This is a genomic window from Streptomyces sp. NPDC046727 (assembly GCF_040645635.1).
Taxonomy (GTDB): domain Bacteria; phylum Actinomycetota; class Actinomycetes; order Streptomycetales; family Streptomycetaceae; genus Streptomyces.
Genome location: NZ_JBEYYR010000035.1, coordinates 57,479 through 102,050, shown reverse-complemented (window position 1 = coordinate 102,050; position 44,572 = coordinate 57,479). Strand labels below are relative to the sequence as shown.

Below are 44,572 nucleotides of genomic sequence, written 5' to 3'. Positions count from 1 at the left end.
CTGGAGCGAGGTGTGTCAAGGGTGGCCCGGAGGGCCATCGGCGGAGCCGACGCGGAACGCGCCCTTGACTCACCTCGCTCCAGCCCGACACTGACCAAGAAGCGAGCGGCCCAACGGCCACTTCACCGCACCGCCCCGCCACAACACCCTCCATCACCCCCATCACCCTCCATCAGCAAGCGAGCTCACGCCCTCCATTGGTGTGACCTCTGGCGGCTGGGCCATTCGTGTGTGCTGTCTTGACCGCCCCCACCGCCCCTCCTATGGTCGCGCTACCGAAACCGGACGTAGGACGTAGGACGTCGCTCTCACCTCCCACCTCACCCGCTGGAGGACCCGTGCGTGACGACGTGACCCGCGACATGCCGGCCCCCCGTCGCCGGTCCCTCCTGAAAGGCGTCGGCGCGCTCGGTGCCGCCCTCGCCCTGCCACCCTCGCTGGCCGCCTGCTCCTCCGGGCCGGAGTCCACGAACGACACCGGGGGCGGCGGGAGCGGCAAGGACCGGACGCTGACCGCCGTGATCGGGTACGGCAACGACGGGAGCTGGGACCCGACCCAGACCGCTTCCGCGTTCGCGATGGCCGCCAACAACCACATCTACGAAGGGCTGCTGGACACCGACCCGATCACCCGGGTGCCGTATCCGGCGCTCGCCACCGAGGTGCCGAAGGACCCGAACGCCACCACCTGGCGGTTCACGCTCCGCTCCGGCGCCACCTTCCACGACGGCAAGCCCGTCACCGCCGACGACGTCGTGTTCGTCTACGAGCGGATCCTCGACCCGAAGACGCAGACCCTCGCCAAGGGGTTCTTCGTCTCCTGGCTGGACGGCGTCCGGAAGGTCGACGCGCACACCGTCGAGCTGACCCTCAAGTTCCCCTTCCCCGACGGGCTGTCCCGGCTCACCCTCGCCAAGGTCATGCCGAAGCACGTCTTCTCGAAGCCCGGGGCCTGGGACGACGCGATCAAGGGGCTGGCCGTGGGCTCGGGGCCGTACCGGCAGACCGCGCACCACCCGAAGTCGAACACCACCTTCGAGGCGTTCGCCGGCTACAACGGGCCCCGCAAGCCGGCCTTCAAACGGATGAACTGGCTGACCATCGTGGACGCCGCGCCGCGCGTCGCGAAGATCTCCGGGACCGGTGCCGGCGCGCAGATCGCCGACAACATCCCGTACGCCAACATCGCCCGGCTGGAGCAGGGCGGGCTGCGGGTGGCCGGCGGTGCCGGGATGAACAACCTCTTCCTGATGTTCAACACCCAGCACAAGCCCTTCGACGACGTGCGGGTGCGGCAGGCGCTGCGCTACGCCATCGACAGCGAGAAGATGGTGCAGGTCGCGCTGAAGGGGCACGGGAAGCCCGCCACGTCGTTCCTCAACGAGGGGAATCCGAGCTACCGGCGGGCCGGGACCGTCTACGGCTACGACCCCGAGAAGGCGAAGGCGCTGCTGAAGGCCGCCGGGGTGAAGGACCTGAAGGTCGAGATCCTTGCCGTGAACGTCAGCTGGATCGTGGACTGCCTGCCCACCATCAAGTCGTCCTGGGACGCGATCGGCGTGCGGACGACCCTCGCCCCGCAGGAGACCACGGCCGTCTTCACCAAGATGGACCAGAAGCAGGACTACCAGGTGGTCGCCGCGGCCTCCAACCCGAATCAGTTCGGGCTCGACGCCGACCTGATCATGCACTACAACTACGGGCCCGAGAACCTGTGGATGCAGTACACGCGGTGGGCCGGCGACTCCGTCGCCAAGCGGCTCTTCAAGGACATGGACCGGGCGACCCGGGAGCCGGACCCCGCGAGGAAGAAGGCGATGATCCAGGACTACATCGACGTCGTCGCCGAGCAGGCCGTGCTCTACCCGGTCGTCCACAACGAGCTGATGACCGCCTGGGACGCGCGAAAGCTCAGCGGGATAAGGGCCCAGCCGTACCCGGGCATCAACCTCCTTCAGGCCAAGTGGGTCTGACGGTATGACGACCGTCGTACGGATCCTGCTCCGCCGTGTCGCCCTGCTCGTGCCGCTGCTCCTCGGCATCGTGCTGTTCGTGTTCCTGGTGATGCGGTTCTCGGACGTCGACCCCGCCTCCGCGTTCTTCCAGGGAGCCAATCCGACACCGCGGCAGCTGCACGACTTCCGGGAGCGCAACGGCCTGCTGGACCCGCTGCCCGTGCGGTACGTCGATTTCGTCGGCGATCTGCTCCACGGCGACCTCGGCACCAGCGCCCTCACCCGCGCGCCCGTGGTCGACCAGGTGACCACCGCGCTGCCGCTCACCCTCCAGCTGACCTTCCTCGGTCTCGCCCTCGCGGTCGTGCTGGCGCTGGCGGGCGGGGTGACGGCGGCGGTGTACCGGGACCGGCTGCCGGACCAGGTCATCCGGGTCGTCTCGCTGGTCGGGGTCGCCGCGCCCGGGTTCTGGCTGGCGCTGCTGATGATCCAGTACCTGGCGGTGGACCAGGGCTGGTTCCCGACCGGTGGCTACATCAACCCGGCCGACTCCGTCACCGGCTGGCTGAGGACCATGGCCCTGCCCGCCTTCGCCCTGTCCCTGCCGGTCGCCGCCCAGCTGACCCGGATCGTGCGCACCTCCGTGGTGGAGGAGCTGGACAAGGACTATGTGCGGACCGCGATCGGCAGCGGGCTGCCGCCGCGCGTGGTCGTCGGGCGGAACGTGCTCCGCAACGCCCTCGTCAACCCGCTCACCGTGCTCGGGCTGCGCGTCGGCTACCTGCTCGGCGGCGCGGTCGTCATCGAGACGATCTTCTCGCTGCCCGGCATGGGCAAACTGATGATCGACGCCGTGCAGAACGGGGACCCGGCGGTGGTGCAGGGCGTCGTGCTCACCACCGCCACCGGGTTCGTCGTCGTCAACCTCGTCATCGACATCCTGTATCTGCTGGTCAACCCACGACTGAGGGCGGGCTGATGGTCACGCGTGCGAGCATCGCCGAGCGGCTGTCCCGGCCCGGTGTCCGGCTGCGCGGCTGGCGCCGGCTGCCGCTGCTGTCCAAGGTCGCCGTCTGCTTCCTGGCCCTCGTCCTCCTCGTCGCCGTACTCGCCCCCGTCCTCGCCCCGGACGATCCGCTCGACCAGCGGGACCCGGCCGGCGGGACCGGGGCGCCGTCCGCCGCGCACTGGATGGGGCAGGACAGCCTGGGCCGGGACATCCTGAGCCGGCTGATGTACGGCGCCCGGTGGTCGCTCGCCATCGGGCTGGGCGCGACCGCGCTCGCGCTCGTCGTCGGGGCCGTCCTCGGGGCGCTCGCCGCCACCTCCCGCAAGGCCGTCGACGAGACGCTGATGCGCTGCCTGGACGTGGTCATGGCGTTCCCTGGGATCGCCCTCGCGGCCGTGCTGGTCGCCGTGTTCGGCGGCGGGATCGGCGTGCTGATCTGCGCCATCGCCTTTCTGTTCACCCCGCCGGTCGCACGGGTGGTGCGGGCCAACGTGCTCGCCCAGTACGGGGAGGACTACGTCACCGCCGAGCGCGTGATCGGCGCCCGCAACCCCCACATCGTGCTGCGGCACGTGGCCGTCAACTGTGCCGCGCCGGTGCTGGTGTTCTGCACGGTCCAGGTCGCCGAGGCCATCGTCTTCGAGGCGTCGCTGTCCTTCATCGGCGCGGGCGTGCGGCCCCCGGACCCGTCCTGGGGCAGTGTCATCGCCGACGGCAAGAACATGGTGCTGACCGGCGGCTGGTGGGCGACCGTCTTCCCGGGGCTGCTGATCCTGGTCACCGTGCTGTCGCTGAACATCCTCTCCGAGGGCGTCTCGGACGCCTGGGCCGCGCCCGCCCCGAGGGAGGTGCGGGCGCCGGAGGACCGGCTGGAGACGCCGGAGCCCGGCACCGGCGAGGTGCTCGCGCTGCCCGGGCTGGCCGAGGCCGCCCGGCGGCTGCGGTCCCGGGCCCGGCCGCTGCCCGGCCGGAGCGGGCAGCCGGTGCTCGCCGTGGAGAACCTCGCCATCGGCTTCCCGGACCGGCACCGGGGCGTGGACATCGTGGACGGGGTCAGCTTCGAGGTGTACCCCGGTGAAGTGCTCGGTCTGGTGGGCGAGTCGGGCTGCGGCAAGTCGCTGACCGCGCTGACCGTCATGGGGTTGGCGCCGAAGGGCGCCCGGATCGGCGGCCAGGTGCGGTTCCGGCAGCGGGATCTGCTCGCCGAGCCGATGCGGGTGCGGCGGCGGCTGCTCGGCCACGAGATGGCGATGGTGTACCAGGACGCCCTGTCCTCCCTGAACCCGGCGATGACGATCCGCGCCCAGCTGAGGCAGCTCGTCCGGCGCGGGGGCAGGCGCAGTCCGCGCGAGCTCATGGAGCTGGTCGGGCTGGACCCGGAGCGCACCCTGCGCAGCTATCCGCACGAGCTGTCCGGCGGGCAGCGCCAGCGGGTGCTCATCGCCATGGCCCTGTCCCGCGACCCGAAGCTGATCGTCGCCGACGAGCCGACCACCGCCCTGGACGTCACCGTGCAGGCGCAGGTCATGGAGCTGCTGCTGCGGCTGCGGGGGGAGCTGGGCTTCGCGCTGATCCTGGTCTCGCACGATCTGGCGCTGGTGTCCGACATCACCGACCGGGTGGTGGTGATGTACGGCGGGCAGATCGTGGAGACCGGGGTGACCGCCGACCTGGTGGCGGCGCCGGCCCACCACTACACGCGCGGGCTGCTCGGCAGTGTGCTCTCGCTGGAGTCCGCCGAGGAGCGGATGACGCAGATCAAGGGGGTCGTACCGGCGCCGGCCGACTTCCCGGCGGGCTGCCGGTTCGCCGACCGCTGCCCGTTGGCCACCGAAGTGTGCCATGCGACCGCCCCGGTCCTCGCGGGCGTCCCCGCGCACACGGCCGCCTGCCATCACCCGGCGGTGGAGCTGACGTCCGCCGAGAGCGAGGAGGCCCTCCAGTGACCCCTGTCGTCGAGGTGCGGGACGCGCACGTCGTCCACAAGGCGCGCAGCGGCGGCCTGTTCCGGCGGGACCGGGTGTACGCGCTGACCGGCGCCGATCTGTCGGTCGCGGCCGGGGAGACGGTCGGGGTGGTCGGCGAGTCGGGGTGCGGGAAGTCGACGTTGGCGAAGGTCCTGGTGGGCATCCAGCGGCCGGTCTCGGGGTCGGTGTCGTTCGGCGGCCGGGACCTGTGGGCGATGCCGCCCGCCGAGCGCCGGGCCGCGGTCGGCGCGGGCACCGGGATGATCTTCCAGGATCCGTCGACCGCCCTGAACCGCCGGCTGACCGTCCGCCGTGTCCTGCGCGATCCGCTGGACGTCCACCGGCGCGGCACCCGGCCGCAGCGGGAGGAGCGGGTGCGGGAGTTGATGGGTCTGGTCGGGCTTCCGCGGGCCCTCGCCGACGCCCTGCCCGGGCAGCTGTCCGGCGGGCAGCGGCAGCGCGTCGCCATCGCCCGGGCCCTCGCCCTGGACCCGGCCCTGGTCGTCGCCGACGAGCCGACCAGCGCGCTGGACGTGTCGGTGCGGGCGCAGATCCTCAACCTGCTGCTCGACCTGAAGGAACGCCTGGGGCTGGCCCTGGTGTTCGTCTCGCACGACATCCAGACGGTACGGCGGATGAGCGACCGGGTGATCACCATGTACCTCGGCCGGATCGTGGAGGAGACCCCGGCCGACCGGGTCACCGACGCCGCCCGGCACCCGTACACCCGCGCCCTGTTCTCGGCCACCCCCGGCCTGCTGGACCCCATCGACCCGATCCCGCTGACCGGGCCGGTGCCGTCGGCGACCCGGCCGCCGAGCGGCTGCCCGTTCCGCACGCGATGCTGGAAGGCGGACGAGGAGTGCGCCCAGGTGATGCCGGACTTCTCGGCCGCGTCACGGCCCGGGCACCGCTTCCGGTGCCACCATCCTGTGGAGGAGGACCGATCGACCCGTGATCTAGCTCGTCAGGAGCCGTGAATGACCTTCCCCGCCCCTCTCACCGGTGTCGTCCCGCCCGTGGGCACGCCCCTGACGCCGCAGCGCGAGGTGGACGTGCCCTCGCTGCTGCGCCTGGTGGACTTTCTGGTGGAGGCCGGGGTGCACGGGCTGTTCCTGCTCGGCTCGACCTCGGAGGCGGCGTTCCTGACGGACGCGCAGCGCAGGCGGGTGGTCGAGGCCGTGACCGGGCATGTGGGCGGACAGCTGCCCGTGCTCGCCGGTGCCATCGACATGACCACCCCGCGGGTCCTGGACCATGTCTCGGCCGTCACCGCGGCCGGCGCGCAGGCCGTCGTCGTCACCGCCCCGTTCTACGCCCGCACGCACCCCTCCGAGATCGTCCACCACTACCGCCGGATCGCCGCCGCCAGCCCGGTCCCGGTGATCGCGTACGACATCCCCGTCGCCGTGCACACCAAGCTCCCCGCCGACCTGGTGCTGGGGCTCGCCGGGGACGGCGTGCTGGCCGGGATCAAGGACTCCAGCGGGGATCTGGCCGCCTTCCGGGAGATCGTCACGGGTGCCCGCGCGCACCCGGGGTTCAGCGTGCTGACCGGTTCCGAGCTGATCACCGACGCCGCGCTGGAGCTGGGCGCCGACGGGGCCGTGCCGGGCCTGGCCAACGTCGATCCGCACGGTTACGTCCGCCTGTACCGCCAGTGCCGGGCCGGGGACCGGGAGGGCGCGCGGGCCGAACAGGAGCGGCTGTGCGCGTTGTTCGGGCTGGTCGGTGCCGGGGACCCGGCGCGGATGGGCGGCAGTTCGTCGGCGCTGGGCGCGTTCAAGGCGGCGCTGCATCTGCGCGGGGTCATCGACTGCCCGGTGACCGCCGAGCCGCAGGTCCCGCTGTCCGGTGAGGAGGTCGAGAGGGTCGGCAAGTTCCTGGCGGCGGCCGGGCTGCTCGGCCTCGGGACCTCTCGGCGCTGACACCGGCGCCCGGCGGTCGCCCTCGCCTGTGACGCCTAGGACACATGGATTCTGCGGAACTCCAGGGACTCGTACGGGCTGTGGACGCCGGTCTCGTAGAGGACGCCGATCGTGTCGTGGGTGAGCTGGACCAGGTCGGAGTAGGCGGACCGCTGGTCGGTGAGGGTGAGCAGCCGGGTGAAGGTGCGGCCGGCGTCCGCGCTGCCCCACAGGGCCAGGGCGCGGCGGGCGGTCGGCACGGAGGGGCCGGAGAACAGCAGGGCCGGGTGCGGGAGCCGGAGCTGGAGGACGCTGCCCTGGACGACGGGGACGGCGTTCAGGGCCGGCTGGACGGCGAAGGGGCGGTCCAGGGTGTGGCCGCCGTCGCTGGAGTAGGTGTCGAGCCGGTTGCCGGGGGCGGTGCCGTTCTGGTCCCGGGAGCTGAAGTAGACGCGTCCGTCGCGGAGCTGGGCGGCGCTGGTCTCGTTGGCGTTGGTCAGGCCGTCGTAGCCGTCGTCGATGAAACCGACGTGCCAGCTCTGGCCGATGTCGTCGCTGTAGAGGGCGTGGCCGCCGTAGTACCTGGCCTCCTGGCCGGTGTCCCGGGAGCCGGGGGGCGGGGCCGCGGAGTGGTTGGCGGGGATCAGCAGCCGGCCGGCGTACGGGCCCCGGGTGAGCGCGACCGCGTGGCCGGGTCCGGTGGCGTACCAGCGCCAGCCCGGCCGCGTCACCTCGGCCGTGATGTCCCGCGGGGGCGAGAAGTGGTCGCCGTCGTCCCAGCTGCGCTGCACGAACACGCGGCGGCCCCGTTCCGGGGTGACCTCGCCGCGCATGATCTGCCCCTCCGTCACGGTCCCGCCGTTGCCGCAGGTCACCAGGACGACGGCGCCGGTGCGCGGGTCGGTCACGGGCGCCGGGTTGCCCCGGGTGTGCCCGTGTCCGGCGGCCACCACGGTCAGCCGGCCCCAGGTGCAGCCGCCGTCGGTGGAGCGGCGCAGGACGACGTCGATGTCCCCGGTGTCGCCGGCCCCGCCGCGCCGGCCCTCGGCGAAGGCCAGGACGGTGCCGTGCCGGGTCTTCACCACGGCCGGGATGCGGTAGACGGCGTAGCCGCCCTGCCCGGAGACGTACGGCACGGAGGAGCCGCAGCCGCCGGGCACGGCGTGCGCGGGCTGCCGCGCGGTGAGCGAGGTGAGGAGCACCAGGCTGGTGAGGAGGGAGCGGCTGCGCGTGTTCACGCCCTGATGCTCCCCTGATTCACGGGGGCGGTCTTACTCCGTCCGGGCGAAACACCGGGGCGGCGGCACGGGTCTTCGGGGCACCGGCCGGTCCGTCACGGCGTCCCCGGTGTCACCAGACCCGACTCGTACGCGACGATGACCAGTTGGGCCCGGTCCCGCGCCCCCAGCTTCCCCATGATGCGGCTGACGTGGGTCTTCGCCGTCAGCGGGCTCAGGCCGAGCGCCTCGCCGACCTCGGTGTTGTTGAGGCCGCGGGCGACCAGCGCGAGCACCTCGCGTTCGCGTTCCGACAGGCACTCCGGTCCGCCCGCCGTCGGCATCGAGGGGCTGCGCAGGAATCGCTCGATCAGGCGGGCCGTCGGCCCGGGGGACAGCAGGGACTCGCCGGCCGAGACCGTGCGGATGGCGTCGAGGAGTTCGGCCGGGCGGGTGTCCTTGACCAGGAACCCGGAGGCGCCGGCCCGCAGCGCCTCGACGATGTTCTCGTCGGTGTCGTAGGTGGTGAGGACGAGCACCCGCACCCCGGCGAGGGCCTCCTCGGCGGCGATGAGCCGGGTCGCCTCGATGCCGTCCAGGTCGGGCATCCGGATGTCCATCACCACCAGGTCGGGTCGTGCGGCGCGGGCCAGCTCCACGGCCTCGCGGCCGGTGCCCGCCTGTCCGACGACCTCCATGTCCCGCGCCGACTCGACGAGCATCGCGAACGCGGCCCGTACGAGCGTCTGGTCGTCGGCGAGCAGCACGCGGATGGTCATCCGGTCCCTTCCCATGTCGTCAGCGGCAGTACGGCACGCACCGCGAAGCCGCCCCCCGGGTGCGGCCCGGCGTCGAGTGTGCCACCCACGCTGCGGGCCCTCTCCCGCATGCCCACCAGACCGAATCCGGGGGTGCCGCCGGGGGTGGGTCCGGTGCCGTCGTCGGTGACCGACACGTGCAGGGCGCCGCCGGTTTCGTGCAGGTCGACGCGTACGGCCGGTTCGGGCCCGGCGTGCCGTACCGCGTTGGTCAGTGCCTCCTGGACGATGCGGTAGGCGGCGGCGCCCACGGCGGGCGGGGCCTGCTCGACGCGCACGGTCCGCTGGACGCGGGCGCCCGCGAGGCGTGCGGCCTCCACGAGGTGGGGCAGGCCGTCGAGGCCGGGCAGGGGGGCGCGGGCGTCACCGTGCCCGTGGGCGTCACCGTGTTCGCCGGCGCGCAGCACCTCCAGTGTCGTGCGCAGTTCCCCGCGCGCGCTGCGGCAGGTCTCGGCGATGTCGTCGAGCGCCTTGGCGACCGTCTCGCGGTCGAGCCGCTCGGGGTCGGCGGCCAGGACGTGCGCGGCGACCGAGGTCTGCACACCGATGAGGGTGATGCTGTGGGCGAGCAGGTCGTGCAGGTCGCGGGCGATGCGCAGGCGTTCCTCGGCGACCCGGCGGCGGGCCTCCTCCTCGCGGGTGCGTTCGGCGCTCTCGGCGCGTTCGACGATCGTGGCGACGTAGCGGCGGTAGTAGCGGACGTCGACGCCTCCGCACAGCACCGCGATCACCCAGCCGGAGATGCGTACCAGTTCCCAGGCCTGGTGGGTGTCGACGATCAGCATCACGGTGAGGGCGACGGTGAGGACGGTGACGCCGGTCAGGAGCGTGCGCAGGGGGCGGCCGGTGACGGCGACCGTGTAGAGGGCGGTGACGGCGACCGGGGCCGCCGCGTGGTGGTTGTTGTCGAGGGCGTGGTAGGGCAGGAGGAGGGCCACGGCCGCCGCGAGCACGAGCAGCGGGCGCCGCCGCCGCCACACGAGCGGCACGTGCGCGGCGAGCAGCAGCGCCCAGCCGAGCGTGTCGGGGCGGCGGCTGTCGTCGGTCAGCAGCGCGAGGCCCACGGCCGCCGTCGCGAGGACGGCGGCCAGGATCGCGTCGTTGCGGGTGCCGTGCGGGGCGCTCCGCGGGTCACGGTTGATGGCGGCCATGATCCGCTCGGCTCTCTTGGTGTGCTGCACGGGGTTCATCCTCTCCGGCAGGCGCCCGGCGTCTCACACCGGCTCCGGCTGCCGCTCGGGCCGGGCCGGCTCCGGGGCCCGCGACAGCCGGCCCGGCCACCACACCCGGCGCTTCAGCAGCACGCTCGCCGTCGTGACCAGGTAGGTCCGCACGAGGAAGGTGTCCAGCAGCACGCCGACCGCGATGACGAACCCGAGCTGGACCAGGCCCACCAGGGGCAGCGTGGCGAGGACGGCGAAGGTGGCGGCGAGGACGGTGCCGGCCGAGGCGATCACCCCGCCGGTGGTGCGCAGGGCGGTGAGGGCGGCCGCCTGGGGTTCGGCGCCGGCCAGGGACTCCTCGCGCATGCGGTGCATCAGGAAGATGCCGTAGTCGACGCCGAGTGCCACCAGGAAGACGAAGGACAGCAGCCCGAGCCCCGGGTCGGTGCCCTCGAAGCCGAGTACGGGCCCGAACACCAGCCCTCCGATGCCGAGCGCCGCGCCCCAGACGGCGACGACGGCGGCGAGCAGCATCAGCGGCGCGACGAGGCTGCGCAGCAGTCCCACCAGGATGACGAACACGGCGGCGAGCACGAGCGGCACGACGACGTCCTGGTCCCGGGCCTGGCTGTCGGCCAGGTCGAGCTGCTGGGCGCTGGGTCCGCCGACGTAGGCGCCGTAGGTGTCGTCGAGGCTGTCGCGCAGGGCCTCGATGGTGCGGGTCTCCGCCGCTGTCTCGGGGGCGGCGGTGGCGTAGACGGAGATCTCGGTCCAGCCGGAGCCGCTGCGGCCGGCCGTCGCCTGGGCCACGCCGTCCGTCGCGCGGGCCCTGGCGAGGACGGCGTCGGTCCTGTCGGTGGGGGCGATGACGGTGAGGGGCTGGCTGCCGCGTCCGGGGTAGGCGCGGGCGAGGGTCTGGGTGGCGGAGATCGACTCGGGCTTCTCGGTGAAGGAGTCCTCCTGCCGGAGCGTGCCGGGCAGGCCGAGGGCGCCCAGGGCGAGCGCGCCGAGGAGTACGGCCCCGCCGGCGAGGACGGCGACGGGCCGGCGGGCGGCCGAGCCGCCCATCGCGGCGAACAGCGACCGCCGTGCCCTGGGCTCGCTGCCGAACGCCGGGACCAGCGGCCAGAAGACCCGGCGCCCGAGCAGGACGAGCAGTGCGGGCAGCAACGTGGTCATCGCGACGAGCGCCGCGAGCACGCCGACCATGCCGACCGGGCCCATGCCCCTGCTGCTGTTGAGGTCGGCGGCGAGCAGGCAGAGCAGCCCGGCGGCCACGGTGCCGGAGGAGGCGAGGACGGCCGGGCCGCACCCGCGCAGCGCGGCGCGCATGGCGTCGTACGGCCGCTCGTGGCGCCGTAGCTCCTCGCGGTAGCGGGAGATGAGCAGCAGGGCGTAGTCGGTGCCCGCGCCGAGCACGAGCACCGTCATCACACCGCCGCTCTGGCCGGTGACGGTGACGCCGAAGGCCTCGTGGAGGCCGTAGCCGGCGGCCATCGCCAGGCCGGCGGCGACTCCGGCGACGGCGAGCGGCACGAGCCACAGGAAGGGGCTGCGGTAGATGAGGACGAGCAGCACGGTGACCACCCCGAGGGTGGTGTAGAGCAGGGTGCCGTCGATGCTGCCGAACACCTTGCCCATGTCGGCGCCCAGGGCGCCGGGCCCGCCGACCTCGACGCGCAGTCCGGTGCCGCCGTCGGCGATGTCCCGTACCCCGTCGACGAAGGCGTCCCGCTTCTTGTCGTCCTGTCCGGGCTGGGTGCTGGAGACGGGGTACATGAGGGTGCTGCCGTCCCGGGACGGGACGGCGGCGGGGCGGCCGGTCAGCCGGTAGGTCCTGCCGATCTCGGCGATCTGGTCGGCGGCCTTCGCCCGGTCGGCGGCGGTGAGCCCGCCGTCGCGGTGGTAGACGAGGACCAGATCGGTGGCCTGTCCGCCCGGCAGTTCGTCCTGGATCCGGGCGACCCGGGTGGAGTCGGCGCTGTCGGGCAGGTAGTCGACCGACCGGTTCTGCTGGACGTCGGCGAACTTCCCGGCGAACGGCCCGATGAGTACGAGCGCGGCCACCCACAGCCCGAACACCGCCCAGGGCACGGCCCGCCTTCGTGCTCTGCCTGCCCTTGCGACGCCTGTCTTCGCGCCCCCCATGGACGGTTCTCCCTCCGGTCGGCTGTCTGGGTCGGTTCCAGACTTCCGGCACGCGGGGGGCGAATCGTCGGGCCCGGGGGCGAGTTGGGGGCTACTGCCGGGGGTGGCGCGGGTGCGGCGTTACTCCCGCGGGAGTATCAGGAGGGTGTACGGGCCGCCGCCAGCAGGCGGGTGACGTCGTCGGCGCAGATGGTGAGGGCGGCGCCGACCGTCGTCAGGGCGTCGCGTTCGGCGGGGGTGTAGGGGCCGTCGGCGAGGGCGATGCGGGCGGCCTGGAGGAGCAGGGACTCGCGGCCGGGCCGGGCCAGGTGGGGGGCGAGGGGGTCCAGGGCCTCGTGCAGCTCTATGGTCAGCCCGGCCCCGCAGGGCTGCTCGAAGAACCGGCCGGTGTCGGCGGCGAGGGCCTCGACCAGGGCGGCCAGCTGGTCCTCGGTGCAGTCGGCGAAGCCGGCCGCGCGGACCGTGGCGGCGGCCGTCTCCAGGGCCGTGCGGGATCCGGTGCCGCCCGCGGCGAGCACGGCGAGGGCGACGGTGTGCACGGCGTCGCGGAGCATCGCGGAGAAGCGGCGGGTGGTGGGGTGGTCCAGGACCTCGGTGCCGAAGTGGTGCCGGCAGGCGGCGCACTCCACCACGGGTCCGGTCGTCCCGCGCGGCAGCACGGGCACGCCGAGCAGGGTGAGCCGGCGCCGGCCGGTGAGCCGTTGGTAGTTGCGGTCGCCGCCGCAGCCGGGGCAGAAGAACTCGCCGTCCCCGACGGGTGTCCATGCGGTGCGGGTGCCCAGAATGCGCACAGCCCTGGTGGCACGGCCGTCTCGTCCCCGTACTGGCAGCACGTCGCACCTCCGTAACGGCGCGGCAACATCGCCGCGCTGGCGTGATGTTAGCCACATCCCGAGGCTGAGTCAGTACCCCGTAAGAGACCTTTCCGTGACCTGAGGGGCGCGATGGCCGATATACGACGGCGCCCTGACCGCCGCACGCGACGGTCAGGGCGCCGAAAGACCCGGTCAGAGGGGGGTCAGCGGGCGGCGCGGTTCACCGCGGAGACGACCGCCTTCAGCGACGCACGCGTCGTGTTCGCGTCGATACCGATCCCCCACAGGACCTTGCCGTCGATCGCGCATTCGATGTAGGAGGCGGCCTGCGCGGAGGCGCCCTCGCTCATCGTGTGCTCCTGGTAGTCGAGCAGGCGTACGTCGATGCCGATGGACTGCAGGGCGTCGAAGAAGGCCGAGATCGGACCGTTGCCGGAGCCGGACAGGACCCGGTCCTCGCCGTCGACCGTCGCCTCGACGGTGAGGGTGTCCACGCCGTCGGTGTCGGTGGTCGACTGGCCGTTGCGGACCTGGATGCGGCCCCAGGGGTTCTCCGGGTTCGGCAGGTACTCGTCCTGGAAGACCGCCCAGATGTCGGCGCCGGTGACCTCGCCGCCCTCGGCGTCCGTCTTCGCCTGGATGAGCTTCGAGAACTCGATCTGCATCCGGCGCGGCAGGTCCAGCTTGTGGTCGTTCTTCAGGACGTAGGCGATACCGCCCTTGCCCGACTGGGAGTTGACCCGGATGACGGCCTCGTAGGAGCGGCCGACGTCCTTCGGGTCGATCGGCAGGTACGGCACCGCCCACTCGATGTCGTCGACGGTGACGCCCTTGGCCGCCGCGTCGGCCTCCATCGCGTCGAAGCCCTTCTTGATGGCGTCCTGGTGGGAGCCGGAGAAGGACGTGTAGACCAGGTCGCCCACGTACGGGTGGCGCGGGTGGACCTCCATCTGGTTGCAGTACTCCCACGTACGACGGATCTCGTCGATGTCGGAGAAGTCGATCTGCGGGTCGACGCCCTGGGAGAACAGGTTCATGCCCAGGGTGACCAGGTCGACGTTGCCGGTGCGCTCGCCCTGCCCGAACAGGCAGCCCTCGACGCGGTCGGCGCCGGCCATCAGGGCCAGCTCGGCGGCGGCGACGGCGGTGCCGCGGTCGTTGTGCGGGTGGATCGACAGGACGACGTGCTCGCGGCGGGACAGGTTGCGGTGCATCCACTCGAAGCGGTCCGCGTGCGTGGACGGCGTCGAGCGCTCCACGGTGGCGGGCAGGTTGAGGATGATCTCGCGGCCCGGACCGGGCTGCCAGACGTCCATGACCGCCTCGCAGACCTCCAGCGCGAAGTCCAGCTCGGTGTCGGTGAAGATCTCCGGCGAGTACTGGTAGCCGAACTCGGTCTCCGGGCCGAGCAGCTTCTCGGCGTACTCCATCACCAGGCGGGTGCCGTCGACGGCGATCTGCTTGATGTCGTCCTTGGAACCGCGGAAGACGACCCGGCGGAAGACCGGGGCGGTGGCGTTGTACAGGTGGACGGTGGCGCGCCGGGCGCCCTTCAGCGACTCCACCGTCCGCTCGATCAGGTCCTCGCGGGCCTGGGTCAGCACGGAGATCGTGACGTCGTCCGGGATCGCGCCCTCTTCCTCGATGATCGAGCGCACGAAGTCGAAGTCGGTCTGGCCGGAGGCCGGGAAGCCGACCTCGATCTCCTTGTAGCCCATCTTGACCAGCTGGTCGAACATCCGGCGCTTGCGCTCGGGCGACATCGGGTCGATCAGCGCCTGGTTGCCGTCGCGCAGGTCGGTGGAGAGCCAGCGCGGGGCGGCGGTGATCCGCTTCTCGGGCCAGGTGCGGTCCGGGATCTCGACCTGCTCGTAGCGGCCGTACTTGTGGATCGGCATGGGGCTGGGCTGCTGGCGGTTGGCCATGATGCGTGGGCTCCTCAGGATGTCCGGAGATCCGAGTGGGCGGCCGACGACGCAACGCCAAGCTCCGCGGGGAGGGAGTCGGCCTCGACTACAGGCCCTCGCCGCGGCAGCTAAGAAGAAGCAGCCAGAAACGCATGATGTTCCGCAGCCTAGCCGAGCCGTTCCGGGTGCGTGGGCCTGTCCCAGTATGCGGGACCGCGCGGCAAATACGGACAAAAGGTGCGCCAGCCCACATCGCCCTAGCACATCGTCACGGAGCGTCGCGCTCCGTGTCCCGGTATTTCACCAATCATGGTGGCAGCTAGTGACAGTCGCGTCACACAGTGCGAAGGTGCCGGGCATGACGACCAACGGGGGCTTCGAGCCCGTCTTCTGCACGATCGTGCCGCCGCACGTCCTCGACAAGCTCGCCCGCAACGAGGACCCCGCGCTCTCCGACCCGGCCCGCCGGTCCCTGGAGCACGACGCCTACCAGCGCACCAAGCGCCGCCTGACCACGGTGATCGGTGCGCCCTCCGTCGCCCCGCCCGCCGGTGCCGCCGCCGACCGGCCCCACCGCACCGTCTACGACGCGGAGCACACCCAGGACCTGCCCGGCACCAAGGTCCGCGAGGAGGGCTCCGAGGCCGGCTCCGACGCCACCGTCAACCGCGCCTACGCGGGCCTCGGCGCCACCTTCGAGCTGTACCTGAAGGCGTACGGCCGGCACTCCATCGACGACAACGGGCTGCCACTGGACGCCACCGTGCACTTCGGCGAGGGCTACGACAACGCCTTCTGGAACGGCGAGCAGATGGTGTTCGGCGACGGCGACAACGAGATCTTCCTCGACTTCACCATCCCGGTCGACGTCATCGGGCACGAGCTGACCCACGGCGTCACCCAGCACACCGCCAACCTGGCCTACTTCGGCCAGTCCGGCGCGCTCAACGAGTCGCTCTCCGATGTCTTCGGCTCGCTGATCAAGCAGTACACGCTGGGCCAGACCGCCGCCGAGGCCGACTGGCTGATCGGCGCCGGGCTGCTCGCCCCGCGCGTCACCGGCACCGCCCTGCGCTCGATGAAGGCCCCGGGCACGGCGTACGACGACGACGTCCTCGGCAAGGACCCGCAGCCGGCGACGATGGACGCCTACGTCCGCACCGGCCGCGACAACGGCGGCGTGCACATCAACTCCGGCATCCCGAACCACGCCTTCTACCTGACCGCCACCGCCATCGGCGGCCACTCCTGGGAGAAGGCCGGCCAGATCTGGTACGACGTGCTGACCGGCGGGGAGCTGAAGGAGGACGCCCTGTTCGCCGACTTCGCCACGCTGACGGTGAAGGCGGCCCGGGAGCGGTACGGCGCCGGGGACGAACTGCAGGCCGTGCAGAAGGCGTGGGAGCAGGTCGGGGTGCGGACGCTGTAGTTCCGTACTACACAGAGACCCATGCGGATTCGAGTGCGGCGCACGGGCGGTTTCGCGGGCATCGAGCGCCGGGCCGAGGTGGACACCTCGGGCCGGCCCGACGCCCAGGAGTGGCAGGCCCTGGCCGAACGTGCCCTGGCATCCGGCCGGGGCACGCCGCCGGCGGGCGTACCGGACGGCTTCAGCTACGAGATCACGGTGGACGGCCGCACGGTGTACGCGGCGGACCCCCGACTGAGCGAGGCCCAGCGGGAGTTGGTGTCGCGCGTGCTCAAGGAAGGCGCGTGAGGGGTCGGTTGCCGCCGGGGCGTTGACTTCTGTTACCGGGGGTACGGATGATCCGGCCATGGCGACTGACGCAGGCATCCCGATCCCCCGGTTCCCGCCCGGCTTCCTGTGGGGCGTGTCGACCTCGGCCCACCAGATCGAGGGGGCGGCCGAGGAGCGGGAGCCGTCGGTGTGGGACGTGTTCACGGCCGAACCGGGTCGGGTGAAGGACGGCTCGACGGCGGCGGTGGCCTGCGACCACTACCACCGCTACGCCGAGGACGTGGCCCTCCTCGCCGGCCTCGGCGTGGACGCGTACCGCTTCTCCGTGTCCTGGCCCCGGGTGAACTCCCCCGGCGGCCTGGACTTCTACGACCGCCTGGTGGACGAGCTGTGCGCGGCCGGCGTACGGCCCGTGCCCACCCTCTTCCACTGGGACCTGCCCGCCTCGCTGGACTGGCTCCAGCGGGACACGGCGGCCCGGTTCGCCGAGTACGTGTCCGTGGTGGCCGAACGCCTCGGCGACCGCGTCACCAAGTGGATCACCCTCAACGAGCCCGCCGAGCACACCTTGCTGGGCCACGCCCTCGGCGCCCACGCCCCCGGCAGGCAGCTCCTCTTCGACGCCCTCCCGGTCGCCCACCACCAGCTCCTCGCCCACGGCCTCGCGGTACGGGCGCTGCGCGCGGCCGGCGCCACGGACATCGGCATCGCCAACTCCCACGGCCCGACGTGGCCCGCGTCGCAGGAGCCCGCCGACCTGGAGGCGGCCGGCTTCTACGACGTCCTCCTCAACCGCCTGTTCGCCGAGCCGGTCATCCTCGGCCGGTACCCGGACGGCATGGGCGAGCTGATGCCGGGGGACGTGGAGTCCGACCTGTCGGTCATCGCCGAGCCCGTCGACTGGTACGGCGTCAACTACTACGCGCCGAGCCGGGTGGGGGCGCCCGGGACCGGCGACGCCGAGTACGGCGGCCTCGCGCTGCCCGCCGAGCTCCCCTTCTCGGTCCGGGAGATCGAGGGCCGGCCGGTGACCGACTTCGGCTGGCCGGTCGTACCCGAGGGCCTGACCGACCTCCTCACCACCTTCCACGACCGCTACGGCGACCGTCTCCCACCCGTCGTCATCACCGAGAACGGCTGCTCCTACGAGGGCGTCGACGACCAGGCCCGGATCGCCTACCTGGACGCCCACATCCGCGCCCTGCACAAGGCGATCGAGGCCGGGGTCGACGTGCGCGGCTACTTCGTGTGGTCCCTGATGGACAACTTCGAGTGGGCCGAGGGCTACGCCCGCCGATTCGGCCTGGTCCACGTGGACTACGAGACCCTCCAGCGCACTCCCAAGGCCTCCTACCACTGGTTCCGGGACCTGCTCCGGGCGCAGAGCTGACCCCGCCCGCGCGGAGCCGGGGCTAGAAGCCCAGGCGGCGGAGCTGCTTCGGGTCCCGCTGCCAGTCCTTGGCCACCTTCACGTGCAGGTCCAGGAAGACCGGCGTGCCCAGTAGCGCCTCGATGTGCTTGCGGGACTTGATGCCGACCTCCTTCAGGCGCTTGCCCTTGGGGCCGATGATGATGCCCTTCTGGCTGGGGCGCTCGATGTAGACGTTGGCGTGGATGTCGAGGAGGGGCCTGTCCGCGGGGCGGTCCTCGCGGGGGAGCATCTCCTCCACCACCACCGCGATGGAGTGCGGCAGCTCGTCCCGGACGCCCTCCAGCGCCGCCTCGCGGATCAGCTCCGCGATCATGACCTGCTCGGGCTCGTCCGTGAGGTCACCCTCGGGGTAGAGGGCCGGACCCTCCGGCAGCATCGGGATCAGCAGGTCCGCCAGCAGGTCGACCTGCTTGTTCGCGGTCGCCGACACCGGGACGATCTGCGCCCACTCGATGCCCAGCTCCTTGCCCAGCTGGTCGATCGCGATCAGCTGCTCGGCCAGGGCCTTGGAGTCGACGAGGTCCGTCTTCGTGACGATGGCGACCTTCGGGGACTTCTTGATCCCCGCCAGCTCCTTCGCGATGAAGCGGTCGCCGGGGCCGATCTTCTCGTTCGCGGGAAGACAGAAGCCGATCACGTCGACCTCGGCCCAGGTCGTGCGCACCACGTCGTTCAGGCGCTCGCCGAGCAGCGTGCGCGGTTTGTGGAGCCCCGGGGTGTCCACCAGGATCAGCTGGGCGTCGGGCCGGTGCACGATGCCGCGCACCGTGTGCCGCGTGGTCTGCGGCTGGTTCGCGGTGATCGCCACCTTCTGCCCGACCAGAGCGTTCGTGAGGGTGGACTTGCCCGCGTTGGGGCGGCCCACGAAGCAGGCGAAGCCGGCGCGGTGGACGGTCTCGGCCGGCTGCTCGGATGACGGGGTACGAACGCTCATGGCGTTCATTGTCCCTGATCCACGAAGCTCCGCCGCACAACCCCGGCGCACACCGCTTCCCGTGAGCTTCCGGAAACCCGCGCGCAACGAAACGCCACGGAAACACACCCGTACGCGACCGGAAACGCACACCGGTGACTCTCTGACGCAGCCCCCACACCGTTGGAGACGCCCGTGACCCTCGCCGCCGCTCATGTGAACACCGGCGACACCGCCTGGCTGCTCGCCGCGACCGCCCTCGTCCTGCTGATGACCCCGGGCCTCGCCCTGTTCTACGGCGGCATGGTCCGCACGAAGAGCGTCCTCAACATGCTGATGATGAGCTTCGTGTCGATCGCCCTGGTGACGGTGGTGTGGCTGGCGGCCGGGTACTCCCTCGCCTTCGGTGACGACATCGGCGGCGGCCTGATCGGCGGGCTGGAGCAGGCCGGCATGCGCGGCCTCGGCCCGGACAGCGTCCACGGCACGGTCCCCACCGCCCTCTTCGCCACCTTCCAGCTGACCTTCGCGATCATCACGGCGGCGCTGATCAGCGGCGCGGTCGCCGACCGCACGAAATTCTCGGCGTGGCTGGTCTTCGTACCCCTGTGGACGCTCCTCGTATACGTTCCGGTGACCCACTGGGTGTGGGGCCCGGGTGGCTGGATCCTGGAGAAGCTGGGCGCGCTCGACTTCGCCGGCGGTCTGCCCGTCGAGATCACCTCCGGTGCCTCGGGTCTCGCCCTGTGCCTCGTCCTCGGACCGCGGCTCGGTTTCAAGAAGGACGCCATGCGTCCGCACAACCTGCCGATGGTGGTCCTCGGCGCCGGTCTGCTCTGGTTCGGCTGGTTCGGCTTCAACGCGGGCTCCGCGCTCGGCGCGAACGGCCTCGCCGCCGCCGCGTTCCTGAACACCCTCGCCGCCGGCTGCACCGGTCTGCTCGGCTGGCTCTTCGTCGAGCAGCGGCGCGACGGCCACCCCACCACCCTGGGCGCCGCGTCCGGCGCGGTGGCCGGTCTCGTCGCGATCACCCCGTCCTGCGGCACGGTCTCCCTGCTCGGCGCCCTGGTCGTGGGCCTCGCCGCCGGTGTCGTCTGCTCGTACGCCGTGAGCTGGAAGTTCAAGCTGAACTACGACGACTCCCTGGACGTCGTCGGCGTCCACCTGGTCGGCGGGATCATCGGCACCCTGCTGATCGGCCTGTTCGCCCAGAAGGCGATGACCGGCGGCACGGAGGGCCTCCTCTACGGCGGCGGCCTCGCCCCGCTCGGCAGGCAGCTGCTCGCCGTGGTCGTCGTGGCGGTGTACGCCTTCGCGGTGACGTACGGTCTCGGCAAGCTGCTCGACAAGGTGCTGGGCTTCCGGGCGAGCGAGGAGCAGGAGCACACCGGCCTGGACCTTACGGTGCACGCCGAGACCGCATACGATCACGGCGTCCTGGGCCACGGCGCCCCGGTCTCCCACTCCGTCCTCAGCACAGCCAGCACGCAGAAGGTCGACACCCAGGCATGAAGCTCATCACCGCGATCGTCAAGCCGTACCGTCTGGACGCCGTCAAGACCGCCCTGCAGGAGCTGGGCGTGCACGGTCTGACCGTCACCGAGGCCAGCGGCTACGGCCGGCAGCGCGGCCACACCGAGGTGTACCGGGGGGCCGAGTACCGGGTCGACCTGGTGCCGAAGGTGCGTATCGAGGTCGTGGTGGAGGACGCCGTCGCCGACGGTGTGATCGACGCGATCGTCAGTGCCGCGCAGACGGGGAAGATCGGGGACGGGAAGGTGTGGGCCGTTCCCGTGGAGACGGTCGTCCGGGTACGGACCGGCGAGCGCGGACCCGACGCGCTCTGAGCAGCAGCGCCCCGGTCGCCACGCCGGCGGCGAACACCAGCGCCACCGGCAGCCAGGGCAGCGCGAGGAAGGAGGCGCTCGCCGCCTCCCGGGTGCCCTGGGCGCGCGCGGTGAGCGTCACGTCGCTCCGGTCGAACTGGGGTGCCCCGCGCCAGGTCTCGGTGAGCCGCACCTTCTGCCCCGGCAGCAGTTCCGCGGGCACCCGGGTCAGCTTCCGGTCGAGCAGCGCCCGGCCGAACAGCCCGCGCGCTGTCAGCTCCACCTCGGGGCTGAGGGTGACGTTCCCGGTGTTGCGCAGGGTGTAGGAGATGGTCGCCGTGCTGTCGCCGAGACCCGGGATCAGCGGCTGGTGGTGGCTGATGTGCACCTGCCCGACGGAGAGCGCGGGGAGTGCGGGCCCGCCGACGCGGAGGTAGACGCGGGCGCCGACGGCCCGTTGCACCCCGAGCGCCAGCCTGCCGCTTCCGGGGTCGACCCGCTCGTCGAGGGCGACGACGGCGCCCGGATGGTCGCCGGGCTCGGCGTCTTCCGGGACGCGCAGGGTGAAGGGCACGGTGACGGTCCGGTGGCCGGGCACGGTGATCCGGGACTTCGCGGGCTTCGCCCAGGCGCCCACTCCGCGCATCCGCTCCTTCAGCGTCCGCACGGCGAAGCCGCCGTCCCGGGCGGTGTTGTAGGCGTCGGCCGCGTACAGCCGGAAGGTGAGCGGACTCCCTGTCCTGTTCTGGACGGCGACCTTGTCGGTGAGGGTCTGGCCGGGCTCGGCGGAGAGGGTGAAGTAGGGCCGGGCGGCGATCTCGGAGGCTACCGGGTAGACGGACCAGCTGCCGTTGTCGGCGGCCCGGGCGGTTCCCGTCGGCAGGCCGAGGAGCAGGAGCAGGGGGATCAGGCTCAGGAGGACGTACGGCTTGCGCATGGGTGCGGACCCCCAGGGACGAGGGACAGGGGAACGGGCGGGTGCGGACGCCCGTACGCTCAGGTGAGCGTCAGCGTGAGCACGCCGGAGTACGCGCCAGGAGGCGTGAACGCCGGTACGTCCAGGGCGAGCCCGGCGTCGACGGTGAACTCGCCGCCGGTGAGCGTGCCGTTCGGGGTGGACGCGAGGGTCGCTCCCGAGCTGCCCACAGTGCCCGCCGAACCGGCCTTGCAGGTGCTGGGGCTGCCCGCCTTGGTCGCGCAGGCCGGCGTCCAGCTCAGCTTCCCGGCGTCGATCTTGGCGCCGGGTCCGGTGAAGTCGGTGACCTTGCCGGTCAGGGACCAGCCCGCGGGTCCGCCGCGGAAGTCCTTGACGGTCACCGTGTTGAGGCGGCCGTTCGAGGCCCCGCCCCGGCCGAAGTCGACCGCCGACAGGGCGACGGAGTCCCCGGCCTGGGACATGGACAGGGTGCCCGCCTTGACGGTGGTGGTCAGCTTCTGGCTGCCGGCCGGGACGGGTGTGTTGTCGTTGACGACGTAGGCCGCGGGCCCGGCGCCCTTGTCCGCGTTCCAGGAGCTGCCCTCGTAGGCCACGATCCCGGTCGTCGTCCTGTCTTTGACGACGAGGGAGCCGCTGAAGGAGCCCTGGGCGTTCGCGGTCACGGTCGCGGTGTCCGCGGTCTGCGTGCCCCCGGCCCGCCCGGCCAGGGTGACGGTCGCGCCCGGCGTGAAGTTGCTGCCGCTGACCGTGACGCCGGCGCCGGGGTCACCGGAGGCCGAACTCAGCGAGATGGCACGGGTGTTGGCGGGGGTGCCGTCGGTCGCGGTGACGGACTCCGAGACCGGGGCGGGCGGGGTGATGACCGTGCAGGGGGTGTCCAGCTCCAGGATGTAGCTGGTGTGGATGTTGTAGTCGCCGGGCGAGAGGGTGATCTTCCCGGCCTTGGTGACGGTGAACGTGCCGGTCATGGAGAAGGACGGGAAGGCGGCCTTCCCCGGCACCGGCGGGTTCTTCTTCGGGCCGGTGACGGTGACGTCACCGCTCTGGGCGCCGCCGAGCGTCACCTTCCCCGTCGGGGTCATGATGTCGGCCGGCAGGGCCAGGTCGGTGGGGTTGCTGGCGGCGGCCGTGACCACGGTGTAGGTCACGGTGACCGTGTCGCCGACCTTGGGACTGGTGTTGTCCACCGACACGTTCGCGGTGGTGGTGCCGTCGATCGGCGGGATGCCCGCGACGGCCGGCGGAATGCAGTGCGTGGCGAAGTCCACGTTCGTGCCGGCGGCGCCGGCCGGACAGGCCAGCGCGCCGCCCGCGGTGACCGCGAGGGCGGTCGACCCGAGCAGTGACGCCCAGCGCCACCGTCGGGCTCTTCGGGGTGTCGAACCCATGGGCCCCCTCCTGAGGGTTGCGGGCGCAGCGGCTCATCTGCGCCGACAGGGGGCATTGATGTGGAGCGGGGGTGAGAAGTCAATGGAGATGCCGCAGAAATCTGACTGATCATCAGTTTCTGCGGCATCCGGAACACATCACTCAGTTCGGTCAGTCGAAGACGAACGGGCCGGGCGACTGCTTGGCGGAGGCCTTGCAGGTCACGGTGACCCCGAAGATCACCATCTTCAGTGAGCCGCCGTACGCCTCCAGGCTGTCACCGGAGGCCACGGTGCCGGGGAGGGGGCCGACGCTGACCGCGGCGCCGCTGGCCATGGCCGGGTTCTTCGTCCCGGTGAAGACGGTGGTGCCGCCGCTCGCCTTGACCAGGGTGAGCGTGGAGGTGATCGAGTCCTGGGCCACCGCGACCGGCGCCTTGATCGCGGTGGAGGTGAGGGTGACGGTGGCCGAGGTGCCGCTCTGGGTGGCGGTGAGCGTGGCCGCACCGCCGCCGAAGATGCCGCAGCTCGCGTTGATGGTCGCCGACTGGGGAGTGACGGCGGCCGCGGTGGGCGCGAAGGCGAGTCCGGTGACCGCGAGGGCCCCGGCGGCCAGTGCCGCACCTGTTGCCGTGCGCTTGCCTCTCATGGGGATCCGCTTCCCTTTCCGTGTGGGGCGAGTGCCATGTGGGGGACGGCCGACGGGCGGGGAGGCCTGCGCAGGCGGGTGCGGGCGCACTGCACGGCGGTGCGGATCTGACGGTCCGTCGGGACGTATGGCCCCATTGATGCGCGACAGCAGGAACCCAACAAGGTTGAATTCCAGCCGACCTTTTGTTCGGTCGGTTCAGCCGGCGGAGACGGTGGCCCGCACGGTCCCGTCGGGCGAGGCCAGCAGCACCGGCGTCCCGGACCCGCCGAGGTCGGCGACGGCGGCCAGGTCCTCGGCCGGCAGCGCCTCCGCCTCGCTCACCACGGCCGCCGCCTCCAACGACGCGGCCCCCGAGGCCACGGCCATGGCGACAGCCGTACGCAACGCGCTGAGCTTCAGCGAAGCGAGCTCCACCGACCCGGCGACATACGTGCGCCCGGTCTCGTCCCGTACGGCCGCCCCCTCGGGCACGCCGTTGCGCGCCCGCGCGGAACGGGCCAGGGTGACGATCTTGCGGTCCTCGGGGTCAAGCGCGTTGCTCTCGGTCATGCCCAGAGCATACGAAGCCACGGCGGGTTCACCCCGCCACGGGGTACATGGCGCCCCGCCGGCCCTCGGGAGAGGCCAGCCACTCCAGTTTCGCCGCGGTGTTCGCCTCGTCCAGCGGGGTGTGGAGCACGATCATCAGATCGGGCCGGGCCGGCACCTTCAGCGCGGTCGACTCCACGACCAGCAGCCCGACCAGCGGATGGTCCAGCTCCTTGCGGATCTGCCCCTGTTCCTCGATGTCCCGCTCGGCCCACAGCGCCACGAACTCGGGGCTGCGCGCCGACGCCTCGGCGAGCACCGCCCGGAACCCCTCGTCGTCCGGCCGGGCCGCGCAGGCGGCCCGGAACTGCGCCACGACCGTCCGCGCGTTCTCCTCCCAGCTGCCGCTCCGCGACCGGTACAGCGGATCGACGAAGAAGTCGACCAGGCAGTTCTGGGTGTTCTCCGGCCGCATCCCGAGCACGAGCGCCGCCGCGTCGTTGTACATCACGCAGTTGTAGTACGCGTCCATGATGTGCGCCGGATACGGCATCCACGTGTCGATCAGCCGCCGCAGCCCCTCGCACATGTCCCGCCGGTCGGGGACGATCTCGGGCGTCGGCGGGTTCAGCCCGGCCAGCAGATACAGGTGCCGGCGTTCGGCGTCGCTGAGCCGGAGCACCCGGGCGACGGCGTCGAGGACCTGCGGGGAGACGGAGATGTCCCGCCCCTGCTCCAGCCACTGGTACCAGGAGGCGCCCACCCCGGCGAGCACGGCGACCTCCTCCCGGCGAAGCCCCGGCGTACGGCGCCGGCCGCCGCCGCCCGGCAGTCCGGCCTCCTCGGGACTGACCCGGGCCCGCCGGCTCATCAGGAACTCTCGCAGCTCGCTCCGCCGTTGGCTCTTCGCCGCCTCCGCAGCAGGCACGTCCCGCTCCTCCCCCGTCGTGTCTGGTGGTGCCACCACCACCATAAGTTGCGACTCCCCAGCCGTATTCCGATCGCCGGATGCTCGACGCATGGCGATCGACACCACCACCACCCCACCGTCCGCTTCCACGGGCGAACCGCTCGGCAACCCCCGGCTGTCGACGCGCGACAAGCTCGTCCTGTTCGTCCTGTGCGCGGCCCAGTTCATGGTCGCGCTCGACTTCTCCGTCCTCAACGTGGCGCTGCCCGATCTCGGCCGCGACCTCGGCATGAGCCAGTCCGCCCTGCAGTGGGCGGTCACCGCGTTCGCGCTGCCGTCCGGCGGTTTCCTGCTCCTCTTCGGCCGCATCGGCGACCTGTACGGCCGCCGCCGACTGTTCCTGACCGGCCTGGCCCTGTTCGGCGCGGCCTCGCTGCTGGCCACCCTGGCCTGGGACCCGGCGTCCTTCCTCGCCGGACGCGCGCTGCAGGGCCTCGCCGCGGCGGCGATCGTGCCGACCGGCATGTCCCTGCTGACCACCACGTTCCCGGAGGGCCCGGCCCGGGACCGCGCCCTCGGCATCTCCGGCACGCTGCTGTCCCTGGGCTTCACCGTCGGCATGATCGCGGGCGGGGTGCTGACGGACACGCTCGGCTGGCGCTCCACGATGGCCCTGCTCACGGTGTTCGCCGTGATCGTCCTGCCGCTCGCGCCCGGCCTGCTGCCGGAGTCGCGCACCCCGGACCGCCCGCGCCTGGACGTGCCCGGCGCGGTCACCGTCACCGCCGGCCTGCTGTCCCTGATCTACGCCCTGTCCACGGCCGCCGACCACGGCTTCGGCCGCGCGGACGTCATCGCGGCGCTGGTCGCCGGCCTCCTGCTGCTGACCGCGTTCACCGTGATCGAGTCCCGCTCGGCGGCGCCCCTGGTCTCGCTGCCCATGCTGCGCCGCCGCACGGTGGCCTGGGGCAATCTGGGTGGTCTGGTCACCTTCTCGATGATGTCGACGGTGATCTTCGTACTGACCCTGTACCTGCAGGAGATCCTGCGTCTGTCGGCGTTCGAGACGGGCCTGGTCTTCGGCGTCCAGGGCATCCTGTCGGCCGTCGCCGGCACCCTCGCGGCCAAGGTCATCGGCCGGTTCGGCGCCCGCCGCACCCTGGTCGGCTCGCTGGCCGGTCAGGGCGCGCTGGTGGCGACCCTGCTCCTGCTGAACGCCCACACCTGGTCGGTGTGGCTCGCCACGGCCGCGGTGTCCCTGGCGAGCATGTGCCACCTGGGCGCGATCATCTCGTACGGGCTCACCGTCACCTCCGGTGTCCCGGACGAGGAGCAGGGCCTGGCCACCGGCCTGGTGACGTCCACCCAGCAGGTCGGCCTCACGGTCGGCATCCCGCTGCTGGGCGTGCTGGCCACCACCTCCGGCGACCTGCTGAGCGGGGCGCACACGGTCCTCGCCCTGGACGCGGCCATCGTGCTCGCCGCCGCCGTCCTGATCGGCCTCGGCCTCAGGTCACGGACGGTCGAGCCGCAGCCGCTCGGCACGCGGTAGACCGGCGACCACCAGGTCGTACGAGTCCTCGATCAGCTCCCGGACCAGCCGGTCCGGGAGCTGCGCGTCGACCGTCACGGTGTTCCAGTGCCGCTTGTTCATGTGGTAGCCGGGGGCGATCAGGCCCTCGTGCTCGCCGCGCAGCCGGACCGCGTCCTCCGGGTCGCACTTGAGGTTGACCGTCAGAGGCCGCGCGTCCAGCCTGCTCAGGGCGAACATCTTGCCCAGCACCTTGAAGACCGAGGTCTCCGGATTGAACGGGAAGTCCTCCACGACCGCGTTGAAGGACAGGCAGAAGGCGCGCAGCTCCTGGGGGGTCACTCGCGTTCGCCCTCCCCGGCGACGGGCCCGGGCACCGGCTCCACCAGCACCGTGACGATCTTGTTCCGGCGGCCGGCGGCGGCCTCCGCGGTGAGCCGCAGACGGCGCGCGTCGGGCAGTTCGACCTCGGCCCAGGCACCGGCGATGGGCACCCGGCCGAGCGCCTTGGCGAGCAGTCCGCCGACGGTCTCCACGTCCTCGTCGTCGTACTCCTCCAGGCCGTACAGCTCGCCGAGGTCGGTGATGTCCAGGCGGGCCGTGACCCGGAAGCGGTCGTCGCCGAGGTCCTCCACGGGCGGCAGTTCCCGGTCGTACTCGTCGGTGATCTCGCCGACGATCTCCTCCAGGATGTCCTCGATGGTGACGATGCCGGCGGTGCCGCCGTACTCGTCGATGACGACGGCGACGTGGTTGCGTTCCTTCTGCATCTCGCGCAGCAGGTCGCCGGCGTTCTTGGTGTCGGGCACGAAGACGGCCGGGCGCATGGCCGTGGACACCAGGTCGCTCTCCGCCTCGCGGCTGATGTGCGTCTTGCGGACCAGGTCCTTCAGGTACACGATCCCGACGATGTCGTCCTCGCTCTCGCCGGTGACCGGGATCCGGGAGAACCCGGAACGCAGGGCGAGGGTGAGGGCCTGCCGGATGGTCTTGTACCGCTCGATGACGACCAGGTCGGTGCGCGGCACCATCACCTCGCGGACCAGGGTGTCGCCCAGCTCGAAGACGGAGTGCACCATCCGGCGCTCCTCGTCCTCGATCAGCGACTCCTTCTCCGCGAGGTCGACCAGCGCGCGCAGCTCCGCCTCGGAGGCGAAGGGGCCGCGCCGGAAGCCCTTGCCGGGTGTCAGCGCGTTGCCGATGAGGATCAGCAGGGAGGGAACGGGCCCCATGATCCGGGCCAGCGGCAGCAGCACGTACGCCGCCACGGTCGCCGTGTTCAGGGGGTGCTGGCGGCCGATGGTGCGCGGGGAGACGCCGACGGCGACGTACGACACGAGCACCATCACGCCGATGGCGATCAGCAGGGCCTGCCAGGTGGCGGTGAACTCCTGCAGACAGGCGTACGTCACCAGGGCCGCGGCGGCCATCTCGCAGGCCACGCGGACCAGCAGGGCCACGTTCAGATAGCGGGTGGGGTCGGCGGCGACCTGGGCGAGCTTGGCGCCGCCCCGCCGTCCGGACTTCACGGCCTCCTCGGCGCGGAAGCTGGAGACGCGCGCGAGGCCCGCCTCCGCGCAGGCGGCGAGCCAGGCGACGACGACCAGCGCGATCGCGCCGACCACGATCTGCACGGACATGGGCGGCTTACGAGACGGTCGGCGCCGGGGAGGGCCCGGTCAGGCCGCGCTCGGCCCGCCACCCGTCCACGATGGCCGCCTGGAGCCCGAACATCTCGGCCTTCTCGTCGGGCTCCTCGTGGTCGTACCCCAGCAGGTGCAGCACTCCGTGGACGGTGAGCAGCTGGAGCTCCTCGTCCATGGAGTGCTGCGTCGGGGCTTCCGCCCCCTGCCTGGCGGCGACCTCCGGGCACAGCACGATGTCACCGAGCAGCCCCTGCGGCGGCTCGTCGTCGTCCTTGGACGGCGGGCGCAGCTCGTCCATCGGGAACGACATGACATCGGTCGGACCCGGCAGGTCCATCCACTGGATGTGCAGCTGCTCCATGGCGTCGGCGTCCACGACGATCACCGAGAGCTCGGAGAGCGGGTGGATGCGCATCCGCGCGAGCGCGTAGCGGGCGATGTCGAGGATCGCCTGCTCGTCTACCTCGGTGCCGGACTCGTTGTTGACGTCGATCGACATGGTGGTGCCGTGTCTCTACTTCCCCTTGTGCCCGGACCGGCCCCGGCCGCCCTTGTGGGTGCCGTTCTCGGTGCCGTGCTTGCTGTCGTACACCTCGTACGCGTCGACGATACGGCCCACCAGCTTGTGCCGTACGACATCGTGGGACGACAGCCGGGAGAAGTGGACGTCCTCCACGCCCTCCAGGATCTCCTGCACCTGCCGCAGACCGCTCTTGGTGCCGTTCGGCAGGTCGACCTGCGTCACGTCACCGGTGATCACGATCTTCGAGTCGAAGCCGAGGCGGGTGAGGAACATCTTCATCTGCTCGGGGCTCGTGTTCTGGGCCTCGTCCAGGATGATGAAGGCGTCGTTGAGCGTACGGCCGCGCATGTAGGCGAGCGGCGCGACCTCGATCGTCCCGGCCGCCATCAGGCGGGGGATCGAGTCCGGGTCGAGCATGTCGTGCAGCGCGTCGTACAGCGGGCGCAGGTAGGGGTCGATCTTCTCGTAGAGCGTGCCGGGCAGGAAGCCGAGGCGCTCGCCCGCCTCCACGGCCGGCCGCGTCAGGATGATCCGGTTGACCTGCTTGGACTGGAGGGCCTGTACGGCCTTGGCCATGGCCAGGTAGGTCTTGCCGGTACCGGCGGGGCCGATGCCGAAGACGATCGTGTGCTTGTCGATCGCGTCGACGTACCGCTTCTGGTTGAGGGTCTTGGGGCGGATCGTGCGGCCACGCGAGGACAGGATGTTCTGCGTCAGCACCTGCGCCGGGGTCTCGGGCCCGTCGCTCGTCCCGTTCTCGCTCGCCTTGAGCATGGCGATCGAGCGTTCCACTGCGTCCTCCGTCATCGGTTGCCCGGTGCGGAGCACCAGCATCATCTCGTCGAACACGCGCGAGATCAGGGCGACATCGGCCGGATCGCCGACCGCGCTGATCTCATTGCCCCGGACATGGATGTCGGCCGCCGGGAATGCCTTCTCTATCACGCGCAGGAGGGAGTCACCGGAACCCAGCACGGTCACCATGGGGTGCTGGGCGGGGACGGTGAGCTGCGCTCGTGCCTGCTCCTGCGCGGGGGTGTGAGCTGTGGGTGTCTGAGTCATGGGCCGGCGCTTAAGGCCTGCGCTTCCTCCTCGTCACGGCCGCGTAGCTGAGGGCGGCCTCGCGCTATCAAGAGTACGACGGGGGGCTGACAAGCCCGTAGGGCTTTTCATCGGACCGCTGCCGGGCCGCTCAGCCGGACCGGCGGAACCCGATGGTCGGCACGGCCCTCCGCAAGGGCCAGGGCCGGTCCAGTTCCTCCGGCACCAGCCCCTCCAGGAACGCGTACCGCTGCAACGCCCTCGGTTCCTGCCCGGGAAGGGACTGCACGCGCCGCCACCACGCCCCGATCTCCGACCACCCCGGCGCGGACAGCGACCCCCCGAACTCCTGCACCGACAGCGCGGCCGTGAGCCCGGCGAAGGCCAGCCGGTCGGCCAGCGGCCAGCCCGCCAGGGACCCTGTCACGAACCCGGCGACGAACACGTCCCCCGCCCCCGTGGGGTCCAGCGCCTCCACCGCGATGGCCGGCACCTCCGCCGTCTCCCCGGTCCGCCGGTCCACGGCGTACGCCCCCTGGGCCCCGAGGGTCACCACGGCCACCGGCACGTACTCGGTCAGGGCGTGCGCGGCGAGCCGCGGGCAGTCGGCGCCGGTGTACCGCTTCGCCTCCTCCGCGTTGGGCAGGAACGCCTCGCAGTGCTCCAGGTCGGCGAGGCCGGCGAGGTCCCACGCGCCCGTCTCGTCCCAGCCGACGTCGGCGAAGATGCGGGTTCCGGCGCGGGCAGCCCCTGCGATCCACGGCTCGCTGCGGCCCGGGGTGAGGGAGGCGACGGCGGCCCGCGCGCGGGGCGGGCGGACCGGGGCGCCGTCCTGGAGGAACACGCCCGCCGGCGGCGGCTCGTGCCCGTGGGAGACCATGGTCCGCTCGCCCTCGTAGGCCATGGAGACGGTCACCGGGGAGTGCCAGCCGGGCACGGTCCGCGACGCCGAGAGGTCGATGCCCTCGCCCTGCTCCAGCGCGTCCCAGCAGTACTCGCCGTAGTGGTCGTCGCCGAAGGCCGCGGCGAGGGCGGTCCGCAGGCCGAGCCGGGCCAGGGCGGTGGCCATGTTGGCGACGCCGCCGGGGCTGGAGCCCATGCCCCGGGCCCAGGACTCGGTGCCGCGCACCGGCGCCGAGTCCAGTCCGGTGAAGATGATGTCGAGGAAGACGGTGCCGGTGAGATAGACGTCCCAGGGCGGGTCGCCGGGGGCGCGCAGCGCGGCGAGCGGGTCGACCTGGGTCTGGCAGCGCGCTGCCTGGGTGAGGTGGTCCGGTTCCTCTCCGGTGAGAATGTGCGACGGCGTCACGGTGCGCTCCCTGGCGTGGTGCGGTTCTGGCCAGTGTGCACCAGGTCACGCACCGGGATCCCGTGCGGCGCCGGTCACCAGCGGGGCATCACCGGTGTCCGCCAGTCCGGTTGGGCCGCCCGCATCGCCGCCGCGTCGTCGCGGTCCCGCAGCGCGCCGTCGTCCTCGGCCCACCGCCGGTGCAGCCGGGCCAGTTCGTCCCGGTCCAGCTCGACGCCGAGGCCGGGCGCGTCGGACACCGCGACCCGGCCGTCCGTGAAGGCGATCCGCTCGGTGAGGACGTCCTCGGACTGCCAGGGGTAGTGCGAGTCGCAGGCGTGGTGCAGGCCCGGGACGGTGGCCGCCACCTGGGTCATCGCGGCGAGGCTGATGCCCAGGTGGGTGTTGGAGTGCATGGACACCCCGACCCCGAACGCGGCGCAGATCGCGGCGAGGTGCTGGGTGTTGCGCAGCCCGCCCCAGTAGTGGTGGTCGGAGAGCACGACCTGCACGGCGCCCCGCGTGAACGCCTCCCTGATCTCGCCGAAGGTGGTCACGCACATGTTCGTGGCGAGGGGGACCTCCGTGCCGGCGGCCACCTCGGCCATGGCCGGCGTGCCCAGCGTCGGGTCCTCCAGGTACTCCAGGACGTCCCCGAGTTCCTTCGCCACCTTCAGCGAGGTCGCGACGGACCAGGCGCCGTTGGGGTCGAGCCGCAGCGGGTGTCCGGGGAAGGCCTCGGCGAGGGCGCGGACGGCGGCGATCTCCTCCTCGGGCGGGAAGACCCCGCCCTTGAGCTTGAACGAGCCGAACCCGTGCCGCTCCTGGAGCACGCGCGCCTGCTCCACCACCCCGGCCGGGTCGAGCGCGGCACCCCACGCGTCCGGCTCGGCGGGGACGCCCGCCGGGTGTCCGGCCCACTTGTAGAAGAGGTAGGCGCTGTACTCGACCGCCTCCCGCACCTTGCCGCCCAGCAGCGCGTGCACGGGCAGCCCTAGCACCTTGCCCTGGGCGTCGAGACAGGCGACCTCGAAGGCGGACAGCACGGACAGCCGGAGCTTGTCGGCGGTCTGCACGCCCCGCAGCCCGCCGGCGTCCGCCTGCCCCTCGATCCGGGAGGCGTCCACGGCGAGGTCGATCCCGAACAGCCCGTTCACATCCATGACCGACCGTCCGACGAGCCGTTCGGCCAGCGACCGGGCCGGCTCCAGGTACTTGGTGTCGCCGTAGGTCTCGCCGAGCCCGGTGGTCCCGTCGGCGGTGACGATCTCCACGATCAGCCGGGGAGTGTACGGCTGGTGCACGCCCTGGGTGTTGAGCAGCGGCGGGTCGGCGACCAGGATCGGCGTCAGCCGTACCTCGGCGATGGTCAGGTCATGGGTCACAGGGAGGCTCCTACGAGGTCGAGTCCGGCGGTGAGGAGGGCCTTGAGGTCGGCGAGGTCGGCGGGCGAGGGGTCGGTGAGCGGGGCGCGCACGGGTCCGACGCGCTGACCGCGCAGCCGGGCCGCCGTCTTCACCAGGGACACGGCGTATCCGGGTACGCGGTCGCGGAGTTCGACGAACGGGACGTAGAACTCCCGCAGCAGCTTGTCGACGGTGCCGTGGTCGTCGTCGCGCAGGGCGGCGAAGAAGGCGCCGGCGATCTCGGGGGCGAAGGCGTGCACGGCCGAGGAGTAGGCGGGGACGCCGACGGTGGCGTAGGCGCGGGCCTGGATCTCGGCGGTGGCGGCGCCGTTGAAGAACAGGAAGCCGTCGGGGGCGGCGAGGGTGAGGCGCTGGAGCCGGTCCAGGTCGCTGTGGCCGTCCTTGAGGCCGATGACGTTCGGGGTGCGGGCGAGGCGGCGCAACGAGCCGACGGTGTAGGCGACCTGGCCGCGCTGGTAGGCGATCAGCGGCAGCCGGGTGCGGGCGGCGAGCCGTTCCAGCTGGGCGGCGAGGCCGTCCTGCGGGGCCTCGGTCAGATAGTGGGGCAGCACGAGCAGGGCGTCGGCGCCGGCCTCCTCGGCGATCCGGGCGAACCGGGCGGCCTGCGCCCAGCCGTATCCGGTGCCGGCCACCACGGGCACGCGCCCGTGTGCCTCCTCCACGGCGAGGGTGACGACGGTCCGGTACTCGTCCTCGTCCAGCGAGAAGAACTCGCCGGTGCCGCAGGCCGGGAAGAGGGCGCCGGGCCCGGCGGCGAGCCGGCCTTCGACATGGGCGCGGAAGCCGTCGGGATCGAGGGTGCCGTCGTCGTGGAAGGCGGTGAGCGGGAAGGACAGCACACCGCGCGCCATCCCCTCCCGCAGCCGCCGCGCCACGTCCTGCGGAGCCGGGTCGCCGCTCACTGGCCATCTCTCCTTATGAATACCGTCCACATATGAGAACAGAGGCTAGAGCCTCCTACCCCCGCACACCACCCCCAAACACAACCGTGGTCCGGATCACACCCACCGGACTTCTTCCGGAACCGCGTGCTTGATACAACTTGCTCGCGCGTTCCTGTCCGTCGACGGTCGTCGCCCCTCTCCCCCCCTCTTCGAGCCGCTCCTTCCGCCTGCCCTGGGAACGCCCGTGTCCGCCCCCCGCACCCTGCCCTGGCCTCTCGTCGCCCTCTTCACGGCCGGGTACCTCGCCCCCTACCTGCTGCCCACCACCGTCGGCCGCCTCGCCGGCGGACTCCCGCTCAGCACCACCGAGGCCGGGGCCATCGGCAGTGCCCTGCTGCTGAGTTCGGCGACGGCGGGCTTCCTGCTCGCCTCGCGGGTGGACCGGACCGGCCCCCGCACCCTGGCCCGCGCGGGCCTCGCGCTCGCCTTCCTCGGCTACGGCGGCGCCGCCCTCACCGGCGCCGTCCCCGCCGTCGTCGCGGGCGCGGTCATCGGCGGCTTCGGGTCCGGCACGGTCACGGCGGTCGCCGCGAGCGGCATCGCGGCCCACCGGGATCCGCACCGGGTCACCACACTGGGCCTGCTCGGCGTCTCGGCCCTCGCGGGCGCCCTGTACCTGACGATCCCCCGCCTCGGCCCCGGCCACGGCCTCCCCCTCGCGGCCATCGCCCTGACCGCGCTCGCCGTCTGGCCGCTCACCGCCCGCCTGTCCGGCCGTACGGCCCCGGCCCGCACGCCCGTCGGGTACGACCGTCTCCCTCACCCCCGCGCCGGCCTGCTGCTGGCCGCCGCCATGACGTTCTGGTCCCTCGCCCAGAACTCCCTGTGGGGCGTCAGCGGCCGGATCGGTCTCGACCAGGCGCGTCTCACCGAGGTCAGCGTCGGCGCGGTCTTCGCGGTCGCGCTGGGCGCCGGGCTCCTCGGTGTCGTCGGCGCGGGCGCGCTCGGCCCGCGACTGGGCCGCGCGGTGCCCATCGGCGCCGGTACGGCACTCATCGCCGGCTGTATCGCGCTCAGCGCGGCGGCGACGGATCTGCCGGCGTTCGCGGCGGGCGAGATCGCCTGGAACCTGCTCTACCCGGTCGTCCTGTCGTACGTCATCGCCCTGGCCGCCTCCCTGGACCCGAGGGGCCGCTGGACGGTCCTGGTCGGCTCGGCGTCCGCGCTGGGGACGGCGGCGGGACCGCTGACCGGGAGCATGCTGGCGGCCTGGGCGGGCTTCCCGGCGATGGGGAGGACGCTCGGCGCCGGGCTGCTGCTGATCGCCGTACCGATGACGGCGGTGGCGCTGCGGGCGGGCAGGCGGCCCCTGCCGGTCGCGGACCTCCCGGTGGTGGAGGTCCCGGTGGAGTCGCCCGCCGTACCCGCACAGCGCGCCTACGACACCGCGTCCCCGAACGTGTAGGCGTCGACCTCGGCCAGGTAGCGGGCCCTGCGCTCCTCGTCGTCCTCCAGGAAGGAGGCGAGGAAGGAGTTGCGGGCCAGCTCGCGCAGCCGGTCCTCACCGAGGCCCAGCGTCGAGCGCACCGCGTCGAAGTTGTCGCCCGCGTACCCGCCGAAGTACGCCGGGTCGTCGGAGTTGACCGTGCACAGCAGGCCGGCGTCGAGCATGGCCGGCAGCGGGTGGTCGGCCAGGGTGTCCACGGCGCGCAGCCGGACGTTGGACAGCGGGCACAGGGTGAGCGGAACCCGCTCCCGGACCAGCCGCTCGACCAGCGCCGGGTCCTCCAGGCAGCGCAGTCCGTGGTCGACGCGCTCCACGCCGAGCACGTCCAGCGCCTCGGTGATGTACGCCGGCGGCCCCTCCTCACCGGCGTGCGCGACCCGGCGCAGCCCGAGCGCGGCGGCGGCCTCGTAGACCTCGCGGAACTTCGCCGGCGGATGCCCGACCTCGGCGGAGTCCAGGCCGACACCGGTGATCCGGTCCAGGTACGGCGTGGCGGCCTGCAGGGTCTCCAGCGCCGAGTCGGCGGACTCGTCGCGCAGGAAGCACATGATGAGCCTGGTGGAGACGCCGTGGTTCCGCTCGCTGTCGCCGAGCGCCCGCCACAGCCCCTCCACCACCGTGCCGAGGCTCAGGCCGCGCGCGATGTGGGCCTGCGGGTCGAAGAAGATCTCCGCGTGCCGCACGCCCTGCGCGGCGGCCCGGGCGAGGTAGGCGTCCGCCAGGTCGGCGAAGTCCTGCTCGGTACGCAGGACGGCCATCAGCTGGTAGTACAGGTTCAGGAAGGACTGGAGATCCTTGAACCGGTAGGCCTCGCGGAGTTCTTCGGTGTCCGCGTACGGGAGGGTCACACCGTTGCGGGCGGCCAGCTCGAACGCGAGCTCCGGCTCCAGGGTGCCTTCGATGTGGAGGTGCAGTTCTGCTTTCGGGAGGGGCATCAAAGCATCGTACGGGCGCTTTACCGCCGTTTCGGAACCGGCACCCGCTGCAGGTCGTACGCCACGGTCAGCTCGCCCTCGAAGCCGGCCGCCCGCGCCTGCCGCTCGAACTCCTCGGGTTCGGTGTAGCGCTGGCTGAAGTGGGTGAGGACGAGGTGCCGTACACCCGCGTCCCGGGCCACGGCGGCGGCCTGCCCGGCCGTCAGATGCCCGTGGTCGACGGCGAGTTCGACGTCCTCGTCGAGGAAGGTGGACTCGATGACGAGCAGGTCGCAGCCCTCGGCGAGCGCGTGCACGCCGTCGCAGAGCCGGGTGTCCATGACGAAGGCGAACCGCTGCCCGCGCCGGACCTCGCTGACGTCGTCCAGCGTGACGTCCCCGAGCCGGCCCTCGCGCTGCAGGCGGCCCACGTCCGGGCCCTTGACCCCGTGCGCGGCGAGCCGCTCGGGCAGCATCCGGCGGCCGTCGGGTTCGATCAGGCGGTAGCCGTAGGACTCGACGGGGTGGGAGAGCTTGCGGGCCTCCAGGGTGTACGACGGGGTCACCGCGAGGATGCCGTCGGCGGCGACCGGGGCCTCGGTGAGGCGGACCGTCTCCCGGTAGGCGGTCGCGTAGCGCAGGCGGTCGAAGAAGCGCTGCCCCGAGCGCGGGTAGTGCGCGGTGACCTCGTGCGGCACCTGGTCCAGGTTGATCCGCTGGATGACTCCCGCGAGGCCGAGGGAGTGGTCACCGTGGAAGTGCGTGACGCAGAGCCGGTTCAGGTCGTGGGCGGCGACCCCGGCGCGGAGCATCTGCCGCTGCGTGCCCTCGCCGGGGTCGAACAGGATGCCCTCGCCGTCCCAGCGCAGCAGGTAGCCGTTGTGGTTGCGGTGCCGGGTCGGGACCTGGCTGGCCGTGCCGAGGACGACCAATTCACGTACGGACACGGTGGGTTACCCGGGGGGCCACTGCAGGCCACGGCCGCCGAGGACGTGCGCGTGGGCGTGCCAGACGGTCTGGCCGGCGCCGCTGCCGGTGTTGAAGACGAGGCGGTAGCTGTCGAGCTTCTCCTCGTCGGCCACGGTCCGGGTCTCGACGAGGACGTCGGCGGCGAGTTGGGGTGCGCCGGCGGCGAGTGCGGCGGCGTTCTCGTAGTGGGCCTTGGGGATCACCAGGATGTGGGTGGGAGCCTGGGGGTTTATGTCCCGGAAGGCGACGGTCGTCTCGGTCTCACGGACGATCGTCGCCGGGATCGTACCCGCGACGATCTTGCAGAACAGGCAGTCGTCCTGCGGTTCTCCGGCCATGCGTGTGCCTCCTGTGATCAATGCCGTGGGCATCGTAGCCGCATATCGATCAAGCCCCGCGTCCCTCAGGCCGGCATCGCGGGCGGTGTTTTCGCGGGCGCCGACTCCAGCGCCTCCAGCGCCAGCCGCACCGCCTCGTCCAGCTGGGCATCACGGCCCTCCGCCCAGTCCTGAGGCCTCTGGACGACCTCCACGTCCGGGTCCACCCCGTGGTTCTCCACGTCCCACCCGACGCCCTCCAGCCACATCGCGTACTTCGGCTGGGTCACCAGCGTGCCGTCGACGAGGCGGTAGCGGCTGTCGATGCCGATGACGCCGCCCCAGGTGCGGGTGCCGACGACGGGGCCGATGCCGAGGGCCTTGATCGCCGCGTTGACGATGTCGCCGTCGGAGCCGGAGAACTCGTTGGCGACGGCGACGACCGGACCCCGGGGCGCGTCCAGCGGGTAGCTGGTGGGGCGCATGCCGCGCGGCAGGTCCCAGCCGATGATCCGGCGGGCCAGCTTCTCGACCACGAGCTGGGAGGTGTGGCCGCCGCGGTTCTCGCGGACGTCGACCACCAGGCCCTCCCTGGCCACCTCCACCCGCAGGTCGCGGTGGATCTGGGCCCAGCCGGGGGCCTGCATGTCGGGGACGTGCAGGTAGCCGAGGCGGCCGGCGGAGGCCGCGTGGACGTGGGCGCGGCGGTCGGCCACCCAGGCGTGGTAGCGCAGGGGTTCCTCGTCGGCGACGGGGACGACGACCGTGTGGCGGGGTTCGCCGCCGCCGGCCGGGGAGACGGTCAGCTCCACCGGGTGGCCCGCCGTGCCGGCGAGCAGCGGGCCGGGGCCCGTCACCGGGTCCACGGGGTGGCCGGCGACCGCGATGATCGCGTCGCCGGGGCGGACCGCGACCCCGGGCGCGGCGAGCGGGGAGCGGGCGTCCGGGTCGGAGGTCTCCGAGGGGAGGATCCGGTCGACGCGCCAGCTGCCGTCCGCGTGGCGGGAGATGTCGGCGCCGAGCAGCCCGTGTCCGGCGCCGCCGGAGCCGCCGCGCGGCATGACGTAGGCGTGCGAGGTGCCGAGTTCGCCGTGCACCTCCCAGAGCAGGTCGACCAGGTCGCTGTGGGTGGCGAGGCGGCCGAGCAGCGGGCGGTAGCGGTCGAGGACCCCGGTCCAGTCGACGCCGCCCAGGTCGGGGCGCCAGAAGTGGTCGCGCATGAGGCGGCCGGTCTCGTCGTACATCTGCCGCCACTCGGCGGCCGGGTCGACGGTCTGCCGGATCCGGGCGAGGTCGACGGTGACGCTGGTGTCGCCGTCGTCGTCGGTGCCGGTACGGCGGTCGCTGGGGACCACCCGCAGCCGGCCGTCGGTCCACAGCAGGACGCGTTTGCCGTCGCCGCTGACCTCGAAGTGGTCGGCGTCGGAGGCGAGGTGCTCCAGGCGGCGCTGGGCGAGGTCGTAGCGCTCCAGCTCGGTGTGCGGGTCGGGGTCCTCGGGATGGGCGCGGGAGGCACCGAGGACGCCCTGCACCGGGTGGCGCAGCCACAGGACGCCGTCCTTGGCGGCGCGCAGGGTGGAGTAGCGGCCGGCCTCCACCGGGAAGGGCACGATCCGGTCGGCGAGCCCCTCGGGGTCGATGCGGGTGGCGGGGGTGCCCTCGCTGTCGGGGGTCTCGTCCTTGTCGGAGGTCTCGAAGGGGCGGCCGTGGCGCTGCGGGCCGAACGGCGAGGGGGTGGTGGCGGCCAGGGTGATCAGGTGCGGGCGGGCGCCGACCACGAACGCGAGGTCGAAGACGTGCTCGTCGTAGACCGGGTCGAAGGCGCGGTTGGAGAGGAACGCGAGGTGTTTGCCGTCGAGGGTGAAGGCGGGCGCGTAGTCCTGGAAGCGGAGCGGGGTCGCCTCGGTGACCGAGAGGTCGGTGGTGTGGGCGATGCGCAGCTGGGAGAGCGGGCGCGGGCCGGGGTGGGCCCAGGCGAGCCAGCCGGAGTCGGGGGAGAACGCGAGGCCGGAGACCTCGCCGTCGTCGCTGCGGTCGACCTCGCGGACCTCGCCGGTCTCCCGCTCCACGAGCAGCAGCCGGCCGTCGTGCGCGGCGACGGCGGCCCGGCTGCCGTCGGGTGCCACGGCCAGTTCCAGGACCCGGCCGAGCTGTCCGGCGGCGAGCCGGCGCGGCGGGGCGCCGGGCACGGTGCCGGTCGCGGGGGCGAACTCCAGGGCGTCCTCGCCCTCGGCGTCCGTCACCCACACCGCCCACTCCTCGCCCTCGGCGCGGAAGGCGCGCGGCATCCGGGCGCGGACGCCGGGGCCGGCGGCCAGGGCGCGGGCGGGACCGGAGCGGTGGGTGACCCAGTGGACGCCGCCGCGCACGCACACGGCGCTGCCGCGCGCGGTGTGGTCGGGGGACGCCTCGCCGAACCAGTGGGCGGCGTTGACGGGGTACGGCCGCAGGTCGACGCGGGGTCCGCCGAGCCGTACGTCGAGGCGGCGCGGCTCGGCGCCCTCCAGGTCGTCCAGCAGCCAGAGTTCACCGGCGGAGCTGTAGACGACGCGGGTGCCGTCGCCGGCCGCGTGCCGGGCGTAGAAGCCGTCGAGGGGGGTGTGGCGGCGCAGGTCGGAGCCGTCGGCGAGGGAGGAGTACAACGCGCCGGTGCCCTCGTGGTCGGAGAGGAAGGCGAGCCGCTCGCCCGCCCAGACCGGGTGCTCGATGTTGCCGTCCAGTTCCTCGTGCAGCCGGACGAACTCCCCGCTGCCGTCCCGGTCGATCCACAGCTTGCCGGCCGTGCCGCCGCGGTAGCGCTTCCAGTGGGCGGCCTCGCGGCCCATCGGCGCGGACAGCAGCACGGTGGCCGGGCCGGGGGCCACACCGCCGACGGGCCCGTACGGCAGGGTCTCGGCGGGTCCGCCGTCCAGCGGGACGGCGTACGCCCAGGTGTGCCGGAAGCTGTGCCGGCCGTGCGCTCCGAGCGTGAGCACGCGTCCGTCGGCGGTCCAACCGCGCACCTCCGTGCGGCGGTTGCCCCAGTACGTCAGGCGTTCGGCGGGGCCGCCGTCGACCGGGGCGACATGCACCTCGGGGGCGCCGTCCCGGGTGGAGGTCCAGGCCAGGTGTCTTCCGTCCGGCGATATCCGGGGCAGGGTCACCGGCGTGTTGTCGGCGCTGACCCGCCAGGCCCGGCCGCCGTCGAGCGGCGCGAGCCACACGTCGTCCTCGGCGACGAACGTCACCAAGTCGCCGTGCAGATGGGGGAACCGGAGATAGGCCGCCTGAGTCACCCCGTCACTCTACGCAACGACCGGCTGCCCCGCTCCCGGTTTCGGATCACTTGCCCGGCACGGGCCGGACGGTCTGCGTGACGGTGACGGTGACGGTCGGCTTCGGCTGTCCCGCGGTGGGCGGGTGGTACGTCGGCCCGGGCGGGGCGGAGCAGTTGCCGAGCCCGTTGACGTGGAACACCTGTCTGCCGTCGACCCTGGCCGTAAGGTCCCCGCGCACGCACGCCCCGTCGACGGCCTTGGTCACCACCCCGGCGACGACGATCTTGCGCCCGTCGTCCGTCTCGCCCCGGCAGTCGACGGAGACGACGGTGGTCTCGGTCGGCGCGGGCGAGGTGCCGCGCGTGTCGTCGCCGTCGCGGCCGGTGCAGGTCAGCCAGGCGACGTTCACCTGCCGGTGCTCCAGCGCGGCGGTCGCCGTCCGGTCGGTGGTGTACGCGACGGTCGCGGACCCGAGTCCGCCGGGCTGGCACGCCACGGCGGCCCCTGCGACCACCCCGACGAGTCCCACCACAGCGACAACCCGCGCCTCGCGCCGTATCCGCCTCGACAGGCCCATACAGCGCAGCGTCCCACCGCCACCCACGGCGCGGAAGCCCGCATACGGCCACTCACCCGTTCGTGGGGCGAGCCGTCTACCCTGATCCGATGCGCAGCGAACGCAGGCTCAGGCGGCTCGTTCTGCCGGACGGAACGGAGTACCGGTGGAAGGTCCGGCACCGGCACACCGCCGGCGGGCCCTGCACGGAGGTGCTCTCGCTGCACCGGGACGGGACCGTGGCGCACATCGTGTTCCCCGGTGTGGTCGTCGGCGGTTACACACATTCCGGTCTGGTCTTCGACCGGGACGGGCACACGGTCAACCTGCACGAGCCCCGTGTCGTACGGGCCTTCGTGGACGAGCTGCGGTCTCGCGGGCCGGTGGTGACCGGTGACGTGGACGGGTGGGCGCTGCTGCCCGCCGTCAGCCGCGCAGCAGCAGCCACTCCTGGAGTTCGACCAGATTGCCCTCCGGGTCCTTGAGGTGGGCCACCCGCATGCGGTCGGTCATGGGGGCCGGGCCGTGCAGCAGGGTGGCGCCCCGGGAGACGATCTCCGCGCAGTAGGCGTCGAGGTCGTCGACGCGCAGGACGACCAGGGAGCGGTGGCCGGTGGCGGCCTCGCCCAGCTCGTTCAGGACCTCGGCCATCATCGCCCGGTCCTGCAGCGCGATCCCGGCGGAGCCGGCGTGCGGGCTGAACTTCTCGTACGGGCCCTCGGTCGTCCCGGACTGCGGCTTGAGGCCGAGGACATCGGCGTAGAAGCGGTAGCAGGCCGGGAAGTCGGTGACGAGGAGCCGGACTTGGGCGAGTTCCACGATGTCTCCCGGACGGGTCAGGACCAGCGGCCGGTACGGCCCAGCAGCAGGGCCGCGGCGGCGGTGCCGGCGGTGGAGGTGCGCAGGACGGTGGGCCCGAGGACGTAGGCTTCCGCGCCCGCCTGCGCGAAGAGCGCCAACTCCTCGGGGGAGACGCCGCCTTCGGGGCCGACGACCAGCACGATGTCGCCCTCGGCGGGGAGTTCGGCGGTGGCGAGACGCGCCTCGCCGCTCTCGTGGAGCACGGCGGCGAAGTCCGCCCGGGCGAGCAGCGCGGTCACCTGCTTGGTCGTCGCCGCGTCCGCGACCTCGGGGAAGCGGACCCGGCGGGACTGCTTGCCGGCCTCACGGGCGGTGGCCCGCCACTTGCCGAGGGACTTCAGCCCGCGGTCGCCCTTCCACTGCGTGATGCAGCGGGACGCCTGCCAGGGCACGATCGCGTCGACGCCGACCTCGGTCATGGTCTCGACGGCGACTTCCCCCCGGTCGCCCTTGGGCAGGGCCTGCACGACGGTGATCCGCGGGCCGGCCGGCGGTTCCTCGTGCACGTTCAGGTCCGTGACGACCAGCCGGTCCTTGCCCTCGGCGGCCTTGACGACCCCCTCCGCCCAGCGTCCGCGCCCGTCGGTGAGGACCACGTCCTCGCCGGGCCGCAGCCGCTTCACGGACACGGCGTGCCGTCCCTCGGGCCCGTCGAGCACGAACTCCGGGCCGATCCGGTCGAGTTGGTCGACGACGAAGACGGGAGCGGTCATCGCGGGTCACCTCCGGGCCGCGGCAGGTCCGACAACGCTGTCCGGGCCTCGGCGAGTTCGGCCGCCAGCACCTCCACCAGCCGCCCGGCCGGCAGCTCCCGGGCCATCCGGTGGCCCTGTCCCGCCCACAGCGCCATGCCCTGGGCGTCCCCGGCCTTGGCGGCGGCCTTGCGCAGCGGCGAGGTGAGGTGGTGGACCTCCGGGTAGGCGGCGGGGGCGTACGGGCCGTGCTCGCGCAGGAAGCGGTTGACCAGCCCGCGGGCCGGCCGGCCGGAGAAGGCGCGGGTCAGCTCGGTGCGCGCGAACAGGGGGTTGGTCAGCGCCTGCTTGTGCAGGGCGTGCGCGCCGGACTCGGGGGTGGCGAGGAACGCGGTGCCCAGCTGGGCCGCGCTCGCGCCCGCCGCGAGGACGGCGGCGATCTGGCCGCCGCGCATGATGCCGCCCGCGGCGACGACCGGGATGCGCACGGCCTCCCGGATCTGCGCGATCAGCGACAGCAGCCCGATGCCGGAGCCGTCGTTCTCCGGCAGGTCCCGGTGGGTGCCCTGGTGGCCGCCGGCCTCCACGCCCTGCGCGATCACCGCGTCCGCCCCGGCCCGCTCGACCGCGCGGGCCTCCTCGGCCGTGGTGGCGGTGACCAGGGTGAAGGTGCCGGCCCGGCGCAGCTTGTCGAGCACCTCCCGGCGGGGCACGCCGAAGTGGAAGGAGACCACCGGCACCGGGTTGTCGAGCAGCACGGCGAGCTTGGCGTCGTAGCCGTCGTCCCGTCCGCTGTCCGGGTCGCCCAGCTCGGTCTCGTACCAGGCGGCCTCGCCGGCCAGTTGGTGCGCGTAGACGTCGACGGCACCGGACTCGGCGTGCTCGGGCTGCGGCATGAACACGTTCACGCCGAAGGGGCGGCCCGTGAGCCCCCTGAGCTGCTTGATCTCCTGGTACATGCCGTCGGCGGTCTTGTATCCGGCGGCGAGGAACCCGAGGCCGCCGGCCTCGGAGACGGCGGCGGCGAGCTGCGGGACGGAGACACCGCCCGCCATGGGGGCCTGCACGATCGGGTGGGGGAAGAGATCGGTCAGCGCGGAGGACATGACCGCATGTTGTCACGTCCTCCGAACAAGTCCGAATCCGGGCTTCCCCCGGCATAGGACAGGGGCATACGGGGTGCGGGAACACCCCGTATGCCACGGCTCAGCGGCCGTTGAACGCGTCCTTCAGCCGCGAGAACAGCCCCTGCTGACCTGGCTGGAACTGGCCCTGCGGGCGTTCCTCGCCCCTCAGCTTGGACAGCTCGCGCAGCAGTCGCTCCTGCTCGGGGTCGAGCTTGGTCGGGGTGGTGACCTCGACGTGCACGATCAGGTCGCCCCGGCCACCGCCGCGCAGATGCGTGACGCCCCGGCCGTGCAGCGGGATCGACTGGCCGGACTGGGTGCCGGGCCGGATGTCGACCTCCTCCATGCCGTCCAGCGTCTCCAGCGGCACCTTGGTGCCGAGGGCCGCCGCCGTCATCGGGATGGTGACCGTGCAGTGCAGGTCGTCGCCGCGCCGCTGGAAGACCGAGTGCGGCAGCTCGTGGATCTCGACGTACAGGTCGCCGGCGGGACCGCCGCCGGGGCCGACCTCGCCCTCGCCCGCGAGCTGGATCCGGGTGCCGTTGTCGACACCGGCCGGGATCTTCACCGTCAGGGTGCGACGGGAGCGGACGCGGCCGTCGCCGGCGCACTCCGGGCACGGGGTCGGCACGACCGTGCCGAAGCCCTGGCACTGGGGGCAGGGGCGGGAGGTCATGACCTGGCCCAGGAAGGACCGGGTGACCTGGGAGACCTCACCCCGGCCGCGGCACATGTCACACGTCTGGGCGGAGGTGCCCGGGGCCGCGCCCTCGCCGTTGCAGGTGTTGCAGACGATCGCGGTGTCGACCTGGATGTCCTTGGTCGTCCCGAAGGCCGCCTCGTCCAGCTCGACGTCGATGCG

At 72.6% G+C, this 44,572-nt stretch carries 40 protein-coding genes (1 of these 40 only partly in view); 12 read left to right on the top strand and 28 right to left on the bottom strand.

Annotation, left to right across the window (positions count from 1 at the left end; genetic code table 11):
- Positions 1 to 362: 362 nt before the first annotated feature.
- The 5 genes from ABZ937_RS33235 to ABZ937_RS33215 are packed head-to-tail and all read left to right on the top strand — an operon-like array spanning position 363 to position 6,859.
- Positions 363 to 1,973 carry an ABC transporter substrate-binding protein gene (locus ABZ937_RS33235; RefSeq protein ID WP_361697291.1) on the top strand — a complete coding sequence of 537 codons (1,611 nt, stop codon included), beginning with the start codon at positions 363 to 365 and terminating at the stop codon, positions 1,971 to 1,973.
- A gap of 4 nt (positions 1,974 to 1,977) precedes the next feature.
- Positions 1,978 to 2,934, top strand: a complete 957-nt coding sequence (locus ABZ937_RS33230) for an ABC transporter permease (protein WP_361697273.1) — start codon at positions 1,978 to 1,980, stop codon at positions 2,932 to 2,934.
- Complete coding sequence (locus tag ABZ937_RS33225; protein WP_361697271.1) at positions 2,934 to 4,910, top strand: dipeptide/oligopeptide/nickel ABC transporter permease/ATP-binding protein; 1,977 nt, start codon at positions 2,934 to 2,936, stop codon at positions 4,908 to 4,910. The genes ABZ937_RS33230 and ABZ937_RS33225 overlap by 1 nt, the downstream gene beginning before the upstream one ends.
- Positions 4,907 to 5,911: an ABC transporter ATP-binding protein gene (locus ABZ937_RS33220; protein WP_361697269.1), complete on the top strand. Its 1,005-nt coding sequence runs from the start codon at positions 4,907 to 4,909 to the stop codon at positions 5,909 to 5,911. The genes ABZ937_RS33225 and ABZ937_RS33220 overlap by 4 nt, the downstream gene beginning before the upstream one ends.
- Positions 5,912 to 6,859: a dihydrodipicolinate synthase family protein gene (locus ABZ937_RS33215; RefSeq protein WP_361697267.1), complete on the top strand. Its 948-nt coding sequence runs from the start codon at positions 5,912 to 5,914 to the stop codon at positions 6,857 to 6,859.
- A 35-nt stretch (positions 6,860 to 6,894) separates the two neighbouring features.
- Here ABZ937_RS33215 and ABZ937_RS33210 read toward each other — a convergent pair whose 3' ends face one another.
- From ABZ937_RS33210 to leuA, 6 genes are all read right to left on the bottom strand, one after another.
- A complete protein-coding gene (locus ABZ937_RS33210) occupies positions 6,895 to 8,076 on the bottom strand; it encodes a sialidase family protein (RefSeq protein ID WP_361697264.1) in 1,182 nt (393 codons plus the stop codon).
- Positions 8,077 to 8,171: 95 nt separating this feature from the next.
- The gene (locus tag ABZ937_RS33205) at positions 8,172 to 8,834 is read right to left on the bottom strand and encodes a response regulator transcription factor (protein WP_361697262.1); all 663 of its coding nucleotides are present in this window, start codon (positions 8,832 to 8,834) and stop codon (positions 8,172 to 8,174) included.
- The gene (locus tag ABZ937_RS33200) at positions 8,831 to 10,063 is read right to left on the bottom strand and encodes a histidine kinase (RefSeq protein ID WP_361697259.1); all 1,233 of its coding nucleotides are present in this window, start codon (positions 10,061 to 10,063) and stop codon (positions 8,831 to 8,833) included. Before ABZ937_RS33200 ends, ABZ937_RS33205 begins: the two co-directional genes overlap by 4 nt.
- Positions 10,064 to 10,087: 24 nt before the next feature.
- Complete coding sequence (locus ABZ937_RS33195; protein ID WP_361697257.1) at positions 10,088 to 12,184, bottom strand: MMPL family transporter; 2,097 nt, start codon at positions 12,182 to 12,184, stop codon at positions 10,088 to 10,090.
- Between the two features lie 137 nt (positions 12,185 to 12,321).
- The gene (locus ABZ937_RS33190) at positions 12,322 to 13,017 is read right to left on the bottom strand and encodes a TerB family tellurite resistance protein (protein ID WP_361697255.1); all 696 of its coding nucleotides are present in this window, start codon (positions 13,015 to 13,017) and stop codon (positions 12,322 to 12,324) included.
- A 185-nt stretch (positions 13,018 to 13,202) separates the two neighbouring features.
- A complete protein-coding gene (leuA, locus tag ABZ937_RS33185) occupies positions 13,203 to 14,924 on the bottom strand; it encodes a 2-isopropylmalate synthase (protein ID WP_361697253.1) in 1,722 nt (573 codons plus the stop codon).
- 340 nt (positions 14,925 to 15,264) lie between these two features.
- On the opposite strand from leuA, the gene ABZ937_RS33180 reads away from it, so the two are divergent.
- The 3 genes from ABZ937_RS33180 to ABZ937_RS33170 are packed head-to-tail and all read left to right on the top strand — an operon-like array spanning position 15,265 to position 17,995.
- Positions 15,265 to 16,335, top strand: a complete 1,071-nt coding sequence (locus ABZ937_RS33180; RefSeq protein ID WP_361697251.1) for a M4 family metallopeptidase — start codon at positions 15,265 to 15,267, stop codon at positions 16,333 to 16,335.
- 21 nt (positions 16,336 to 16,356) lie between these two features.
- On the top strand, positions 16,357 to 16,623 hold the full coding sequence (locus ABZ937_RS33175) for a protealysin inhibitor emfourin (protein WP_361697249.1): 267 nt from the start codon (positions 16,357 to 16,359) through the stop codon (positions 16,621 to 16,623).
- A gap of 58 nt (positions 16,624 to 16,681) precedes the next feature.
- Complete coding sequence (locus ABZ937_RS33170) at positions 16,682 to 17,995, top strand: GH1 family beta-glucosidase (RefSeq protein ID WP_361697247.1); 1,314 nt, start codon at positions 16,682 to 16,684, stop codon at positions 17,993 to 17,995.
- Positions 17,996 to 18,017: 22 nt separating this feature from the next.
- On the opposite strand, the gene era is transcribed toward ABZ937_RS33170, so the two are convergent.
- Positions 18,018 to 18,971 (bottom strand): GTPase Era, encoded by a 954-nt coding sequence (gene era / locus ABZ937_RS33165; RefSeq protein ID WP_361697245.1) that lies wholly within the window; start codon positions 18,969 to 18,971, stop codon positions 18,018 to 18,020.
- Positions 18,972 to 19,145: 174 nt separating this feature from the next.
- On the opposite strand from era, the gene ABZ937_RS33160 reads away from it, so the two are divergent.
- The gene (locus tag ABZ937_RS33160; RefSeq protein ID WP_361697243.1) at positions 19,146 to 20,462 is read left to right on the top strand and encodes an ammonium transporter; all 1,317 of its coding nucleotides are present in this window, start codon (positions 19,146 to 19,148) and stop codon (positions 20,460 to 20,462) included.
- The gene (locus tag ABZ937_RS33155) at positions 20,459 to 20,797 is read left to right on the top strand and encodes a P-II family nitrogen regulator (protein ID WP_361697241.1); all 339 of its coding nucleotides are present in this window, start codon (positions 20,459 to 20,461) and stop codon (positions 20,795 to 20,797) included. The genes ABZ937_RS33160 and ABZ937_RS33155 overlap by 4 nt, the downstream gene beginning before the upstream one ends.
- On the opposite strand, the gene ABZ937_RS33150 is transcribed toward ABZ937_RS33155, so the two are convergent.
- The 5 genes from ABZ937_RS33150 to ABZ937_RS33130 all read right to left on the bottom strand — a co-directional run bounded on the left by ABZ937_RS33150 (position 20,691) and on the right by ABZ937_RS33130 (position 25,131).
- Positions 20,691 to 21,713 (bottom strand): DUF916 domain-containing protein, encoded by a 1,023-nt coding sequence (locus ABZ937_RS33150; protein WP_361697239.1) that lies wholly within the window; start codon positions 21,711 to 21,713, stop codon positions 20,691 to 20,693. The two genes, ABZ937_RS33155 and ABZ937_RS33150, sit on opposite strands and share 107 nt — an antisense overlap.
- 59 nt (positions 21,714 to 21,772) lie before the next feature.
- Positions 21,773 to 23,101, bottom strand: a complete 1,329-nt coding sequence (locus ABZ937_RS33145) for a beta-xylosidase (RefSeq protein ID WP_361697237.1) — start codon at positions 23,099 to 23,101, stop codon at positions 21,773 to 21,775.
- A gap of 151 nt (positions 23,102 to 23,252) precedes the next feature.
- A complete protein-coding gene (locus ABZ937_RS33140; RefSeq protein WP_361697235.1) occupies positions 23,253 to 23,729 on the bottom strand; it encodes a hypothetical protein in 477 nt (158 codons plus the stop codon).
- Positions 23,730 to 23,927: 198 nt separating this feature from the next.
- Complete coding sequence (locus tag ABZ937_RS33135; protein ID WP_361697233.1) at positions 23,928 to 24,281, bottom strand: cytidine deaminase; 354 nt, start codon at positions 24,279 to 24,281, stop codon at positions 23,928 to 23,930.
- 28 nt (positions 24,282 to 24,309) lie between these two features.
- Positions 24,310 to 25,131, bottom strand: a complete 822-nt coding sequence (locus tag ABZ937_RS33130; protein WP_361697289.1) for a helix-turn-helix transcriptional regulator — start codon at positions 25,129 to 25,131, stop codon at positions 24,310 to 24,312.
- Between the two features lie 148 nt (positions 25,132 to 25,279).
- Here ABZ937_RS33130 and ABZ937_RS33125 point away from each other — a divergent pair, with 148 nt between their 5' ends.
- The gene (locus tag ABZ937_RS33125; RefSeq protein WP_361697231.1) at positions 25,280 to 26,722 is read left to right on the top strand and encodes an MFS transporter; all 1,443 of its coding nucleotides are present in this window, start codon (positions 25,280 to 25,282) and stop codon (positions 26,720 to 26,722) included.
- Here ABZ937_RS33125 and ABZ937_RS33120 read toward each other — a convergent pair.
- From ABZ937_RS33120 to ABZ937_RS33090, 7 genes are all read right to left on the bottom strand, one after another.
- Positions 26,684 to 27,043, bottom strand: a complete 360-nt coding sequence (locus ABZ937_RS33120; protein ID WP_361697229.1) for an MmcQ/YjbR family DNA-binding protein — start codon at positions 27,041 to 27,043, stop codon at positions 26,684 to 26,686. The genes ABZ937_RS33125 and ABZ937_RS33120 overlap by 39 nt on opposite strands.
- Positions 27,040 to 28,341, bottom strand: a complete 1,302-nt coding sequence (locus tag ABZ937_RS33115) for a hemolysin family protein (protein WP_361697227.1) — start codon at positions 28,339 to 28,341, stop codon at positions 27,040 to 27,042. Before ABZ937_RS33115 ends, ABZ937_RS33120 begins: the two co-directional genes overlap by 4 nt.
- A 7-nt stretch (positions 28,342 to 28,348) precedes the next feature.
- Positions 28,349 to 28,846: an rRNA maturation RNase YbeY gene (gene ybeY / locus ABZ937_RS33110; protein WP_361697225.1), complete on the bottom strand. Its 498-nt coding sequence runs from the start codon at positions 28,844 to 28,846 to the stop codon at positions 28,349 to 28,351.
- Positions 28,847 to 28,861: 15 nt separating this feature from the next.
- Positions 28,862 to 29,932, bottom strand: a complete 1,071-nt coding sequence (locus ABZ937_RS33105; protein ID WP_361697223.1) for a PhoH family protein — start codon at positions 29,930 to 29,932, stop codon at positions 28,862 to 28,864.
- A gap of 130 nt (positions 29,933 to 30,062) precedes the next feature.
- Complete coding sequence (locus ABZ937_RS33100) at positions 30,063 to 31,205, bottom strand: PfkB family carbohydrate kinase (RefSeq protein ID WP_361697287.1); 1,143 nt, start codon at positions 31,203 to 31,205, stop codon at positions 30,063 to 30,065.
- Positions 31,206 to 31,294: 89 nt separating this feature from the next.
- Positions 31,295 to 32,584 carry a glucarate dehydratase family protein gene (locus ABZ937_RS33095; protein ID WP_361697221.1) on the bottom strand — a complete coding sequence of 430 codons (1,290 nt, stop codon included), beginning with the start codon at positions 32,582 to 32,584 and terminating at the stop codon, positions 31,295 to 31,297.
- Positions 32,581 to 33,477: a 5-dehydro-4-deoxyglucarate dehydratase gene (locus tag ABZ937_RS33090; protein WP_361697285.1), complete on the bottom strand. Its 897-nt coding sequence runs from the start codon at positions 33,475 to 33,477 to the stop codon at positions 32,581 to 32,583. The genes ABZ937_RS33095 and ABZ937_RS33090 overlap by 4 nt, the downstream gene beginning before the upstream one ends.
- 277 nt (positions 33,478 to 33,754) lie before the next feature.
- Between ABZ937_RS33090 and ABZ937_RS33085 the strand changes: the two genes are divergently transcribed.
- Complete coding sequence (locus tag ABZ937_RS33085) at positions 33,755 to 34,975, top strand: MFS transporter (protein WP_361697219.1); 1,221 nt, start codon at positions 33,755 to 33,757, stop codon at positions 34,973 to 34,975.
- Here ABZ937_RS33085 and ABZ937_RS33080 read toward each other — a convergent pair.
- The 9 genes from ABZ937_RS33080 to dnaJ form a co-directional block, all read right to left on the bottom strand.
- Positions 34,948 to 35,952: an adenosine deaminase gene (locus ABZ937_RS33080; RefSeq protein ID WP_361697217.1), complete on the bottom strand. Its 1,005-nt coding sequence runs from the start codon at positions 35,950 to 35,952 to the stop codon at positions 34,948 to 34,950. The two genes, ABZ937_RS33085 and ABZ937_RS33080, sit on opposite strands and share 28 nt — an antisense overlap.
- Before the next feature lie 20 nt (positions 35,953 to 35,972).
- Positions 35,973 to 36,878, bottom strand: a complete 906-nt coding sequence (locus ABZ937_RS33075; protein ID WP_361697215.1) for a ribonuclease Z — start codon at positions 36,876 to 36,878, stop codon at positions 35,973 to 35,975.
- A gap of 6 nt (positions 36,879 to 36,884) precedes the next feature.
- Positions 36,885 to 37,238 carry a histidine triad nucleotide-binding protein gene (locus ABZ937_RS33070; protein ID WP_361697213.1) on the bottom strand — a complete coding sequence of 118 codons (354 nt, stop codon included), beginning with the start codon at positions 37,236 to 37,238 and terminating at the stop codon, positions 36,885 to 36,887.
- A 65-nt stretch (positions 37,239 to 37,303) separates the two neighbouring features.
- Entirely contained in the window at positions 37,304 to 40,492 is a 3,189-nt protein-coding gene (locus ABZ937_RS33065; RefSeq protein WP_361697211.1) for a PDZ domain-containing protein, read from the bottom strand.
- A 46-nt stretch (positions 40,493 to 40,538) separates the two neighbouring features.
- Positions 40,539 to 41,051, bottom strand: coding sequence for a hypothetical protein (locus ABZ937_RS33060; RefSeq protein WP_361697209.1), 513 nt, complete (start codon positions 41,049 to 41,051; stop codon positions 40,539 to 40,541).
- Between the two features lie 405 nt (positions 41,052 to 41,456).
- Complete coding sequence (locus tag ABZ937_RS33055) at positions 41,457 to 41,849, bottom strand: VOC family protein (protein ID WP_361697207.1); 393 nt, start codon at positions 41,847 to 41,849, stop codon at positions 41,457 to 41,459.
- Between the two features lie 17 nt (positions 41,850 to 41,866).
- Positions 41,867 to 42,604: a 16S rRNA (uracil(1498)-N(3))-methyltransferase gene (locus tag ABZ937_RS33050; RefSeq protein ID WP_361697205.1), complete on the bottom strand. Its 738-nt coding sequence runs from the start codon at positions 42,602 to 42,604 to the stop codon at positions 41,867 to 41,869.
- Positions 42,601 to 43,689, bottom strand: coding sequence for a nitronate monooxygenase (locus ABZ937_RS33045; protein ID WP_361697203.1), 1,089 nt, complete (start codon positions 43,687 to 43,689; stop codon positions 42,601 to 42,603). The genes ABZ937_RS33050 and ABZ937_RS33045 overlap by 4 nt, the downstream gene beginning before the upstream one ends.
- Positions 43,690 to 43,789: 100 nt before the next feature.
- Positions 43,790 to 44,572 carry the 3' portion of a molecular chaperone DnaJ gene (dnaJ, locus tag ABZ937_RS33040; protein WP_361697201.1) on the bottom strand. Its footprint extends 354 nt past the window's final position, so 783 of the gene's 1,137 nt are visible here — the last part of the coding sequence; the start codon falls outside the window, past its right edge — the gene reads right to left on this strand; the stop codon is at positions 43,790 to 43,792.

Excerpts from the sequence above, each read along its gene's own strand:
- ABZ937_RS33135 (WP_361697233.1), bottom strand. The coding sequence starts at position 24,281 with ATGACCGAGAGCAACGCGCTTGACCCCGAGGACCGCAAGATCGTCACC.
- ybeY (WP_361697225.1), bottom strand. The coding sequence starts at position 28,846 with ATGTCGATCGACGTCAACAACGAGTCCGGCACCGAGGTAGACGAGCAG.
- ABZ937_RS33225 (WP_361697271.1), top strand. The coding sequence starts at position 2,934 with ATGGTCACGCGTGCGAGCATCGCCGAGCGGCTGTCCCGGCCCGGTGTC.
- ABZ937_RS33235 (WP_361697291.1), top strand. The coding sequence starts at position 363 with ATGCCGGCCCCCCGTCGCCGGTCCCTCCTGAAAGGCGTCGGCGCGCTC.
- ABZ937_RS33205 (WP_361697262.1), bottom strand. The coding sequence starts at position 8,834 with ATGACCATCCGCGTGCTGCTCGCCGACGACCAGACGCTCGTACGGGCC.
- ABZ937_RS33070 (WP_361697213.1), bottom strand. The coding sequence starts at position 37,238 with ATGGCCGGAGAACCGCAGGACGACTGCCTGTTCTGCAAGATCGTCGCG.
- ABZ937_RS33105 (WP_361697223.1), bottom strand. The coding sequence starts at position 29,932 with ATGACTCAGACACCCACAGCTCACACCCCCGCGCAGGAGCAGGCACGA.
- ABZ937_RS33140 (WP_361697235.1), bottom strand. The coding sequence starts at position 23,729 with ATGAGAGGCAAGCGCACGGCAACAGGTGCGGCACTGGCCGCCGGGGCC.
- ABZ937_RS33115 (WP_361697227.1), bottom strand. The coding sequence starts at position 28,341 with ATGTCCGTGCAGATCGTGGTCGGCGCGATCGCGCTGGTCGTCGTCGCC.
- ABZ937_RS33060 (WP_361697209.1), bottom strand. The coding sequence starts at position 41,051 with ATGGGCCTGTCGAGGCGGATACGGCGCGAGGCGCGGGTTGTCGCTGTG.
- ABZ937_RS33150 (WP_361697239.1), bottom strand. The coding sequence starts at position 21,713 with ATGCGCAAGCCGTACGTCCTCCTGAGCCTGATCCCCCTGCTCCTGCTC.
- ABZ937_RS33145 (WP_361697237.1), bottom strand. The coding sequence starts at position 23,101 with ATGGGTTCGACACCCCGAAGAGCCCGACGGTGGCGCTGGGCGTCACTG.
- ABZ937_RS33170 (WP_361697247.1), top strand. The coding sequence starts at position 16,682 with ATGGCGACTGACGCAGGCATCCCGATCCCCCGGTTCCCGCCCGGCTTC.
- ABZ937_RS33155 (WP_361697241.1), top strand. The coding sequence starts at position 20,459 with ATGAAGCTCATCACCGCGATCGTCAAGCCGTACCGTCTGGACGCCGTC.
- ABZ937_RS33080 (WP_361697217.1), bottom strand. The coding sequence starts at position 35,952 with ATGCCCCTCCCGAAAGCAGAACTGCACCTCCACATCGAAGGCACCCTG.
- ABZ937_RS33130 (WP_361697289.1), bottom strand. The coding sequence starts at position 25,131 with ATGAGCCGGCGGGCCCGGGTCAGTCCCGAGGAGGCCGGACTGCCGGGC.
- ABZ937_RS33125 (WP_361697231.1), top strand. The coding sequence starts at position 25,280 with ATGGCGATCGACACCACCACCACCCCACCGTCCGCTTCCACGGGCGAA.
- ABZ937_RS33050 (WP_361697205.1), bottom strand. The coding sequence starts at position 42,604 with ATGACCGCTCCCGTCTTCGTCGTCGACCAACTCGACCGGATCGGCCCG.
- ABZ937_RS33180 (WP_361697251.1), top strand. The coding sequence starts at position 15,265 with ATGACGACCAACGGGGGCTTCGAGCCCGTCTTCTGCACGATCGTGCCG.
- ABZ937_RS33195 (WP_361697257.1), bottom strand. The coding sequence starts at position 12,184 with ATGGGGGGCGCGAAGACAGGCGTCGCAAGGGCAGGCAGAGCACGAAGG.
- ABZ937_RS33200 (WP_361697259.1), bottom strand. The coding sequence starts at position 10,063 with ATGAACCCCGTGCAGCACACCAAGAGAGCCGAGCGGATCATGGCCGCC.
- ABZ937_RS33230 (WP_361697273.1), top strand. The coding sequence starts at position 1,978 with ATGACGACCGTCGTACGGATCCTGCTCCGCCGTGTCGCCCTGCTCGTG.
- ABZ937_RS33175 (WP_361697249.1), top strand. The coding sequence starts at position 16,357 with ATGCGGATTCGAGTGCGGCGCACGGGCGGTTTCGCGGGCATCGAGCGC.
- ABZ937_RS33090 (WP_361697285.1), bottom strand. The coding sequence starts at position 33,477 with ATGGCGCGCGGTGTGCTGTCCTTCCCGCTCACCGCCTTCCACGACGAC.
- ABZ937_RS33045 (WP_361697203.1), bottom strand. The coding sequence starts at position 43,689 with ATGTCCTCCGCGCTGACCGATCTCTTCCCCCACCCGATCGTGCAGGCC.
- ABZ937_RS33215 (WP_361697267.1), top strand. The coding sequence starts at position 5,912 with ATGACCTTCCCCGCCCCTCTCACCGGTGTCGTCCCGCCCGTGGGCACG.
- era (WP_361697245.1), bottom strand. The coding sequence starts at position 18,971 with ATGAGCGTTCGTACCCCGTCATCCGAGCAGCCGGCCGAGACCGTCCAC.
- leuA (WP_361697253.1), bottom strand. The coding sequence starts at position 14,924 with ATGGCCAACCGCCAGCAGCCCAGCCCCATGCCGATCCACAAGTACGGC.